Source organism: Aeromonas sp. R4-1 (assembly GCF_040908325.1).
Taxonomy (GTDB): Bacteria; Pseudomonadota; Gammaproteobacteria; order Enterobacterales; family Aeromonadaceae; genus Aeromonas; species Aeromonas veronii.
Window position 1 is genome coordinate 1 of sequence record NZ_JBFODM010000063.1, and the last position, 49,563, is coordinate 49,563.

At 59.0% G+C, this 49,563-nt stretch carries 41 protein-coding genes and 4 tRNA genes; 18 read left to right on the forward strand and 27 right to left on the reverse strand.

The genetic code is table 11. The features are described from left to right. The first annotated feature begins 15 nt into the window (after positions 1-15). The 4 genes from AB5Y90_RS10915 (at position 16) to AB5Y90_RS10930 (ending at position 385) form a co-directional block, all read left to right on the forward strand. A tRNA-Met gene (locus AB5Y90_RS10915) sits at positions 16-92 on the forward strand. Positions 93-102: 10 nt separating this feature from the next. Then, positions 103-177: transfer RNA gene (locus tag AB5Y90_RS10920), tRNA-Gln, on the forward strand. A gap of 39 nt (positions 178-216) precedes the next feature. After that, a tRNA-Met gene (locus tag AB5Y90_RS10925) sits at positions 217-293 on the forward strand. An 8-nt stretch (positions 294-301) separates the two neighbouring features. After that, positions 302-385 (forward strand) — tRNA-Leu (locus AB5Y90_RS10930). 218 nt (positions 386-603) lie between these two features. On the opposite strand, the gene AB5Y90_RS10935 is transcribed toward AB5Y90_RS10930, so the two are convergent. Continuing rightward, a complete protein-coding gene (locus AB5Y90_RS10935) occupies positions 604-2,436 on the reverse strand; it encodes an SLC13 family permease (protein ID WP_368166879.1) in 1,833 nt (610 codons plus the stop codon). A 263-nt stretch (positions 2,437-2,699) separates the two neighbouring features. On the opposite strand from AB5Y90_RS10935, the gene pnuC reads away from it, so the two are divergent. From pnuC to nifJ, 7 genes are all read left to right on the forward strand, one after another. Further along, on the forward strand, positions 2,700-3,416 hold the full coding sequence (gene pnuC, locus AB5Y90_RS10940) for a nicotinamide riboside transporter PnuC (RefSeq protein ID WP_257124500.1): 717 nt from the start codon (positions 2,700-2,702) through the stop codon (positions 3,414-3,416). Between the two features lie 3 nt (positions 3,417-3,419). Further along, positions 3,420-4,145, forward strand: a complete 726-nt coding sequence (locus tag AB5Y90_RS10945; RefSeq protein ID WP_257124499.1) for a nucleoside phosphorylase — start codon at positions 3,420-3,422, stop codon at positions 4,143-4,145. A 105-nt stretch (positions 4,146-4,250) separates the two neighbouring features. Next, a complete protein-coding gene (locus AB5Y90_RS10950; protein WP_257124498.1) occupies positions 4,251-4,922 on the forward strand; it encodes a Crp/Fnr family transcriptional regulator in 672 nt (223 codons plus the stop codon). A 42-nt stretch (positions 4,923-4,964) separates the two neighbouring features. After that, positions 4,965-5,288 carry a N(4)-acetylcytidine aminohydrolase gene (gene yqfB / locus AB5Y90_RS10955; RefSeq protein WP_257124497.1) on the forward strand — a complete coding sequence of 108 codons (324 nt, stop codon included), beginning with the start codon at positions 4,965-4,967 and terminating at the stop codon, positions 5,286-5,288. 67 nt (positions 5,289-5,355) lie between these two features. Beyond that, on the forward strand, positions 5,356-5,757 hold the full coding sequence (locus AB5Y90_RS10960) for a DUF1622 domain-containing protein (protein ID WP_307896359.1): 402 nt from the start codon (positions 5,356-5,358) through the stop codon (positions 5,755-5,757). 200 nt (positions 5,758-5,957) lie between these two features. Then, on the forward strand, positions 5,958-7,598 hold the full coding sequence (locus AB5Y90_RS10965) for an alpha-glucosidase (RefSeq protein WP_307896358.1): 1,641 nt from the start codon (positions 5,958-5,960) through the stop codon (positions 7,596-7,598). A gap of 228 nt (positions 7,599-7,826) precedes the next feature. Further along, positions 7,827-11,372, forward strand: coding sequence for a pyruvate:ferredoxin (flavodoxin) oxidoreductase (gene nifJ, locus AB5Y90_RS10970; RefSeq protein ID WP_307896357.1), 3,546 nt, complete (start codon positions 7,827-7,829; stop codon positions 11,370-11,372). 112 nt (positions 11,373-11,484) lie between these two features. On the opposite strand, the gene AB5Y90_RS10975 is transcribed toward nifJ, so the two are convergent. After that, on the reverse strand, positions 11,485-12,861 hold the full coding sequence (locus AB5Y90_RS10975) for an MDR family MFS transporter (protein WP_368166880.1): 1,377 nt from the start codon (positions 12,859-12,861) through the stop codon (positions 11,485-11,487). A 173-nt stretch (positions 12,862-13,034) separates the two neighbouring features. Here AB5Y90_RS10975 and AB5Y90_RS10980 point away from each other — a divergent pair, with 173 nt between their 5' ends. After that, a complete protein-coding gene (locus AB5Y90_RS10980) occupies positions 13,035-13,637 on the forward strand; it encodes an HAD family phosphatase (protein ID WP_064339627.1) in 603 nt (200 codons plus the stop codon). Positions 13,638-13,721: 84 nt separating this feature from the next. Here the strand turns inward: AB5Y90_RS10980 and AB5Y90_RS10985 are convergent, their stop codons facing one another. The 19 genes from AB5Y90_RS10985 to tapM form a co-directional block, all read right to left on the reverse strand. Continuing rightward, the gene (locus tag AB5Y90_RS10985) at positions 13,722-13,982 is read right to left on the reverse strand and encodes a hypothetical protein (protein ID WP_216950313.1); all 261 of its coding nucleotides are present in this window, start codon (positions 13,980-13,982) and stop codon (positions 13,722-13,724) included. A 234-nt stretch (positions 13,983-14,216) separates the two neighbouring features. Then, positions 14,217-15,014 (reverse strand): DUF1338 domain-containing protein, encoded by a 798-nt coding sequence (locus tag AB5Y90_RS10990; RefSeq protein ID WP_101529509.1) that lies wholly within the window; start codon positions 15,012-15,014, stop codon positions 14,217-14,219. Between the two features lie 188 nt (positions 15,015-15,202). Then, positions 15,203-16,672 (reverse strand): succinylglutamate-semialdehyde dehydrogenase, encoded by a 1,470-nt coding sequence (gene astD, locus AB5Y90_RS10995; RefSeq protein ID WP_257124492.1) that lies wholly within the window; start codon positions 16,670-16,672, stop codon positions 15,203-15,205. A 72-nt stretch (positions 16,673-16,744) separates the two neighbouring features. Then, entirely contained in the window at positions 16,745-17,764 is a 1,020-nt protein-coding gene (gene astA / locus AB5Y90_RS11000; RefSeq protein ID WP_005334994.1) for an arginine N-succinyltransferase, read from the reverse strand. Between the two features lie 76 nt (positions 17,765-17,840). Continuing rightward, positions 17,841-19,058 carry an aspartate aminotransferase family protein gene (locus tag AB5Y90_RS11005; RefSeq protein ID WP_058055649.1) on the reverse strand — a complete coding sequence of 406 codons (1,218 nt, stop codon included), beginning with the start codon at positions 19,056-19,058 and terminating at the stop codon, positions 17,841-17,843. Positions 19,059-19,334: 276 nt separating this feature from the next. Then, on the reverse strand, positions 19,335-19,916 hold the full coding sequence (locus tag AB5Y90_RS11010) for an aminodeoxychorismate synthase component II (protein WP_201946256.1): 582 nt from the start codon (positions 19,914-19,916) through the stop codon (positions 19,335-19,337). Positions 19,917-19,937: 21 nt separating this feature from the next. Then, a complete protein-coding gene (locus AB5Y90_RS11015) occupies positions 19,938-20,153 on the reverse strand; it encodes a hypothetical protein (RefSeq protein ID WP_005334997.1) in 216 nt (71 codons plus the stop codon). A gap of 118 nt (positions 20,154-20,271) precedes the next feature. Then, on the reverse strand, positions 20,272-21,276 hold the full coding sequence (trpS, locus tag AB5Y90_RS11020; RefSeq protein ID WP_005334999.1) for a tryptophan--tRNA ligase: 1,005 nt from the start codon (positions 21,274-21,276) through the stop codon (positions 20,272-20,274). Positions 21,277-21,318: 42 nt separating this feature from the next. Further along, positions 21,319-21,987 (reverse strand): phosphoglycolate phosphatase, encoded by a 669-nt coding sequence (locus tag AB5Y90_RS11025; RefSeq protein WP_257124491.1) that lies wholly within the window; start codon positions 21,985-21,987, stop codon positions 21,319-21,321. Further along, positions 21,974-22,648 carry a ribulose-phosphate 3-epimerase gene (gene rpe / locus AB5Y90_RS11030; RefSeq protein ID WP_005335006.1) on the reverse strand — a complete coding sequence of 225 codons (675 nt, stop codon included), beginning with the start codon at positions 22,646-22,648 and terminating at the stop codon, positions 21,974-21,976. Before rpe ends, AB5Y90_RS11025 begins: the two co-directional genes overlap by 14 nt. Positions 22,649-22,838: 190 nt before the next feature. Then, positions 22,839-23,711, reverse strand: coding sequence for a Dam family site-specific DNA-(adenine-N6)-methyltransferase (locus AB5Y90_RS11035; protein WP_005335008.1), 873 nt, complete (start codon positions 23,709-23,711; stop codon positions 22,839-22,841). 70 nt (positions 23,712-23,781) lie between these two features. Further along, entirely contained in the window at positions 23,782-25,362 is a 1,581-nt protein-coding gene (locus AB5Y90_RS11040) for an SPOR domain-containing protein (RefSeq protein ID WP_307896356.1), read from the reverse strand. Then, positions 25,352-26,434, reverse strand: coding sequence for a 3-dehydroquinate synthase (aroB, locus tag AB5Y90_RS11045; protein ID WP_216953062.1), 1,083 nt, complete (start codon positions 26,432-26,434; stop codon positions 25,352-25,354). Before aroB ends, AB5Y90_RS11040 begins: the two co-directional genes overlap by 11 nt. Before the next feature lie 14 nt (positions 26,435-26,448). Then, the gene (aroK, locus tag AB5Y90_RS11050) at positions 26,449-26,967 is read right to left on the reverse strand and encodes a shikimate kinase AroK (RefSeq protein WP_005335014.1); all 519 of its coding nucleotides are present in this window, start codon (positions 26,965-26,967) and stop codon (positions 26,449-26,451) included. A 191-nt stretch (positions 26,968-27,158) separates the two neighbouring features. Beyond that, entirely contained in the window at positions 27,159-29,384 is a 2,226-nt protein-coding gene (pilQ, locus tag AB5Y90_RS11055; protein WP_139398806.1) for a type IV pilus secretin PilQ family protein, read from the reverse strand. A gap of 16 nt (positions 29,385-29,400) precedes the next feature. Beyond that, positions 29,401-29,934: a pilus assembly protein PilP gene (locus AB5Y90_RS11060; RefSeq protein ID WP_005335020.1), complete on the reverse strand. Its 534-nt coding sequence runs from the start codon at positions 29,932-29,934 to the stop codon at positions 29,401-29,403. Continuing rightward, positions 29,931-30,530: a PilO family type IV pilus biogenesis protein TapO gene (gene tapO / locus AB5Y90_RS11065; RefSeq protein WP_076491265.1), complete on the reverse strand. Its 600-nt coding sequence runs from the start codon at positions 30,528-30,530 to the stop codon at positions 29,931-29,933. The genes AB5Y90_RS11060 and tapO overlap by 4 nt, the downstream gene beginning before the upstream one ends. After that, positions 30,527-31,105, reverse strand: coding sequence for a PilN family type IV pilus biogenesis protein TapN (tapN, locus tag AB5Y90_RS11070; RefSeq protein ID WP_100653156.1), 579 nt, complete (start codon positions 31,103-31,105; stop codon positions 30,527-30,529). The genes tapO and tapN overlap by 4 nt, the downstream gene beginning before the upstream one ends. After that, the gene (tapM, locus tag AB5Y90_RS11075; protein ID WP_168176889.1) at positions 31,093-32,154 is read right to left on the reverse strand and encodes a PilM family type IVa pilus assembly protein TapM; all 1,062 of its coding nucleotides are present in this window, start codon (positions 32,152-32,154) and stop codon (positions 31,093-31,095) included. Before tapM ends, tapN begins: the two co-directional genes overlap by 13 nt. A 300-nt stretch (positions 32,155-32,454) precedes the next feature. On the opposite strand from tapM, the gene AB5Y90_RS11080 reads away from it, so the two are divergent. Further along, a complete protein-coding gene (locus AB5Y90_RS11080; protein ID WP_257687016.1) occupies positions 32,455-34,926 on the forward strand; it encodes a penicillin-binding protein 1A in 2,472 nt (823 codons plus the stop codon). A gap of 49 nt (positions 34,927-34,975) precedes the next feature. Here the strand turns inward: AB5Y90_RS11080 and oxyR are convergent, their stop codons facing one another. The 4 genes from oxyR to AB5Y90_RS11100 form a co-directional block, all read right to left on the reverse strand. Further along, entirely contained in the window at positions 34,976-35,875 is a 900-nt protein-coding gene (oxyR, locus tag AB5Y90_RS11085) for a DNA-binding transcriptional regulator OxyR (RefSeq protein WP_257687017.1), read from the reverse strand. 156 nt (positions 35,876-36,031) lie between these two features. Next, positions 36,032-37,672, reverse strand: a complete 1,641-nt coding sequence (locus tag AB5Y90_RS11090) for a methyl-accepting chemotaxis protein (RefSeq protein ID WP_257687018.1) — start codon at positions 37,670-37,672, stop codon at positions 36,032-36,034. A gap of 172 nt (positions 37,673-37,844) precedes the next feature. Beyond that, positions 37,845-38,489: a DsbA family protein gene (locus tag AB5Y90_RS11095; RefSeq protein ID WP_257687019.1), complete on the reverse strand. Its 645-nt coding sequence runs from the start codon at positions 38,487-38,489 to the stop codon at positions 37,845-37,847. Positions 38,490-38,564: 75 nt separating this feature from the next. Next, entirely contained in the window at positions 38,565-39,425 is an 861-nt protein-coding gene (locus AB5Y90_RS11100) for a Vmh family MBL fold metallo-hydrolase (protein ID WP_201905012.1), read from the reverse strand. 126 nt (positions 39,426-39,551) lie between these two features. Between AB5Y90_RS11100 and AB5Y90_RS11105 the strand changes: the two genes are divergently transcribed. Further along, entirely contained in the window at positions 39,552-40,451 is a 900-nt protein-coding gene (locus AB5Y90_RS11105; RefSeq protein ID WP_201904869.1) for a LysR family transcriptional regulator, read from the forward strand. Positions 40,452-40,517: 66 nt separating this feature from the next. Here the strand turns inward: AB5Y90_RS11105 and AB5Y90_RS11110 are convergent, their stop codons facing one another. Next, positions 40,518-41,297, reverse strand: a complete 780-nt coding sequence (locus AB5Y90_RS11110; RefSeq protein WP_201904871.1) for a BPSS1780 family membrane protein — start codon at positions 41,295-41,297, stop codon at positions 40,518-40,520. Between the two features lie 302 nt (positions 41,298-41,599). On the opposite strand from AB5Y90_RS11110, the gene AB5Y90_RS11115 reads away from it, so the two are divergent. Further along, positions 41,600-42,421 (forward strand): peptidoglycan DD-metalloendopeptidase family protein, encoded by an 822-nt coding sequence (locus AB5Y90_RS11115; protein WP_307896355.1) that lies wholly within the window; start codon positions 41,600-41,602, stop codon positions 42,419-42,421. An 88-nt stretch (positions 42,422-42,509) separates the two neighbouring features. Here the strand turns inward: AB5Y90_RS11115 and AB5Y90_RS11120 are convergent, their stop codons facing one another. Continuing rightward, positions 42,510-43,847, reverse strand: coding sequence for an MATE family efflux transporter (locus AB5Y90_RS11120; RefSeq protein ID WP_159164764.1), 1,338 nt, complete (start codon positions 43,845-43,847; stop codon positions 42,510-42,512). 155 nt (positions 43,848-44,002) lie between these two features. Here AB5Y90_RS11120 and mscM point away from each other — a divergent pair, with 155 nt between their 5' ends. From mscM to AB5Y90_RS11135, 3 genes are all read left to right on the forward strand, one after another. Beyond that, positions 44,003-47,284: a miniconductance mechanosensitive channel MscM gene (gene mscM, locus AB5Y90_RS11125; RefSeq protein ID WP_257687020.1), complete on the forward strand. Its 3,282-nt coding sequence runs from the start codon at positions 44,003-44,005 to the stop codon at positions 47,282-47,284. Positions 47,285-47,308: 24 nt separating this feature from the next. After that, on the forward strand, positions 47,309-47,992 hold the full coding sequence (locus AB5Y90_RS11130; protein WP_151286589.1) for a glycerophosphodiester phosphodiesterase family protein: 684 nt from the start codon (positions 47,309-47,311) through the stop codon (positions 47,990-47,992). A 153-nt stretch (positions 47,993-48,145) separates the two neighbouring features. Then, positions 48,146-49,563: methyl-accepting chemotaxis protein (locus AB5Y90_RS11135; RefSeq protein WP_368166881.1), on the forward strand; the 1,418-nt coding region annotated here is incomplete at its 3' end.

Below are 49,563 nucleotides of genomic sequence, written 5' to 3' on the forward strand. Positions count from 1 at the left end.
TGGTCGATAACAAACGGCTATGTAGCTCAGTTGGTTAGAGCATCGCACTCATAATGCGGGGGTCACAGGTTCGAATCCCGTCATAGCCACCATTATTTCTGTTGGGGTATCGCCAAGCGGTAAGGCAGCGGGTTTTGATCTCGCCATCCCTAGGTTCGAATCCTAGTACCCCAGCCATTTTTCTGTTCTCTTCCACATCAGTGGTCGATAACAAACGGCTATGTAGCTCAGTTGGTTAGAGCATCGCACTCATAATGCGGGGGTCACAGGTTCGAATCCCGTCATAGCCACCATTAATATTGCGGAAGTGGCGAAATTGGTAGACGCACCAGATTTAGGTTCTGGCGCCCTAGGCGTGAGAGTTCGAGTCTCTCCTTCCGCACCATTAATAGCAGTACCAAACAGACCAGCTCACGCTGGTTTTTTTGTATCTGAAATTTGCCTCTCCCCAGTTTTTCTCTCGCTCCTCTATTAACCCATCTCCACGTTAATTCCCGTCCATATCACTCTTCACTGATTCCGAGCACGCCTTGCCACTCTTGTCTCCCGGCCATAAAAAAGCGGCCCGCAGGCCGCTGGTGCACACATTCATCATCCCGGTTATCAGAACGGGAAGAACCAGGGGATCGCTACCACGCTGACCGCCATCACCAACAGGGTGAATGGCACCCCGATACGGATAAAATCGGCAAACTTGTAGTTGCCCGGCCCAAGCACCAGGGTATTCACCGGTGACGAGACCGGCGTCATAAAAGCGGCCGAGGCGGCGATGGCAATGGTCATGGCAAACGGATAGGGCGATACCCCCATCTGCTGGGCCGTGCCCAGCGCAATAGGCGCCATCAATACCGCCGTCGCCGTGTTGGAGATAAAGAGCCCGATCACCGCGCAGAGGGCAAACAGGCTAGCCAGCATGACCCGCGGCCCCATCTCCCCCACCGCATTGATCAGGCCACCGACGATCAGATCCACCCCGCCGGTTTTTTGCAGCGCCAGCGCGAAGGGGAGCATGCCGACGATGAGGATCAGGGTCGGCCAGTGGATCGACTTGTAGGCACTCTCCATATCGATGCAGCGAAACTTGCCCATCAGCAGACAGGCGATCAGCGCGGCAATCACGTTGGGCACCGGATCGGTCACCATCAGCAGGATCATCACTCCAAGACAGAAGAGGGCATGGATCGCCTGACTGCGGGCGGGGGCCATCTCGTCCACTTCAGCGGGCAACCCCATCAGCAGAAAGTCGCGGCTATGGGTCTGCAACTGTCTGATGTGGCTCCAGTTTCCTACCACCAGCAGGGTATCCCCCATCTGCAGCGGCTCGTCCACCAGCTTGCCTGCCAGCGCTTCACCGTCGCGGCGCAGCCCCACCACGCTCAGACCATAGCTGGAGCGGAAGGTCACCTCACGCACGCTTTTACCCAGCAGCTTGGACTCAGGGATCAGCGACACCTCGGCCATCCCCACCTCCCGCGCCTGATCGGAGAAGTACTCCCCGCGCAGGATCATGGGTTCGAGCCGCGCTTCGCTGCAAAACCCCCGCACATCCACCTCGGGGTCTGACATGTCGATCAGCAGAACATCCTTGGCCTGGAACTCACTGATCCCCGACACCGGCACCATCACCCGGCGAAACTTGCGCCAGCGCTCCACCCCGATGACGTGGGCACCATAACGGGCACGCAGTTGCAGCTCATCCAGGGTATGGCCAATCAGCGGGGAGTCCGGCCGCAGCGCCAGACGACGGGCCCGACCGGCCAATCGGTAGTCTCGAATGAGATCTCGCAGGGTGCGGCGCCCGGTCGGCTTGCCCTTGCCCTCTTCCCCTTCGCCCACCATGGAGCCGCGCACCAGCAGCATGTAGAGGATGCCCAGCCCCAGGATCAGCACGCCCATCGGGGTGAAATCGAAGAACCCGAAGCCGTGAATGCCGTGGCGCATCAGCTCGCTGTTGACCACCATGTTGGGGGGCGTGGCCACCAGCGTCATCATGCCGCTGATCAGCCCGGCAAAACCGAGGGGCATCATCAGGCGACCGGCCGGGATCCCCATCCGGTTCGCCACGCTCAACACCACCGGGATAAAGATGGCCACCACTCCGGTGCTGCTCATCACTGCCCCCAGACTCGCCACCGCTACCATCAACAACACCAGCAGCTTGGTCTCGCTGCTACCCGCCACCTTCACCAATGCATCCCCCACCTGATAGGCGATACCGGTGCGCACCAACCCCTCTCCGACCACAAACAGGGCGGCTATCAGAATGACGTTGGGATCGCTAAAGCCCGCCAGCGCCTCCGGCAGGGTGAGGGTGCCGCTCAGCACAAACAGGATGACCACGCCCAGGGCGACCACATCCATCCGCACCTTGTTGGTCATAAAGAGATAGATGGCGCCAGCCAGCAGACAGAGCACCCAGACAAGCTCGGAATTCAATGCAACCTCCTTTTATCACGTGATTCTCCTCCCGAAGAGTGGACTCTATCAGACCACAGCCATGGCGCTATCATCTTGCTACATATCAATAAAGTCCGGCCCATCGGGGCACCATAACCCATCACTGCTGGAATAACCGGGCAGCAGCAGTGATTTCTTTGATATGGGCCAAGCCCGGGGCGGACAAAAGTCCTGCCCCTCCTCCCCCTCACCCCTTAGAATGGCGTCCTCGCATACTTAACCTCATGCCCAAGGATCAGAAAATGAGCATATTCGAGCTGTTCAGCATCAATAACACGCTAGTGACCATCCCGCTGGGTGGCGGCTATGCCATGTCATGGATTGAAGCCATCGGCACCCTGTTCGGGCTGGCCTGTATCTGGTTCGCCAGTCAGGAGAAGACCATCAACTACCTGTTTGGCCTGATCAACGTCAGCCTGTTTGCCATCATCTTCTTCCAGATCCAGCTCTACGGACTGTTGATGCTGCAGCTGTTCTTCTTCTGCGCCAACGTCTACGGCTGGTACGCCTGGACCCGCCCGGCCAACGATCAGGGGGATACCCTGCAGATCCGCTGGCTCAGCAAATCCAAACTGATGGTGACCGCCGCCGTGAGCGTGCTGGCCATCGCTCTGCTGACCCGCTATATCGACCCGGTCTTCGCCACCCTGGCGCGCACCTCGGTCTCCCTGCTCAACCTGTTTGGTGCCAACCTTGCTACCCCCGAGCCCTCCCCTGATGCCTTCCCGTTCTGGGATGCCAGCATGACGGTGCTCTCGGTCGTCGCCCAGATCCTGATGACCCGCAAATACGTGGAGAACTGGATCCTCTGGGTCGTCATCAACATCATCAGCATCGGTGTCTATGCCGCGCAGGGCGTCTACGCCATGTCGCTCGAATACCTGATCCTGCTGTTTATCGCCGCCAACGGCACCCGCCTCTGGGTAGCTGCCGCCAAGCGCCAACCACAAGGTCTGTAAGCCATGACGCTATTACCCCATCTCCAGTGCCGCCCCGAGCAGATTGCCGAGCGGGTGGTGCTGTGCGGCGACCCGGCCCGGGTCGATCGCATCGCCAGCCAGCTCGAACAGTGTGAAGTGCTGGGGCAAAACCGGGAGTTTCGCCTCATCAACGGCCGCTATCAGGGGCTGCCCATCACGGTCTGCAGCACCGGCATCGGCGGCGCCTCGGCCGTCATCGCGCTGGAGGAGCTGGTGCAAGCCGGTGCCCACTCGCTTATTCGGGTCGGCTCCGCCGGTGCCCTGCAACACGACATCGGTCTTGGCGATCTTATCGTGGTGGAAGGGGCGGTACGCAATGAAGGGGCCTCACAGGCCTATCTGCCCGCCGAGTACCCCGCCTGCGCCGATATCTGGCTGCAGGCCGCCTTGCTCAACCATGTGGCAACCGGCAGCCAGCCTCATTGGCACGGGCTGGTACGCTCCCACGACAGCTTCTATCGAGATGATGAGCAGGAGGTGTGCCGCTACTGGCATGCCCGTGGCGTGCTCGGCGCTGACATGGAGACCGCAGCCCTGCTGACCGTGGGTCGCCTGCGCAAGGTGCGGGTTGCAGCCGTGCTCTGCAACGTGGTGCTGTTCGAGCAGGATGTGCAACAAGGGGTGGCGGATTACGCCAGCGCCGAACAGGCGATGATGGCCGGTGAGCAGCACGCCATCGCGGCTGCCCTCCACGCTCTGGTGCAATAAAGCGCAAACCGTTAACTGCGGCACATCCGCTACCGTGCGGGCTGGTATCCGGCCCGCACTCTTGCTAGCCTCATGGCCCTCGTCATCCGGTGCGACAGGCAAGTCATGCAGCAACAGCCCTACCCCCTCGGCCGTTTTCACGCCGAACTCCAGCAGCTTGAACCCCGCTTTGCCGCGGCGCTCGACGCCTGCACCCTGTTTCTGCGCCGTTACCTGCCGGGCGAATTGATAATGCGGCAGGGGGAGCAGAGCGAGCAGCTCTATCTGGTCGAACATGGCCGGGTCTCCCTCAATAGCGCCGTCCACTCGGGCCGCATCTTCCAGCTTGGCGAAATTGAGTGCCACAGCCAGATCTTCGGTGAGATGGAGTTCTTCAGCGCCACCCCGGTGCAGTGGAACGTGGTGGCCGAGACCGAGCTGGATGCCCGAGTCATCTGCGCCAACAAACTAGCCCAGCGCCTGCTGGCAGAACCTGAGTTGACCCTCTTTTTCGCTGCGGCGCTTGCCAGCGACTATCTCGACACCCTGGAGATCACCACCAGCCGGCTGCTCCACCCCATCGCCTACAACATCGCCTATGAGCTATGGCGTGAGCGCCAGCGCACTCCGATGCTGGGATCGCGCAAGCGGGCCCATGAGGCGGCGCGCTTCGGCACCACCGAGCGGGTTTATCGCCGCGCCCTCAAGGAGCTGGTCGAACAGGGCATAATTGCCGACAGCAGTGACGGCCCCGTCATCGCCGATCTGGCCAGGCTGCGCGCCTATCTCGATCTTTGATTTCCATTCACCTCATTTCGATTCACCCAGTCAGGAGTCACCATGTCTGCTCATTCCTATCCCGAATTCACCTTCTTCAGCCGCTTCGTTGCCGACATTCAGGCGGGCCGCAAGACCATCACCATCCGCGACGAGAGCGAGGCCAACTGGCAGCCCGGCCAACGTCTGGCGCTGTTCACCAACCCGGAGCACCAGCCCTTTGGCACCATAGAGGTGCTCTCGGTCAAGGCGGTCGCCTTCGATGAACTGAACGACGAGCACGCCCGTCAGGAGAACATGACCCTCCCTGAGCTCAAACAGGTGATCAGGGATATCTACCCCGCCCTGCCGCCGCTCTATGTGATTAAATTCAAACTGATTGCCTGAGCCGGATTTGGCCTTTGCCGAGCGATGTGTTAATAGTGTCCTCTTTTGAATCAGGGAGGTGACCCGAGTGTTTGAGATAGCGAGCCTGAAAGAGGGGATGATGCACGGGGTCGAGCTGTTCCAGCTGCTGCTGGAGATCATCTCCATCGCCTGTGTGGTGATAGGGCTTGGCAAGACCCTCTGGCTGGCGGCGCGGGTGCGGGATCACCAGCCCGGCTTTCCGCGCATTCGTCTCTGCTTTGGCAGCTGGCTCATTCTGGCGCTGGAGTTCCAGCTGGCCGCCGACATCCTGGCCACCACGGTCGCACCGAGCAAAGAGAAGCTGATCCGCCTCGCCATCATCGCGGTGATCCGCACCTTCCTGAACTACTTCCTCGGCAAGGAGCTGGAAGCACAAGCGGAGCGCCAACAAGAGAAGGCAGAACGCCAGCAGGAGCAGCACAGCGAGCAGGCCAAGGCTGCTCAATAACCAGTATTCCTGCATAGCATCAACACTAAGTGCCGTGCCATCCCGACCACAGCCGTGGCCCGGGATGGCACCTTTGTGACCCTCCCCGCACTTTTGGCAATCAGCCAACAATGGAACCCTTTTCAAGGTTTCCCCTGCCCTGTTGACTGCCCGCCCATCTGGGTAAGATAGAAAATCTCTTCCCCCAACCGGCCAAGCTGATGAACCCGCAACCCCGCCATACGCCCGATATCGACCTCGAGAGCTGCGTTATTTACCAGGTCTACCCCATGAGTTTTCAGGACAGCGATGGCGACGGCATGGGCGATATCAACGGCATCCGTCAGCGTCTCGGTTATCTGGCCACCCTCGGGGTCGATATGCTCTGGCTCACCCCCATCTATCGCTCCCCCAAGCGGGACAACGGCTATGACGTGGCGGACTACCGTGCCATCGACCCCGCCTTCGGCACCCTGACCGAGATGGAGCAGCTGATAGCCGAAGCGGCCGCTCACGGCATCGGTATCATGATGGATATCGTCGCCAACCACACCTCCACCGAGCATGAGTGGTTTATGAAAGCACTGGCCGGCGACTCGCGCTATCAGGAGTACTACGTATTTCGCGATCAAGCCTTTGTCGATGCTCACCCCATTACCTCGATTTTTGGCGGTAGCGGCTGGCAGTATGTGCCAGCGCTTGATCGCTACTATCTGCACAACTTCGATCCCAGTCAGGCCGATCTGGACTGGGATAACCCGGCGGTGCGTGCCGAGATGGCAGAGGTGATCAACTTCTGGCTGGGCAAAGGGATCAAGGGGTTTCGCTTCGATGTGATCGATATGGTGAGCAAAGAGTGGGACCGACTGGCCATGAGCAACGGCCCGCACCTGCACGACTATATCCGCGAGCTCAATGCCGCGAGCTTCGGCGGCAAGGGGATCATCACGGTGGGGGAGACCTGGGGGGCCGATCTCGCCCATATGCAGTGCTACTCCAGCACAGATGGCAGCGAGTTCAGCATGGTGTTCAACTTCGAACATCTGGGGCTGGGCAGTGACAAGTGGTCATCCCGCTTTGATCCCCTCGCCTTCAAGCGAGCCATGACCCGCCACCAGCAAGGGCTACACGGGCGTGGCTGGAACAGCCTGTTTCTCGGCAACCACGACCTGCCCCGCGCCGTCTCCCGCTTTGGCGATGACAGGCCCGAGTGGCGTGAAACCAGCGCCAGGCTGTGGGCCATGGTGCTGCATATGATGCAGGGCACTCCCTTCATCTATCAGGGGGAGGAGCTCGCCATGACCAACCGCCACTGGCAGCCGGGCGAGCTGCGCGATGTGGAGGCCATCAACTACCGCGCCAGCCAGTCAGGGCTGGATCCTGCCGAGCTGAGTCGGCGGCTCGATGCCATCGGCCGCGACAATGCCCGTACCCCGATGCAGTGGAACGCTGGCCTCCACGCCGGTTTCAGCACCACCACGCCCTGGATTGCCCTCAATACCAACCACGTCGAGATAAATACCGCCGAGCAGCTGGCCCGCCCCGACTCGCCGTTTCACTGCTATCGCCAGCTCATCGCCCTGCGCAAGGCTCACCCGGTCATTCGCCACGGTAATTTCGAGCTGCTGGATGGGGATGATCCCGAGCGCATCACCTATCGCCGCCACTGGCAGGATCCGACCAGCGGAGAGCAGCACACCCTGCTGCTGCTCGCCAATCTCACGGCGAACCCCTTGCCGATGCCCCACTTCGACAAGGTGACAGACAAGATGCGGTTGTTGCTGGCCAATTACCCAAGCGAACCGATGCAGCTCTTCGCCCCTTATCAGTGCGCCATCTGGCTGCAAGTGGATCGGGGTTAACCCCGTGCTGACGGGCCATGTCAATGGCCCGTCAACCACCTCCCGTTGGCTGTCAGCAGAAAATCACGCACCCACGCAGCGGGATTAAATTAACCACTATTACTGACTTATTAATTGATTATTTATCCCGTTTGATACGCTCTTATTGCCCCTCTTACTATGCCTGCGACCTATCCATTGCCGATGCAACTATCGGCCTTCAAACTGGCATAGCAAAGTGGAAAACAGATGATCACCACAGACGGGAATAACGCAGTCGCCTCGGTGGCGTACCGCACCAGCGAAGTCATCGCCATCTACCCCATAACCCCCAGCTCGGCCATGGCTGAACAGTCGTCGGCCTGGTCGAGCGAGCGGGGCAAGAACCTGTGGGGGGATGTGCCCCGGGTTGTCGAGATGCAGTCGGAAGGGGGCGCCATCGCCGCCGTCCACGGCGCCCTGCAGACCGGCGCGCTGGCGACCTCGTTTACCTCATCGCAGGGTTTGCTGCTGATGATCCCCAACCTCTACAAGCTGGCGGGTCAGCTTATCCCCTTTGTGCTGCATGTGGCGGCGCGCACCGTGGCGACCCACGCGCTATCTATCTTTGGCGATCATTCTGACGTGATGGCGGTACGCCAGACCGGCTGCGCCATGCTCTGTGCCAGCAATGTGCAGGAGGCGCAGGACTTTGCCCTGATCTCCCAGATAGCGAGCCTCAACAGCCGCCTCCCCTTTATCCACTTCTTCGACGGCTTTCGTACCTCTCACGAGATCGCCAAGATAGCGCCGCTCGCTGACGACACCCTGCGTGCCCTGCTGCCCGCAGATGCCATCCGTGCCCATCGTGACCGGGCGCTCACCCCCGACAAACCGGTCATTCGCGGCACTGCCGCCAACCCGGACACCTACTTCCAGTGCCGGGAGGCGAGCACCCCCTGGTATGACGCTGCCTATGGCCATGTGAGCGAGGCGATGCAAGCTTTTGGCAAGCAGACCGGCCGCCACTACCGGCCGTTTGAATATGTCGGCCACCCGCAGGCGGAGCGGATTGTGGTGCTGATGGGCTCAGCCATCGGCACCTGTGAAGAGGTGATCGAGCGCCTGCTGGCCCAAGGGGAGAAGGTAGGTCTGGTGAAAGTGCGGCTGTTCCGCCCCTTCTCGGCCGATCACCTGTTGGCCGCGATTCCCGAGAGTGCCCGCTCCATCGCCGTGCTGGATCGCACCAAGGAGCCGGGCGCACAGGCTGAGCCCCTCTATCTTGACGTGATGACGGCACTGGCCGAAGCGGTCAGCCGGGGCGAGCGGGCAAGCCTGCCGCGAGTGATTGGGGGTCGCTACGGCCTCTCCTCCAAAGAGTTCGGCCCCGCCTGCGCGCTAGCGGTGTTTGCCGAACTGGCGCAGGAGAACCCGCGCCCACGCTTTACCGTCGGCATCTTCGATGACATCACAGGTCTCTCACTGCCGCTGCCCGCGCTGAATTCGCAAAGCCCCATCCACAGCCAGCAACACAAGCTGGAGGCGCTCTTCTACGGCCTTGGCAGCGATGGCACCGTCTCGGCGGCCAAGAACAGCATCAAAATCCTCGGCAACCACACCGACCTCTATCCGCAGGGCTATTTCGTCTACGACTCCAAAAAGGCGGGCGGCCTCACCGTCTCTCACCTGCGGGTGGGCGAGCGGCCGCTGCAATCGGCCTATCTGGTGGAAGAGGCGGACTTTATCGGCTGCCATCAGTGGCAGTTTGTCGACAAGTACCGGATGGCGGAGCGCTTGAAAACAGGCGGTATCTTCCTGCTCAACACCCCCTACAGCGAAGCGGAGATCTGGCAACGTCTCCCCAGCGAGGTGCAGCATGCCCTGCGCGAGAAAGAGGCGCGCTTCTACATCATCAACGCCGCCAAAATTGCCCGCGACTGCCAGCTCGGCAACCGCATCAATACCGTGATGCAGATGGCCTTCTTCCAGCTCAGCGCCATCATTCCCCCCGCAGAGGCGACCAGCCTGCTGAAGCAAGCCATCGCCACCAGCTATGGCAGCAAGGGACAAGCGCTGGTCGAACGCAACTGGCAGGCACTGGAGGCGACCTGCGCCGCCCTGACCCGAGTGCCACTTGGCGAGCTGGATCCCACCAGCCGCCCGCGCCCGCCGGTGGTTTCGGCCAAGGCCCCCGATTTTGTCCAGACCGTCACCGCCGCCATGCTGGCGGGGCTGGGTGACAACCTGCCTGTCTCGGCCTTCCCGCCGGATGGCACCTGGCCGGTCGGCACCACTCGCTGGGAGAAGCGCAACATCGCCACGGAGATCCCCATCTGGGAGGCGGAGCTCTGCACTCAGTGCAACTACTGTGTCGCCGCCTGTCCCCACTCAGCTATTCGCGCCAAGGTGGTGGAACCGGATGCGCTGGCCGCTGCTCCCACCACTCTCGATGCGCTGGATGTGAAATCCCGTGACATGCGCGGCCAGCAGTACGTGCTGCAGGTGGCGCCGGAGGATTGCACAGGCTGCAATCTCTGCGTCGAGGTCTGCCCGGCCAAGGATCGCAGCAACCCGGATCGCAAGGCGATCAATATGGCTTCACGGCTCGATCACCTCGACGAGCAGAAGGCCAACTACGATTTCTTCCTCGACCTGCCAGAGCGCAGCGCCGAGCAGCTGGAGCGCATCGACATCCGCACCTCCCAGCTCATCTCGCCGCTGTTTGAATACTCCGGCGCCTGCTCCGGCTGTGGCGAGACTCCCTATATCAAGTTGCTGACCCAGCTCTATGGCGATCGGCTGCTGATTGCCAACGCCACCGGCTGCTCGTCCATTTATGGCGGTAACCTGCCTACCACCCCCTATACCACCAACGCCGAGGGGCGCGGTCCAGCCTGGGCCAACTCGCTGTTTGAAGACAACGCCGAGTTCGGACTGGGCTTCCGTCTTACCGTCGATCAGCACAGGGAGCGGGTGCGCCGTCTGCTGGCGAGCCTGGGCGACACCATACCGGCTGCGCTGCGCGAGGCGCTCGGCGATGCCACCCTGCCGGTTTCCGAGCAGCGGGCCCATATCCAGCAGTTGCGGAAGCTGCTGCAAGAGAGCAAGGCCTCGGAGGCCCTTGAGCTGGCTCGCGATGCGGACTATCTGGTGGAAAAATCGGTCTGGCTCATCGGCGGCGATGGCTGGGCCTACGACATCGGCTTTGGCGGACTCGACCATGTGCTGAGTCTGGGGGAGAACATCAATGTGCTGGTGCTCGACACCCAGTGCTACTCCAACACCGGCGGCCAACAGTCGAAGGCGACGCCACTCGGTGCCATTACCAAGTTTGGCGAGCAGGGCAAGCGCAAGGCGTGCAAGGATCTGGGGGCCAGCGTGATGATGTATGGTCACGTCTATGTGGCGCAGATATCCCTCGGTGCCCAGATGAACCAGACGGTGAAGGCAATTCAGGAGGCGGAAGCCTACCCGGGACCGTCGCTCATCATCGCCTACAGCCCCTGCGAGGAGCATGGCTACGACATGGCCGAGAGCCATGAGCAGATGAAACAGCTGACCGCCACCGGCTTCTGGCCCCTCTACCGCTTCGATCCGCGCCGCGCTGACGAGGGCAAACTGCCGCTGGCGCTCGACTCGCGGGCACCCAATACCTCACTGGCCGAGACCTTGCGCCACGAGCCCCGCTTCCAGCGGCTGGAGCGCCAGCTGCCGGAGGTGGCCAGCCAGCTCTATGAAGAGGCGGAGCAGGAGGCTAATCGCCGCTTCGCCTGGCTGAGCCAGCTGGCAGGCAAGGAGAGTCCGGCGCAGGAGTAACTCGCGCATGGCTTGATGGCAACAGCCACGCTATTCGCCAAATAACAATCAGGGCTCCCCCGCGGGGAGCCCTGATGCTATCTATGGTGAGCCAATGTCGGCACAGGCCAAATCAGGCGCTGATGGAGGCCAGCTCGTGGCGCTTCAACGCCAGCAATGTGATGAGCAGCGCCAGCGTGGCGATCAGTGCCATGCCGATATAGGTCGCGCTGAAGCCCGGGGCCAGCAGATCGGGCGCGAGCCGGCTCAGATCGCCATCACTGCCGGCTGGCAGGCGGAAGTGGAAAAGCATGGAGCAAATGGCCACGCCGACGGCACCGCCGAGCTCCCGTCCGAAGTTGAACAGCGACATGCCGATGCCGCGATCCTGCCGTGGCAGGGCATTTTGCACTACTACCGAGAGGGCGGGCAGCACCAGACCGAGACCAATACCGGCAAACCCGAGCGCCAGTCTGACCCAGGCATCGAAGTGGATCTGCCACAGCGCCACCGCCGCAAGGCCAAAGCCCACCGCAACAAAGCTCTTGTAGTGACCGGTACGACCAATCAGCTTGCCGCCGACAAAGGCGCCGGCAGTGATGCAAATCATGAAGATGACCATGATGGCGCCGCTCTCGCTGGCGCTCATCCCCTTCTGCCACTGCATCTGCAACGGCAGATAGACCAGCACGGCAAACATCAGCAGCTGGGAGAGTATCACCAGCAGCACGCTCACCAGATAGCCGGGCAGCCGGGCCAGATGGGCGGGCAATATGGGGTCGTGGGCACGCCGCTCAATCAGAATGAGCAGCAGCAGTGCAACGCCCAGCGCCGCCGAGAGCCAGACGGCGGGCAGCGCCGCCTCCGGCGAGAGCAGCAACAGGGTGAGCGTGGTGACGGTAATCAGCAGAGCCGCCCCCTTCCAGTCGAAGCGACTGTGGCGACGCACGTTGAGCTGCTTGAGGTTGCGGTTGATGAGAAAGACCGCCAGCGCCCCGAGCGGCAGATTGATCCAGAAGATCCAGCGCCAGCTGAGCTGCTCGGTGAAGTAGCCGCCGAGCAAGGGGCCGGCGATGCTGGAGACCGCATAGACTGCCGAAATGTAGCCCTGATATTTGCCCACCTCCCGCGGCGGAATGGTGTCGGCAATCACGGTAAACGCGAGGGCAATCAGACCGCCGCCCCCCAGCCCTTGCAGCACCCGCGCTGCCAGCAGGGTCTGCAGATCCTGGGAGAGGGCGCAGGCCACCGAGCCTGCCAGAAACAGGCCGATGCCGATATTGAGCATCCGCACCCGGCCAAAGAGATCGCTCAGCTTGCCATAGAGGGGCAGCACGGCGGTGGCGGCCAGCAGGTAGGCGGTGACCACCCAGGTGAGGGCGGCACCGGCGTGCAGCTCGGCGCCAATCATGGGCAGCGGGGTGGTAACGATGCTCTTTTCCAGTGAACCGAGCGCGATCACCAGCGCCACACTGGAGAAGATGGTTTTGGGGGATATTTTCGAGGTCATAAGCGGACTCGCAGATCTGATATGCCAAAGTATCCGGCAATGAACGGATTATTGTCTCACAAATCAGCAAGAGATAGAAAAAACGGCGGCCACAATCTACCCAACCATGAAGCCGATCCCACAAAGTGCCGAGCGTTTCTGCTAGCCTGCCCTATTTGATTCTAGGAGCCCCCATGAGCGAGCGTGAGCAGTACGGGTTTGATCACTACGATGCCCTGATTTTCGATATGGATGGCACTTTGGTAGATTCCATGCCCCTTCATCTGGATGCGTGGGAGCTCACCTGCGCCGAATTCGGCATCCCTTTCGAGCGGGAACAGCTCTATCAGTACGGCGGCATTCCCACCCGCAAGATCATCGCCATGCTGGCCGAGCAGCAGGGGCTGACGGTGGATGTCGAGGCTTTTACCCGTCGCAAGATTGCCCTCTATATGGAACATATCGACAAGGTCAGCGTCTTTCCCAAGATGTGGGAGCTGGTCAGGCACTATCACGGCAAGGTCAAGATGGGGATTGGCACCGGCTCACCGCGCAATCAGGCGGACTCCATCCTCAAAAGCACCGGACTCGACGCCTATATCTCTGTGGTGGTCAGCGCCGATGATGTCACCAACCACAAACCGCACCCTGATACCTTCTTGCGGGTGGCCGAGCTGCTCGGTGCCAATCCGGCCAACTGTCTGGTATTTGAAGATACACGGATCGGGCTTGAGGCTGGCAAGGCGGCGGGGATGGATACCGTGCTGGTTATCGAAGGTGATCTGCACCAGCGCTAAACGGCTCAGGGCAAGCAGGCAAACCGATAGGATGGTGCCATCACAGTGGCACCATTTTTTGTTTACGTGAGCCTGGCGGCAGCGTCAGTGCCCGGACAGAGTTGCGATCACCGCCGGAATAGCGGCAACCGTCAGACAAAGGGCGTTGGCCTGCGCCTCATCCTGTAGTGCCTGATGAGTGCGAAGCAGCTCAAGAGCTTCGGCCGGGGTATCTGCAAAGGTGGGGGCGGCGATGGCGGCAAATCCCTGTTCGACCAGTTGACGACGCTCATCGCTATAGCTGAGCGCATTGGCATCTAGATAGGTAAGCGCCTGCCCCTGCTTGAAAAAGTGATAATTAGGCATCGATTGGCCCCGCAAAAATAAAGCGCCATTCTACTCCTTTTTGCTCCGCCGCCCGCGTCAATCCGTGTCGTCTAAAGTGATCTAGTTCACATTTTTATCAACAAATTCTCACCTATTAGGCGCCGTCCAAATTCCCTCTTCACGCGGCGTCAGACAACACCCGATACCATCACTCTGCGCCAAACAAAACGCCTCCACAAAGGAGGCGTTGCGACTGAAACAGGGTGGCTCCCGTTACATGGCATTCGTCGATTCGAAGATCTTGTCCGCCGAGGCCTCGACAAAGCCCGGATAGAGCACGCCATCGGCCTGCGGATAGCGCAGGGCAAACTCGTAGAAGCAGCTCGGGATGGTACGCACCCCATCGCTGAACGGCACCTCTGCTTTGTCCGCCATGGTGGAGGATTGCTCCAGCATCACCTGCGGATCCCCCTTCACCTCGCCACCCACACTGTTGAGGACAAAACCCGCAGCCTTCAGCGCCCCATTGACCTGATGGATGGTGTCAAAATCCTTCAACTTGTTGATATTGACCGTGAAGTGGTTGGCACGATAACCCCAGGCTGCCATCCAGGCCGCGTACTCGCTCTCCGCCAGCAGGGTCTGATAATCGGCATAGGAGACCTGCCAGGGGGCGCCGGTGTAGAGAAATGCCGGTGTATCGGTCAGATGATCGGGCACCTGATCCGCCAGCTTGTGGATGATGGCTTGGGCAGCCGGGGAGAGCTCTTCCACCTTCAGCTCGCTGATAAACACCTTGGGAGCGTCCGGATCCTGATGCTCGAAGTGCTTGGCGTAGAGCTTCTTGGCCTTGAAAACGTACTCGCCCTTCTGCTCGTAACCGAGCGCCAGGAAGTGGGCTGCCAGCTTCTCCAGCCCCAGCTTGGGCAGGTTGTAGGTACGAAACGCCACGTGATCGTTGACGATGGGCTCGCCGCCACCCAGCAGGGTGTGCACCTTGAGGGCGCTCGGGGTCACCTTGATGTAGTTGTCCCACAGATGGCTGAACAGGGTGTCTATATCCTTTTGCATCTCTCTTTCCTTTGATTGCGGGTACAGATGGGGGCACCGCTGGATGCCCCGTGTCGTTATTAGAAGCGCAGGCCGGGCGACAGTTCCGGCATGGCGGCCTTGCTGTCTTCGACAGAGGCAACCGGGGATATGACACAGTAGTCGGCGGCGTTGAGCCATCTCTGCTGCATTGGCATCCCCGTTTGCTCTTAAAACGTCAAACCAGGAGACAGCTGATCCGGCATAGCGGCCTTGCTGTCTTCAACGGAGGCAACTGGGTAAGCACAGTAATCAGCAGCGTAGTAGGCGCTCGCTCTGTGGTTGCCGGAAGCACCGATACCGCCAAACGGCGCGGCACTGGAGGCACCGGTGATGGGCTTGTTCCAGTTGACGATACCGGCGCGGATCCGCTTGAAGAAATGGTGCCAGTCCGCCTCCTTGTCCCCCAGCAGACCGGCCGAGAGACCGTAGCGGGTGGCGTTGCCCTGATCGATGGCGGCATCGAAATCGTCATAGCGAATGAGTTGCAGCAACGGGCCAAAGTACTCTTCGTCCGGCAGTGCGACAACTAGGGTCACGTCGATAATGCCCGGAGAGACAAAGCCGGTGCCCGCTTCCAGGTGCTTGAGGGTAAGCAGGCTCTCGCCACCGAGGCGCTGCAGATTGGCTTGCGCCTCGACCATGCCCTGTGCTGCCTTCTCGCTTATCATCGAACCCATGAAAGGCTGCTCGGCGGCGTCATAGAGGCCGACCTTGATCTGGCCGACCACCTCGATCAGTCGCTTGACCAGCGCATCGCCCCGCTCGCCGCGCTCGACAAACAGACGGCGGGAGCAGGTGCAGCGCTGACCGGAAGTGATGAAGGCAGACTGGACGATGGCATGGACGGCGCCGTCGATGTCGCTCACCTCTTTCACGATCAGCGGGTTGTTGCCGCCCATCTCCAGCGCCAAAATTTTTCCCGGCTGACCGGCAAACTGCTGATGGAGGAAATGGCCGGTGCGGGACGAGCCGGTAAAGAAGAGGCCGTCGATATCGGGGTTGCCAGCCAGCGCCTTGCCAGTCTCGACCTCCCCTTGCACCAGATTGAGCACTCCCTTGGGCAATCCGGCCTGCTGCCACACCTTGACCATGGCTTCGGCCACCATAGGGGTCAGCTCGGAGGGTTTGAACACCACGGCGTTACCCGCAATCAGTGCAGGGACGATATGACCGTTGGGCAGATGGCCCGGGAAGTTGTAGGGGCCGAACACAGCTACCACACCGTGGGGCTTGTGACGGACAAACGCCTTGGCGCCCGGCATGGCATTTTCAACGGTGCCGGTGCGCTCGTCGTGCGCACGGATGGAGATGGCAATCTTGCCCTGCATGGCGGCCACTTCGGTACGGGTCTCCCACAGCGGTTTGCCGGTTTCGCGGGCGATGGTCAGGGCCAGTGCCTCTTTCTGCTCGCCAAGCAGGTCGGCATAACGGCGCACTATGGCCAGGCGATCCTCAAGGCTCATGTCCGCCCAGTGGTAGAAGGCGGCACGGGCGGCCTTGACGGCGGCATTCACTTGCGCCGCGCTGGCGGCAGCCCCCTGCCAGATCACCTCGTTCTTGGCCGGATCGGTTGACTCGAACGGCTTGCCTTCACCGGCAAGCCACTGACCGTCGATAAATTGCACTAACTGGCTCATCCATTCACTCCCTGTCGCTGGCAGGCAGCCTCGGCTGCCTGTCTGATAATCGGTTTGCTTGTCCTGTTTGTCTCAGTCGAGGTCGACCACCCGCACCATGTCTCCATCCTGCACCTTGAGTGCCGCCGCCATCTTGGGCGGAATGATGGCTTCATGCTTGTCGAGATCGACCCGGATATTGCCGTAGCAGGCGCGGTAATGTTCGAAACGGCTGTTGCAGATAAGGTGGGTCTTGCCACCGATAGGCTCGCCCACCAGCACCCGCAGCTTCTTGCTGCGGCGCACGCTGCGGATATTCTTCACGTCGCACTCGACGGTGGGGCCCGCATCGAAAATATCGACGTAGCCACGGTTCACGAAGCCCTCGTCCTGCAGCATCTTGATGGCCGGGCGGGTCTTCTCGTGGGTCTGGCCGATAACGGCCCGCGCCTCTTTGCTCAGCAAATTGACGTAGATGGGGTACTTGGGCATCAGTTCGGCGATAAAACGCTTCTTGCCGATGCCGGTCAGATAGTCGACGGTGGGAAAATCCATCGAGAAGAAATGAGTCTGCAGCCACTCGTAGAAGGGACTGTGGCCGTTGGCATCGGAGACGCCGCGCATCTCGGCGAAGACGGTCTCGTCAAACAACTCGGGGTGTTCGGCCATAAACAGAAAGCGGTGCTTGGAGAGCAGGCGGCCGTTGAGCCCCTCGCGGGCACATTCGCGCAAGAACAGGGTGCAGAGCTCGGAGTTGCCGGTGTAGTCGTTGGAGAGGGTCAGGGTTTCAACGACGTTGTAGATGCCGAGCTTGGGGGAAGAGTGCACCACCTTGCCGATGTGGTAGTTGTAAAACGGCTGGGAGAGGCCAACCGCGGCATCGATGGCACAGGTGCCGACCATCTCGCCGGTCTCCAGATCCTCGGCCACGAAGAAGTAGAGGCAGTCCCCCTTGCCGGCGGGCTTGTCGGAAAAAGTCTGGGTAGAGGCATCAATCTTGCGCTGCAGCAGCTCATCGTTGACGGGCAACGAGGTCATGCCGGTGCCGGACTCGATGGCGCAGGTCTTGAGCCCGGCAAAATCTTTTTGCTCGATGGGACGGATAACCAACATAAATGACAACTCCCTTTCATTGACGACAGGTGGGGTCCCGGCTCCTGCCGGGAGAGCTCCCCACCTCAATTTGGAATCAGGCGTTAACCACCTGGGCAACCGCCTTCTCGAAGCGGGCCAACCCTTCCTTGATGTCCGCTTCCGGGATCACCAGTGAAGGGGCAAAACGAACCACGTTGGTACCAGCCACCAGTGCCATCAGCCCCTGATCGATGGAGGCCAGCAGAAAGTCGCGGGAACGCCCCTTGTAGGCATCGCTCAGGGCCGCGCCCAGCAGCAGACCCTTGCCGCGGATCTCGCTAAAGCAGTGGTATTTGGCGTTGATGGCTTCAAGGCCATCGCGGAACAGCTGTTCGCGCTGTTTGATGCCTGCCAGCACCTCCGGAGTGTTGATCACGTCGATCACCGCTTCCGCCACCGCACAGGCCAGCGGGTTGCCGCCGTAGGTAGAGCCGTGAGTGCCCACTTTCAGGTAAGAGGCGATTTCGTTGGTAGTCAGCATGGCGCCGATGGGGAAACCGCCACCCAGCGCCTTGGCGCTGGTGAGGATGTCCGGCGTGACGCCCAGACCCATATAGGCATAGAGATCACCGGTCCGGCCGACCCCTGACTGCACTTCGTCATACACCAGCAGGGCATTGTGTTTGTCGCACAACTCGCGCACCCCTTTGGCAAACTCGTCGGTAGGACGAATGATGCCACCCTCCCCTTGCAGCGGCTCCATCACCACGGCGCAGGTGTTGTCGGAGATCACCTCGGCCAGCGCCGCCAGATCGTTGTAGGGAACATGGGTAATGTCACCGGGCTTGGGACCGAAGCCATCGGAGTAGGCTGCCTGGCCACCGACGCTGACGGTAAAGAAGGTACGACCGTGGAAGCCCTGATTGAAGGCGATGATCTGGGTCTTCTGCTCACCAAACTTCTCGATGGCGTAGCGGCGAGCCAGCTTGAGGGCCGCTTCATTTGCCTCGGCGCCGGAGTTGCAGAAGTAGACCTTGTCGGCAAAGGTGGCGGCGACCAGCTTCTTGGCCAGACGCAGGGCCGGCTCGTTGGTCATGACGTTGGAGAGGTGCCACAGCTTCTCGCCCTGGGTTTTCAGGGCCTCGACCAGCTTGGGGTGACAATGACCCAAACCGTTGACGGCGATGCCACCGGCGAAGTCGACATACTCGCGCCCTTCCTGATCCCAGACACGTGACCCTTCACCACGCACCGGGATGATCTTGGCGGGCGCATAGTTGGGAACCATCACTTCATCAAACACTTCACGTGTCACTGCCAACAACTCTGACATATAGCTCTCCTTCGATTCGGCGACAGAATAATCCACCGCCCAAAAGTTAAATCCGTGTAAACGTGACGGGATTATCACAGAAATAAAGTAAAAAGTCTGTAACAAGACGGCCTATAAGGAACAATGTTCGATTGCTCTTGAGATTTTAGGCAACCGCATTGCATAACGACTCAGGGGGGCTTGGCAAGAGATAATTTGGGCAGGAGAGGGGGTGAATAAAGTGTCAGGGAAATTTTTTTTGCCTTCTCTCGAACTTGAGAAGGCGATCACAACTTTTTATGAACGCGCCAGAAAGTTGGCCAGCAACTGATGGCCCTGCTCGCTCAAAATGCTCTCCGGATGGAACTGAACGCCCTCGACAGGGAGCGTCTTGTGGCGCAGCCCCATGATCTCGTCAAACGAGCCATCGGCATGCTCGCTCCAGGCGGTAATGTCGAAGCAGTCGGGCAGCGTGTCGCGCTCCACCACCAGCGAGTGGTAACGGGTCACCCGAAGCGGGTTGTTGAGCCCCTTGAACACCCCCTCATTGCAATGGCGGATGAGCGAGGTTTTGCCGTGCATTACCTGACGGGCACGGACTACGCGGGCGCCAAAGGCCTGCGCCAGCGACTGATGACCGAGACAGACGCCGAGAATGGGCAGCTTGCCAGCAAAGTGGCTGATGGCATCGAGAGAGATCCCTGCCTCATTGGGCGTACAGGGACCGGGAGAGATCACCAGAAAACGGGGGGAGAGCTGCGCTATGGCATCAAGCGTCAGTTCATCATTGCGCTTGACCACAACCTCTTGTCCCAGGGCGCCGAAATATTGCACCAGGTTCCAGGTAAAAGAGTCGTAGTTATCGATCAACAACAGCATGAGATAACCAACAGCGGAGAATTAACGATCGAGATAACGACCCTGTTCCATTTCCCGTTCACGCTGACACTCGGCCAGATAGATGGCGGCAGCAACGGCAGGGGTTTTATGGTGCTTGTCGATGGCATTGGAGACCATCAACTGCAGGGTATTGAGGTTTTTCGCCTTGCGAAATTTACGTAGCCAGTGACCTTTGTCACTCAGCTCTTCAGCAGAAATAGTTGGTTGAACAGGCATGCTTTCTCTTGGGGATATTACCCAGGTTGAAATAAAGAAATTAAACAAAATAGCCGGGCAGAAAATAAAGAAAGCCAGGCAAATACCCAGCTCTCTTCTACTACACCTTCCCAGTATGTCAGGCTCGAGGAACGAAGCCGACTACATCATATACGCTGGTCAGGGTTTTTTCAGCTCTTTCACGCGCCTTTTGTGCTCCTTCTGCCAGAATCGCGATCAGATGGGCCTCATCCTGACGCAACTCGTGGAAACGGGCCTGGATCGGTTCCAGCAGCGCCACCACGGCTTCGGCGGTTTCGGTCTTGAGGTGACCGTACATCTTGCCTTCGAAGTGCTGCTCCAGCTCGGGGATGGAGCGACCCGTCACCCCGGACATCAGGGTCAGCAGGTTGGAGACACCCGGTTTGTTTTCCGGGTCGAAACGCACCACCGCCGGCTCGTCGGAGTCGGTCACCGCACGCTTGATCTTCTTGACGATCTGCTTGGGATCTTCCAGCAGGCCGATGAAGTTGGCTTCGTTGTCATCCGATTTGGACATCTTCTTGGTCGGATCCTGCAGACTCATCACCCGCGCCCCTTCGGTCGGAATGAAGGGCTCCGGCATGGTGAACACGTCACCATAGAGGTTGTTGAAACGGGTACAGATGTCACGGGTCAGCTCCAGATGCTGCTTCTGGTCGTTGCCGACCGGCACCTGATTGGCCTGATAGAGCAGGATGTCGGCCGCCATCAGCACCGGATAGCCGAACAGGCCGACGTTGACGTTGTTCTCGAAACGGGCGGACTTGTCCTTGAACTGGGTCATGCGCGACAGCTCACCCATCTGGGTATAGCAGTTGAGGATCCAGCCCAGCTCGGCGTGCTGCGGCACGTGAGACTGGATGAAGACGGTGCTCTTCTTGGGATCGATACCGACCGCCAGATAGAGGGCGGCTGCGTCCAGACAAGCCTTGCGCAGGGCAGCCGGGTCCTGACGAGTGGTGATGGCGTGCAGATCGACGATGCAGTAGAGGCAGTCGAACTCATCCTGCATGTTGACCCACTGACGCAGGGCCCCCATGTAGTTGCCGATGGTCAGTTGACCGGAGGGTTGCGCTCCGCTCAATACGATTGGTTTAGTCATGAGAGTGTTAATCCTTGTTATTCAGCCAGCCCAACTGCGCTATTAGACCAAAAGTGCATCGAGCTGGGCAAACTGCTCGAATACCCAGTCTGGATGGGAGTCGGCGATGGGACGGCCATAGTTGTAGCCGTATGTAAGACCTACCACCTTCATGCCAGCCGCCTTGGCCGCCAGCACATCATTTTCGGAGTCACCCACCATTAGAGTGCGAGCCGGGCTCACCCCCAACTCCTGGCAAGCGTGCAGCAAGGGCTCCGGGCTCGGCTTCTTGACCGGCACGCAGTTGCCGCCAAGCCAGAGTTCGAAACAATCGCTGATGCCAAGGGCATCGAGGATGGGTGCCACGAAATCGCTCGGCTTGTTGGTGACGATCGCCTGCTTGTAGCCCAGGCTTTGCAGACGGCGCAGACTCTGCACCACCCCTTCATACATCGCCAGCCCTTGCAGCAGGCAAGCGTTGTAGTGCTGGAAAAAGATCGGGCGGGCCTTGGCAAACAGCTCGGGATCGGCCTCGCGATAGGCGAGCGCCCGCTGGATCAGCTTGTCGGCGCCGTTGCCGACCCAGGTACGGATCACCGCTTCATCGGCCTGCGCCAGACCGAGGTCTGCCAGAGTCAGATTGACTGCCAGCGCCAACTGGGCGGCGCTGTCAATCAGGGTGCCGTCCAGATCGAACAGCACCAAATCAAATGCACGCTCAGCGTGTGACATGAGCCAGCTCCGCACGCATCTTGTCGATCACCGCTTTGTAGTCAGGCTGGCTGAAAATGGCCGAGCCGGCGACAAACATGTCGGCGCCCGCTTCGGCGATCTCGCGAATGTTGTCGACCTTCACCCCGCCATCGATCTCGAGGCGGATATCGCGACCGCTCTCGTCGATCAGACGACGCACCTGACGCAGCTTGTCGAGGGTACCGGGGATGAAGCTCTGACCGCCGAAGCCCGGATTGACCGACATCAGCAGGATCACGTCCAGCTTGTCCATCACATACTCGAGGCAGGAGAGCGAGGTAGCAGGATTCAGCACCAGACCCGCCTGGCAGCCCATCTCCTTGATGAGGCCCAAAGAGCGATCAACGTGATCGGATGCTTCCGGATGGAAGGTGATGAGGGAAGCACCCGCCTTGGCAAAATCAGGAATGATGCGATCCACCGGCTTGACCATCAGGTGCACGTCGATGGGGGCCTCGATACCGTAGTCACGCAGCGCCTGACAGACCATGGGGCCAATGGTCAGGTTGGGGACATAGTGGTTGTCCATCACGTCGAAGTGAACCACGTCGGCACCGGCAGCCAGGACCTTGGCTACATCGTCACCAAGACGGGCAAAATCGGCAGAGAGGATCGAGGGGGCAATCAGAAAGTCTTTCATCAGCATCATCCATTGGCAGCCTGGGAGAAAAAGCGGCGCAATTTTAACGTAAAAGGCGGGCGAAAACGACTCGAATGCGGGGTAAATGGGGCAATCGCCTCCCCTCCCCCAACCACCCGGGTTTTGCGGCATCGGCACGGGCCCAGGCGCGCCCATAAAAAAACGGCGCCCCTGGGCGCCGCATGGTCTGTTACGTCAGTGGCAGCAGTTCACTGTCGCTGGGATAGTAGCCCTGCTCCGGTTCGATTCCGGGCGGATATAGCGCCAACAACTCGGCCACCTTGTTGCGGGTGCCGCCGTTGCGACTGATGGTGCGCTTGACCAAGATTTCGTCGAGGCGGGCACCGCGATAAAGCTCACGAGTCAGCTCAATATCGTGGTTGCTGATCAGCACCGGCACCCCTTTGTGAGCGGCTGTGTGACGGGCCAGTCGCGCCAGGATCGCCTGATCATCCAGGGTAAACCCGCCGGAGGCATAGGTGGTGAAGCTCGCCGTAGTGGAGAGCGGCGCATAGGGAGGATCACAGTAGATAACCCAATCCTCTTCGGCACGCTTGATGGCGTCGGCGTAGCTCTCGCAGATAAAGGTCGCCTTCTGCGCCTTTTCGGCAAAGGCCCACAGCTCTTTTTCCGGGAAATAGGGCTTCTTGTAGGAACCGAACGGCACGTTGAAGCCGCCCTTCTTGTTGTAGCGGCACAGTCCGTTGAAACCGTGACGGTTGAGAAACAGGAACAAGAGTGCCCGCTCGAAGGTGGTCTCGGTCTGATTGAACTGGGTACGCAGCCGGTAATAGGCCGCCTTGTGGTTGTGCTCTGCCACAAACAGCTTGCGCGCCTCGGCAATGAAACTGTCCGGCGTCAGCTTGAGGTGGTTGTACAGGCAGATCAGATCCGGATTGATGTCGTTGAGCACATACGCGTCGTAGTCGGTGTTGAGAAACACAGACCCGGCCCCGACGAAGGGCTCCAGCAACACACGCCCGGCCGGCAGGCGCTCGGCAATCTCTTCAACCAGGGAGTATTTTCCCCCGGCCCATTTTAAAAAAGCGCGTGTTTTTTTCATGGAAATCCGGTGTGTAAGAAGGCAAGACCCAAAAAGGGGGACGATTCTACCCCCTTATCCGGTATCAAGGCTATTGCTTCAGCTCTTTTTGTATCTGTGCAAACGACTTGGGCCAGGGCTGGCCTTTCAGCAAGGCTGGCGGAAGCTTGCGAATGGCGCTCTTGGCCTGGGTCAAACCGGCATAATCCCCTTGCAGCACCACATACCAGGGGCTGCCACGGAATTTGGTCTGATAGACCCAGACCTTGCCCGCCAGACCATGCTCAGCAACAAACTGATCCACCGCCTTGGTGTTGCTCGCCCCCATCAGCTGAACGCTGTAGTGGTTGCGCGGCTTCTGGTTCAAGGTGGCGACCGGTGTCAGGGCCACCTTGGGTGCTGGCGCGGCAACCGGCTCGTTGCTGGCGGTTTTGGTGGTGGCCGCAGGCGTTGCGGTTGTCACCGGATTTAGTGCTTTGGAGGTACTGGCTGGCGCCGTGGTTGCGATTGCACCACTGGGGGCTGTGCCACTCGGGTTCTTGCCGGTCAGCTCGTCCACCACGTCAGTAGGCAGTGCGCCGCTCACCTTGGGTTCGGTCATCAGCTTTTGCACGACCTCGTCAGAGATCACCACCCGACGCCCTTCGTAATTGGTTGATTCGGTGGTCACGGTTTCGCTCTCCACCGACTTGGGCAACACTTTCGCCTCCGGCTGCCAATCCTTCACTACCCCGTTGGGATTGCTGGCTGCATCGCTGTTTTGCGCGCCTTGTGCTGCGGCATCGATATTCGAACTGCCAGCAGTGAGGGGATCGCCTCCCGCTACCGGGATCGGCAATGCCGTGTTCTGCGCAAGATCCTGCACTGCCGGTTTGCTTTCATTGTCAAACAGCGCAGGCAGCAGGTAGCTCAGCGCCAGCAGGCCGCCAGCGACCAGCGCGATAGCGGTGGCAATCTTCTTGACAGGCAACTCCGCCTGACGCTTCTTGGGCCTTCTGTCGGTCATGATATCCTCCAGTAACTGCATGATGGTGGACGGATGTCCGTTCGCCGTTTTCAGGATCTCCTCCACTTGCGGCTTGGGCAAGAGGGTCGCGGGGATCTTGAGCTCTTTGGCTTTTTCATACAAGAAGATGCGCTGCTCGGGCGGGCTCAGTGGCGGCACTTCCAGCTCAAGGGCTGGCATGGCACGCCCTTTGAGCAGCGGCCGTTGGGTACGACACCAGACGTCACTGCCCGAGACAATAATGGCCAGCTGATGGGGTGCCGCCAAGGTATCGTTATGACGGATGATCGCCCACAACTCTCCCAGCAATTCGGCCGGCAACTGGTCGGCACGCTCTATCAGTAGCAACAGGGTGGCTGGCTTGCTCCCCTCCAACATGCGAAAGAAGCTCTCCGCCAATGCATCCTGTGGATTGAACAGCGGGCGCGCCACCACCTGTGGCAGCAACAGCTGGCGCACATCCACCATCTTCATGGCAGGTGTACCAATCAGGCTTACCACCCGCACTTTTTCCGGCAACACGCCGAGCAGGGATTCGCACAGGGTACCGCGACCACAACCGGGTTTACCGGAGAGAAAAATGAAAGGGTGATTGAATTCAATCAAATGCAGCAGCCGGTCAACCAGCTGCCGCTGGGAAGGAAGTTTTAGCAGTTTATTCGTCACGACCAGACTCGATCACCGCCAGCAACTCGGCATCGGACACATCCCCCACCACCTGCGCATGGCCGATGCCAACCGGCAACACCAGACGCAGCTTGCCTTCCAGCACCTTCTTGTCACGGCGCATATGGCGAATAAAGGCGGCGAAATCCATCTCGGCAGGCGCATGAATGGGCAGATTGGCGGCCAGCAGCAGGGCGCGCACTCGCGCAACGTCCGCTTCGCTCATATCGCCACGGGCCTGCGCAGTCCAGGCTGCCAGCATGGTGCCGGCGGATACTGCTTCACCGTGCAGCCAGTTGCCATACCCCTGCTCGGCCTCGATGGCATGGCCAAAGGTGTGACCCAGATTGAGCAGCGCACGGACGCCGTGCTCGGTCTCATCCTGACCGACCACATCGGCTTTGATCTCGCAGCAGCGTTTGATGGCGTAGGCCAGCGCGGCAGGTTCCAGCTGTTGCAGACGCACCATGTTCTGCTCCAGCCATCTGAAGAAATCAGCATCCCAAATGATGCCGTACTTGATCACCTCGGCCATCCCTGCGGCAAATTCGCGGGCTGGCAAGGTACTCAGACATTCGGTATCGATAACAACTTGTTTGGGCTGATAAAAAGCCCCAATCATGTTCTTGCCGAGGGGGTGGTTGACAGCGGTTTTACCGCCAACAGAGGAGTCAACCTGGGAGAGCAGGGTGGTCGGGATCTGGATAAAAGGAATGCCACGTTGATAGCTTGCTGCCGCAAAGCCCACCACATCCCCGATCACGCCGCCCCCCAGAGCGATCAGTGTCGTATCGCGCCCATGGTTGGTTTCAAGCAGAGCAGACATGATCTGCTCAAAGGTCGCCAGGTTCTTGTACGCCTCGCCGTCAGGCAGGATCAGGTGTTCAACCTGAAAACCCGACAGCAGAGCGGTTACCCGTTCAAGATAAAGCGGAGCAACGACCGTGTTGGTCACTATCATCACCCGCTTGCCCTTGATGGTCGATACCAGCGCCTCGGGGCGCTGCAACAACCCGGCAGCTATCTCGATGGGATAGCTGCGTTCACCCAGTTCGACCTTCAACCGTTCCATGGACGTCCTCTAGATTACATACCGATCAGCTTTACAATTTGATTGGCAACGATTTTTGCGCTCTGGTCATCGGTGTGCACAACAAAGTCGGCCACCTCTTCATACAGGGCATTGCGCTCTTGTGCCAGACGTTCCAGCACTTCGCGTGCCGGTTCTTCGGTCTGTAGCAGAGGGCGGCGTTTGTCTCGCTGTGTGCGCGCCAGCTGCTTTTCGATAGTGGTTTCGAGGTAGACCACGATGCCACGAGCAGACAACTTGTTGCGGGTTTCACGACTCTTGATGGCACCGCCACCCGTCGCCAGCACGATACCCTGCTGCTCTGACAATTCGCCGATCACCTTCTCTTCGCGAATCCGGAAACCTTCTTCGCCTTCAACATCGAACACCCAGCCGATATCAGCACCACTGCGGCGCTCAATCTCATGATCTGAGTCGAAAAACTCCATATGCAGTTGTTCTGCCAGATGTCTACCTATGGTGCTCTTGCCCGCACCCATGGGACCTATCAGGAAAATATTGCGTTTCTCAGCCATGTCTTTTCGTTAGTAATTACAAACTGTACGACCCCGATGAATACTGGATCGGGGTACCTATGAACCTTATCTTGCGATGGATCAGGAGGGGGATTATCTCAATAGATATCGGGACTGGCAACCGCAGCCCTTACGCCCCAGCCTCATTGGGGCGTAAGGTTATATGTGTTTTACCCTCACATGTAAAGCATTCAGAAGGCGTCGGTGACTATCTTGGGCGTCACGAAAATCAACAATTCCCGCTTTTTGTTCTCGCTGGTGGTCTTGCGGAACAAGGCCCCCAATCCGGGGATATCGCCCAACAAAGGCACCTTGGTCACATCGCTCTTGATGGTCTGCTGATAAATGCCGCCCAACACCAGGGTTTCGCCATTGTTCACCAGCACCTGAGTGGTGATGGACTGGGCGTTGATGGAAACCGCATCACCGGTACCGGTCGGTACCGTTTCCCCCTTGGTATCCTGGGTCACGGTCAGGTCGAGAATCACCCGATTGTCAGGGGTGATCTGCGGGGTCACCTTCAGGCTCAATACCGCCTTCTTGAAGGTAACCGAGGTAGCGCCACTGGAAGAGGACTCCACATAGGGGATCTCGGTACCCTGCTCGATCAGCGCCGGTTTCTGGTTCGCCGTGGTCACCCGCGGACTGGCGATAATCTCGGCCTTGCTCTCTTTTTCCAGCGCCGACAACTCGAGATCCAGCAAGGTGCCATCAGCCAAACGGGCAACTTGGAAGGCCAAAGTACCGGCCGCATTGGTCACCGGCAGATTGACGTTCAACCGATCGTCTGCTGTCGGTCTGGTAATTGTCGAGCCACCATTGTTGTTACCAGAGCCATCATTCCCCTCGATGGAGCCGGACGTACTGTTGCCATGACCATCGTTTTTGGTCACCCCCCAACGCACCCCGAGCGCTTCATCAAAGCCGTCATCAATGGTCACCATTCGAGCCTCGATAACCACCTGCTTGACCGGAATATCGAGAATATCGAGCATCCGTTTGATGCTGCTGATGACATCAGCGGTATCCTTGACCACCAGCACGTTGGTCCGTTCATCCACACTCACCGCTCCACGGGGTGACAGCAACTTGGTACTTTCGGAAGAGAGCAGGGCAGCCACTTCCGAGGCCTTGGCATAGTTTATCTGCAGATATTCGGTATAGAGCTGCGCCAAATCAGCGACCTGATTGCGGCTCTCAAGTTGCTGCTTCTCGCGCGTTGCGATCTCTTCTGCAGGCGCTACCAGCAAAATGTTGTTATCCAGTCGTTTATCCAGACCCCGCACCTTCAAAATAATGTCGAGCGCCTGCTCCCACGGCACCCCATCCAGACGCAAGGTAATATTGCCTGCTACCGAATCTGTGGTTACCAGGTTGAGATTGTTGAAATCGGCGATCAGCTGCAGCACGGTACGGACCGGAATATCCTGGAAGTTCAATGAAATAGGCTTGCCCTGATACTGCTTAGATGCCGTGGCCGTTGTCCGCTTTTTCACCTCAATAATGAAGAGCTTGTCTGCCTGATCGTAACGGTAATCAAACTGACCATTGATCGACAGTTCAAACAGGGTATCACTGCCCTGCCGGGAGACTTCAACCTGAGAGACCGGCGTTGCAAAATCCTGCACATTGATCAGATTAAGCAAGCCATCCGGTACCCGAGTGCCATGAAACTTGGCCAGTACGGTCTGGCCGCGGCTGCTCACATCAACAGCGGCCGAGCTATTATCCAACGTAACCAGAAACTCCCCCTGGCCATCTTTGCCACGACGAAAATCCACACCGGTCACCGAGTTGAAATAGGCGCCGCCCCCACTGCTTTGATAGTTGTTGAGCACCGGCTTGCTGGCAGGCTGTGTGGCTACCGGCGTTGTCACGGGCGCAACAGGCATAGACCGGGCAACGACCTGAGGATTGAGCAGTGCCGAAGGAGAGGGTGTGGCCACCATCGCAGAGGGCGCTGGCACAGGAGTAGCCGAGGTTGCGGGTGCAATCAGGGCGCTCTCACCATTGATGAGCCCGGAAGAGGCCCCCTCGCCCAATGACACCAGTAATTTGTTCCCCTGTTGCTGCACCTGATAGGGAGCAAGCTGATCGAGTGCGATCTTGATATCCAGACCTGCGCCCTTACCCTCAACCTTGATATTATCTACCCCCAGGCGCTGGATCGGCAGCGGGTTCACTTTCAGCGCCCCTACCGCACCGGGAACATGCAACAACAGCTGATTGGGTTGGTAAGAGAGACGATCGGTAAAGCCCGTGACCGGCTCACTGAAACTGAGCTCCACCAGCAATTGATCAGCAAGCAGCGGATTGACCTTGATCTCCTGCAGGGTTGCCACTGCCCACGCCTGACTGAGGGCGCTGGCGCAAAACAGCAAAGCTACTTTGGATACACTCTCTATTGTTGTTCTCATTGCTGTTCGTCCCTAATTATTGTTTTTCTTGCACATTGGCCATTGCTAACTGGGTTTCTCTTGTTACCCAGCACCCCTTCCCGTCCGGAATGGTTTCCAGCAAATCCACGGCAGTGTCAGTGATCTTGATGACTCGGCCCTGATCAAGCCCCATATACTGGTTGAGTCCGACCCGCATCGATTTGCCATCCGGGGTGCTGATCAAGGCCCACAACTGACCTGCCTTACCCAAAGAACCATGCATCGACAGACTGGCCAGCGAATAATTTTCCAGCACCTCTTTCTCACGATCCATCAGTGTCTGAGCACAATCCGGCTGGGCCTTGGCAGTGCTTGTACTTCCGACCGTCGCCTCAGGCTGGGGAACCATGAAGGGGCTGCGCAACTCGCGTTGCTGGTAGTGCATAGGGGCAAAAGGCTTCAGCTCGGGCAAGGGCTCGATAGGTATGGGTGGCCTTGCTTTGGTCTGGGCGACATAGCTATCCATGTCCTCCTGACCACCACACGCCGCCAGCAAGAGGGCAGGCAATAACCAGCAGATGCGTCTCATTGTTTCGGCTCCACTGTTTTACCGTTGTACTTGTAGGTCTTGGCCAGCATCGACATCGAAATCAACTCCCCTTCATCCTTGCCCTGACCCAGAGTGAAGGAGTCAAGGATGACGATACGGGGCAAAGCGGCCATGTCAGCGGTAAACTTGCCAATTTCATGGTAAGTGCCCACGACTTCGATACGCATCGGTAGCTCTGTCGAAAACTCGTGCTTGACCTCGGGTTCCCAGTTTATCCGGTTCAATTTCAAGCCATTGTCGGTAGCAATAAAGCTGATATCGTCCAGCAGACCGGCGACCTCATGGGTATTGGGCAACTGCTTGAGCTGGGTATCAACCAGTTGCTCAAGCTGGACCATTTGTGCCTTGTATGCCCCCAGGTTGGCAGCCAGCATCGCCTTGCTTTCAAACTGGGCTTTCAGTTCGGTCTCTTTCCCCGCTTCCTGAGTCAAACTGGTCAGTGAGTTGGCAATCACGTAGTAGTAGATGGCGCCGCCGGTCAACACGCAGCAGAAAAAGATGAAGACCCCTTTTGCCCATTTTGGCCAGCTTGCTATGTCATTGATATCCAGCTCGTTGAGTTGCTGAAGGTTCATTGTTGCTCCTTGGCCACATTCCCTGCAGCCGCAGCATTGTTGGCGATCAGGAACATCATGGAAAACTGGCTCAATGACACTGGCGCAACATCAGCCGCAAAAATAGTGCTTATCTTTGCCTGACCCAGCCAGCCGGAACCATCAATCCGCCGCATCATGCTGGCCACCCGACCATAGGCTTCGGTCTTGCCATTTACATCAATAATGTTGTTCTGCATCGAGAGGGTGTTGAGGTAAACCCCGTTGGGCACCAATGAAGGCAGCTGATTGAAGAGGCGGACGGGCACATTGCGGCGCATCTGCAACTGCTCGATGAGCTGCATCCGATCGATCAGTTCCTTGCGACGCTCTTTGAGCAGACGGATCTCCCCCAGCTGGGCATCCAGAATAGTCATCTCCTGAACCAGCCGCTGGTTGCGCTGCTGCTGGGCGACGATCTGGCGATCAACCAGCCAGTTGGCAAAAAATCCCAACGCGACCGTGGCCAGCACAAAAATCCCCAGCAAGGCCCCGAACTGTTTCTTTTGGCGCAGGGCCCGGGCTTCACGCCAGGGTAGAAGGTTTATATTTGACATGGTGTGAAACTCCTCAGAGCCAACCCGAATGCCGTCATATATTTAGCACCATGTACCAGTTCGGCCTCCCCTTTTGGTTTGCCAAACAGGGCGAACAGATCCGGGTGCAACACCTCGCAATTGACCTCTTCTTTTACCTGCACCAACAAACCGGGCAGTAGACTGCCTCCCCCCGTCAGCACCAGTTTTGCGATGTCGCGATAACCGGATGAACTGCAAAACAGCTGGATATTGCGCCGCACTTGCTGCAGCAGCGAGTTGATGTGGGGCATCAGCACATCCAGCTCATGGTCAACTGGCAAGGTACCTTTGGTTTTAGCCTGCTCAGCTTCATCCAACGTCATGCCATAAAAAGAGGAGAGCGCCTGGCTGTATTGATCGCCGCCGAAGTTTTGCAAGCGGGAGTAGATCACCTCCCCCTTGACCAGCGCCGCAAAGGTCATGGCACTGGCACCAATGTCGATCACTCCGATTGGCCGTTCACTCTCCAGCAATTCGGGCAGGCAGGCCACCACGGCACGGCCCAGCGCGTGGGCCCCCACATCCACCACCTTGACGGCAATACCAGCTTCGGCAAGAGCGCTGACCCGGCCGTTGACACTCTCGGTGCGGGCTGCGCTCAGCAGCACATCTTGACGATCTTCGCTATTGTTGGTGCTCAGCACCTCAAAGTCGAGACTCACTTCATCGAGGGGGAAGGGAATGATCTGCTCGGCCTCCAGTTGCACCTGATTCTCCAGCTCCTTGTCGCTGAGGCGGGCATCAATCTGGATCACCTTGGTTATCACGTTGGAGCCGGTCACCGCAGTGGCGGCATAGTCGCTGTGAGCAGGGATCAGGCGCTTGAGGCTCTTGAGAGATTGGCTGACACGCTCGATATCCTGCAATTGATAGTCAACCAGCGTCCCTTTCGGGGTGGCAATATCGGCGACCGATTCGAGATGAAGCTTGCCAGGTCGGCCACTGAGGGTAACGGCCTTGATGGTCTGGCTGCCGAAATCAATGCCCACCAGAGGGAGGAGGGATCCCTTGTTAAAAAGCCCAAACATATACACATCCATGCGTTATTTGGTTTTATTCCTGAACAGAGTGTAGGACACCCGATCAGAGGAGTGCTTCACTCATCCTAAATGCTCTAACTATCAATGTCATAAAGTTTATGTCGAAAAGTGACCCATCTCGCTTTCTTCATGGCAAGTGGCCCTCCTTGGTTATTGCTCCCCGTAGTGCTAACCTCTCGCATCCTTTTGAGGTGGGTGGCTCGCCACAGGAAAACCTCGAATTCCCGATGGCAAAAGGGCTATACTCTGCGCCCGTTGGCTAATTTTAAGACGATTGGTAGTTCTTCCATGCTGAAATGGCTCGTTCGCCTGTTTATTGTCATGATGCTGGGTGCAGTGCTGGGTGTCGCCAGCCTCATCGGTATCTACTTCTATATCAAACCCCAACTGCCCGATGTCACCGCACTGCGTGACGTCAAGCTGGCAACCCCGATGCGGGTTTACAGCCGGGATGGGGAGTTGATCGCCCAATATGGCGAAATTCGTCGCATTCCGCTGCGTCTGGACGAAATTCCGCAACCCATGATCGATGCCGTACTGGCGACCGAAGATGCACGTTTCTATGAACACCCGGGTATTGACCCGATTGGTATCATTCGAGCCGCATCCGTCTGGGCTGTTTCCGGCCATGCCCGTCAGGGTGCCAGTACCATCACCCAGCAGGTTGCCCGCAATTTCTTCCTGAGCAATGAGAAGACCATCATCCGCAAGATCAAGGAGGTCTTCCTAGCCTGGCGGATCGAGCAGAATCTCTCAAAAGACGAGATCCTCGAACTGTACCTCAACAAGATCCCCCTCGGTTATCGCTCCTTCGGGATCGGTGCTGCGGCACAGGTTTACTTTGGTAAAGAGGTCAAGGATCTGGGACTTGATGAGATCGCCATCATTGCCGGTCTGCCGAAAGCCCCATCCATGCTCAACCCCATCCGCTCCCCCGAGCGCGCCTTTGCGCGCCGCAACGTCGTGCTGGGCCGGATGCTGGAAACCGGCAAGATCACCCAGGCCCAGTTTGACGAAGCGTCCAAGATGCCGATCAAGGCCCGTTTTCACGGCGCCGAAGTGACCCTGCACGCTCCCTATCTGGGTGAAATGGTACGCCAGAAGATGGTAGAGCAGTTTGGTGAAGATGCCTACACCATGGGCCTGCACGTCTACACTACCGTCTCTGCCGAACGCCAAAGGGCCGCCAGACAGGCTCTGCTGGATGGCGTCTTTGCCTACGATATGCGTCACGGCTATCGTGGCCCGACGGCCCAGTTGTGGAAGGCAGGCGAAACAGCTTGGGATTACGAGCAGATCGTGGCCCACCTTGGCAAGCAACCCACTTATGATCCGCTGATGGCGGCAGTCGTGACCAAGCTCGGTGACCGTAGCGCCACACTGGTACTTAAAAATGGCAAGGAAGCAGAGCTGGGCTGGAACGGCATTAAATGGGCTCGCTCCTTTATTACCGACGACCGCCAAAGCTATGCCCCGAAATCGGCACGCGATGTACTGAAAGTCGGCGCCCAGATCTGGGTGCGGGAAGAGGGCGAAGAATTGCTGCTGGCCCAAATCCCGGACGTCAACGCCGCGCTGGTTGCCATGAACCCGAAAAATGGCGCGCTGGAAGCAGTAGTTGGCGGCTTCAGCTTCGAACTATCCAAATTCAACCGGGTCGATCAGGCGCGTCGCCAGATCGGTTCAAATATCAAGCCTTTCCTCTATGCGACCGCGCTGGAGCACGGCTATACCCTGGCGTCGCTCATCAACGATGCGCCAATCAACCAGTGGGATCCGTCAAAAGGGCCCATGTGGCAGCCCAAGAACTCCCCGGCCGTTTATGATGGCCCCACCCCGCTGCGTCTGGGTTTGGCCAAGTCCAAGAACGTGATGTCGGTTCGACTGATGCGCGCCATCGGTCTGGATACCTATATCGACGGTCTGACACGCTTTGGCTTCCCCCGCGACTTCATCTCGCCCCATGAGTCACTGGCGCTGGGCGCAGCCGAATTTACCCCCCTCGAGGTGGTGCGTGGTTACTCGGTACTGGCCAACGGTGGCTTCCTGGTGACCCCATACTTCATCGACAAAGTCACCGACAGCCTGGAGAACACCCTCTATCAGGCCAATCCTGCCATTGCCTGCAACAATTGCGAACAGCAGACGGCGTCCGAGCAGAGCACACTGCCGGAGCCAACTGTTGATGGCGCAGCACAAGATGGCACGCAGACCCCTCTCGCGCCAACCATCGCCCCGCATACCATCAGTGCCCAGAGCGCGTTCCTGATCACCGACACCTTGAGCACAGCCATCTGGGGTGGCAACGGCTGGCGTGGTACCGGCTGGCGTGCAGCCCGTGACCTGAAACGTCACGATATCTCCGGCAAAACCGGTACCACCAACGAATCGCGGGATGCCTGGTTCTCCGGCTATACCCCGGACATCGTAGCTACTTCCTGGATCGGTTTTGACAACCACCAGCGTGGCCTTGGCCGTGCCGAGTTTGGTGGTGGCGCTGCACAGCCTATCTGGATCGACTTCATGAAAGTCGCCCTCAAAAAGCAGCCGGAGCACAAGATGCCGGTTCCCGAAGGGATCATGACGGTGAAGATTGACAGCGAAACCGGACTGCTGGCGACCAGTGGCGGAACCGACGAATACTTCAAGGAAGGGACCGAGCCGACCCGTTACGCCGCGCCCAGTTCGGACGGCAATCAGGTCTACGGTGGCGACAACCCCGATGTGGAAGGGCCTGTCTCTACCGACGATATCTTCTAAGCTGCTCTCGCGGCAGCAACAAAACCGGCAGCCTTGGCTGCCGGTTTTTTTATTGGGCCAACTGCTTGCTCATCAGCGTGGAGATCGAGGCGGCCAGCTCGTTGAAACAGGGGCGACGTACCGAGTAGTGGCGATAGAGCAGCGAGATGGTACGACCCGGCACAGGGTCAACCACAGGACGATAGCTCACCCCTCCCTCATCATGATCGGCGGGTACGGCCAGCTTTGGCACCAGGGTCATGCCGCTACCGGCGGCCACCATGTTGCGCAGCGTCTCGAGACTAGTCCCCTTGAAGCGTTGATCCTCACCTATCCCGCCAGCGAAACAGAAGCCCATCGCCTGATCCCGCAAACAGTGGCCATCGGCCAGCATCAGCAATTTCTTGCCCTTGAGATTGCCGAGTGGCACTTGTCTGGCCTGTGCTTCGGGGTGATGGCAAGGCACCGCCAACCACATCGGCTCATGATAGAGCTGGATTGAACCAAACCCCTCCATCCCAGGCATCTCGGCCAGAATGACGCAATCCAGCTCCCCCTCTTCCAGCCGTTTGAGCAGGGTTTGGGTCTGCTCCTCATAGAGATAGAACTCCAGCTGGGGAAAACGCTCACGCAGGGTCTGGATAATGCGGGGCAACAGGTAGGGGCCCACGGTCGGAATAAAACCGATATGGATCTCCCCGGACATCGGCTCGGAGAAGTGCTGACCGATGCTCTTGAGCTCGCGCACCTCCTTGAGCACCCGACGCGCCTGATGGGCCATGGCATCGCCAGCCGGAGTAAACAGCACCTTGCGCGAGGTACGTTCGATCAGAATGACCCCGAGTTCATCTTCCAGCTTGCGCAGCTGGCCGCTCAGGGTGGGTTGACTGACAAAGCAGCGTTCAGCGGCTTTGCGAAAATGTTTTTCCTCATCCAGCGCCACCAGATATTCGAGATCGCGAAGATTCATACAGCAAGAGTCCTGCCTGGAAAATGGGCCATCAGCATGCACAATATCGTCCGGCGGGACAAGTCATCCACTTGCAGTGAGCCTCTCTGGCTGCCCCTCCAAAACAGAAAAGCCCGATCACCTCGCGGTAATCGGGCTGTTTGACTCGACAAGGGATTACACCCTGAAACGGCGCACCATATCCTGCAGTTGGGTAGCCAGGTGGTTCAACTCGTTGCATGCCTGAGCCATCTGGGTGGCACCGGCGGCCACCTCTTCGGAAGCGTGGCTGATATTGACCACGTTACGGTTGAGCTCCTCGCTCACCGCGCCCTGCTCTTCGGTGGCCGTTGCTATCTGGATGTTCATGTGGGAGATGCTGCTGACCGAGCCACTGATCTGGGAGATAGACTCGCCCGCTTCCCGCGCGGTAGCTACCGTGGTGTTCATCAGCTCCTGACTCTGTTGCATGGTACTGCCCGCCTGTTCGGCACGCTGCTGCAACTCGGCAATGATGGTATTGATCTGGGAGGTGGAGTCCTGGGTTCGTTTGGCCAGAGTACGCACCTCATCGGCCACCACCGCAAACCCCCGCCCCTGCTCACCGGCCCGGGCCGCTTCAATCGCCGCGTTCAATGCCAGCAGGTTGGTTTGTTCGGCAATGCCGCGGATCACCTCCAGCACCATGCCGATATTGCGGCTATCATCGCCCAGTTGGCGGATCACCACTGCAGTGCTCTCGATGGCCCCCGCCACCCGCTCGATGCGCAAAATAGAGTCATTAACAGTCTTGGCCCCAATCTCTGCTGTTTCGCTGGCCGAGGTGGCGGCACTGGCGGCATCGCTGGTGTTGCGAGAAACCTCCTGAACCGTAGCCTGCATCTCGTTCATCGCGGTTGCCAGCTGATTAAGTTCATGCTGCTGGGCACTCATGTTGGCCGCTGACTGCCTTGCTACCGAGCTCATCTCTTCGGTGGCCGAACTCAGTTGCACCACTGAGCCCGAGACTTCACTGACCAGGGTACGCAAATTGGTCTGCATCTCGCCAAACCCTTTGGCAAGAGTCCCCAGTTCATCATTGTTGAACTGTTGCATATCGATGCGGGAGGTAAGATCACCGGAGGAGACACGGCGGGTCTGCTCCAGCAGGGCCATCACCGGATTGCGGATCTGGGCGGTCAACAGCCAGGCAATCACCACCACAAAACCCAGCGTCACCAGGCTGACAATAATGCTCATGGTTCTGACATTGCTATACATGGCCGCAATGTCTTTCACCATCTCATCGGCAATCTCGTTATTGCTCTCCCGCAAACGATAAGACTTGGCACCAACCTCTTCCAATGCGGCACGAGTCTCGTTTTTGCGCAGACTTCTGACTTTATCCAGATCGCCAGCAGCAAAGGCATTTAACAGCTGGTCATGTACCGAAAAATACTTGGCCCCCGCCGCAACCACCTGCTCATAAACCTGCTTCTCTTCACCAGTAGTGAAAGGTAAAGCACCATATTTTTGGGCTGCTTGCTCAAATTCCTGCTTGGCCTTATTGAAGGTCAGGGTGCGATCGCTTACCTCTTGCTCATCCTTGTTCAGGCCACCGATGACCTGGGCCAACTCTGAACGACGCGCATCCAGCACGGCAACATGCATCTGGCTCGCCAGACGAGTAGAAGGCAGCAAATTACCTGTGATGGTTTCGGTATCACCATAGAGCTTTGCCAGCTGGCTGATTGAAAACCAGGCCAAGCCCAGTACCAACAAGGCTAGGATGGCAAATCCGGCACTCAGTTTCTGGCCGATGGACATGTTTTTGAACATATAAGGGCTTCCTTGAAATGAGTCTTCACTCCCGCAACATCCACCGGGAATGGTCATATAGAGCATAGTCTGCAAGCAGAAAGTCGAAGGCTTTCATGTCGCTTCTGCATACAGGAATATCGGCCCATTCACTCCACTTCTAAAGAGACCTTGTCCGTTCACATTCTAATAACTATTCCATCAACTCAAGAAGATGCTGACGCAACCCGGCAGGATCGCCCAAAAAGTCAGCCACTCGCACAGCACTCACCTTACCGTTGTGCATCAACCCAAAGGTGGGATAACCCTGACCGCCCAGCCGTTTCATCCAGCCCTGGCTATCTGCCAGATGTTGCAGCAAGGGGGCCTGCAGATAAGCTTGCTGAAATGCCTCGGCTGCAATCCCCTGCTCTGCCGCTAGCGTGGCAAGAAACGCAGGCTCACCAATCCAGATCCCGTCCCGATAGTGGGATTGCTGGATCCGGTGCAACATGACCAGCCCATCGCCCCCCAACGCCGTGACGGCCAAAACCGCACGGATCGGCGGCTCGGAGTCCAGCAGACACCCTTCCCGCAGCAGCAGTTCGTTAAAGTAGCGTTCGCCAAAATGCTGGCCGGTCAGCGCTTCGATCCGCTGATCATGGGGTCGCACATAATCACGCAATGCCTCGCCCATCGGCTGACGGCGACTACCCAGCCATAGACCGCCCGCATGCAGCTCGATCTTGAGTCCGGCAATAGTTGCTGCCGCCTGCAACAGGGGGGCGGCACCGTAGCACCAGCCACAGAGCGGGTCATAGACATAATGGAGGGTGGTTTGTTGTTCGCTCATCTTCATTCTCACTTCGATCTCGGATAAAAAACCGGGCCCTTAGGCCCGGTAAAAAAACACAGGGAAAGCAGGCTCAGTGGCTTACCACTTCATCTCGCCGGTATTGACCTTGGCACCGATGGCCAGACCATCGTCAACCGGCAGTGCCGGATAGGCCTTCTTCAGAGCCTCAATCAGCTCACCGGAGTTTTTCGCCTTGGCCAGCTCCTGTTCGAAACGCTCTACATAGTCACGGGTAAAGCTCACAGCAGCAGTGCCTTTGGGAGCAGTGCCCAGGAAGTGGCCCGGTACCACACGCTCGGGTTTCAGGGCCAGCAGGTTGTCCAGCGCCTTGACCCAGTTGCTGCGAGCCGCTTTGGTCTGACTGTCCGCCATCCAGACATGCACCCCGTGGTAAACCGGCACACCACCAAAAGCAGTCTTGATGGAAGGGGCCCAGAAGTAGGCATTCGGGGTATTCATCTCTTTGATTTCAATCTTCTCACCATCCAGCGTCAGGTGGCTGGCGGTCATCACTTGCGGCACGGTGAGGCTCTTCGGTGCACCCTTCCCGAGGATCGGGCTCCAGTAGCTCAGCTTGGCATCCTTGGTCTGGTTGATATGGTCAACCACATGCTGATCGGCCAGCACTTTGACATCCGGGAACGCCGCCATGACCGGCTCCAGACCGAAGTAGAAGTCGGGGTCACCGGCACTGATATAGACAGTGGTCAGCTTCTTGCCACTCTTCTTGATCATGTCGACCAGCGCCTGACCATTCTGCACATCGAACTGGGCATCGATCAGGATGGCCTCTTTGTCACCGGTCACCAGTGAGGAGGAGACCGGGAAGATCGCCTTCTCGCCAGGGTTGTAGACGGTCACGCTCAGGGGGGCGGCCAGTACGGCGCCACTCAACAAGGTAGTCGCCAGAGTCAGGTTGCGGATCAGGGTGTTGTTCATCATCTATTCCTCATTAAGTATTCGGGGGTTCATTTGATGGACACAGTGTATTGGATTACTTAAGGTGCAAATACAGCATAAAAAGCGCATCACTGTTGCACATATCGAACATATAGAGAGCCATACATGGATCGACTGACCGCCTTGCGGGTCTTTGTCAGCGTAGTCGAACAAGGGAGCCTGAGCGGCGCCGGAGAGAAACTGGATATGTCGCGCGCCATGGTGTCGCGCTATCTCGCCGAGCTGGAGAGCTGGATGGGCGCCCGCCTGCTGCACCGCACCACCCGTCGTCTGAGCCTGACCGGGCCAGGAGAGGAGGCGCTGAACCGGGCCCGCGCCATGCTGGCGCTCGGCGAAGAGATGGAGCAGATCGCCGTGAAGGGAGATGACGCCCCCAAGGGACAACTGCGGATCACCAGCAGCTACTCCCTGTCAGAAGCGCTGCTGGTCGGGGCTGCCAACGACTATCTGGCGCAATACCCGGGGACGGCCATCGACATTCTGCTGCTCGACAGAACCGTCAATCTGGTAGAGGAGCGGATCGATCTGGCGGTGCGCATCACCAACGACCTCGACCCCAATCTGGTGGCGCGTCGTATCGGCACCTGCCACTCGGTAGTCTGCGCCAGCCCGGCCTATCTGGCCCGTCATCCGATGCCACACAAGGTGCAGGATTTGGCGCTGCACAACTGCCTCACCTACACCTACTTCGGCAAGAGCCTGTGGGAGTTCAATGGACCGGACGGCCCCGAGTCAGTGCCGGTTAGCGGTAACCTGAGCGCCAATATCTCCAACCTGCTGCTGGAAGCAACGCTGGAAGGCGCAGGGATCAGCCTGCAACCCCGCTACTCGGCCCAGCCCTATCTGGAACGAGGAGAACTGGTGCCCCTGCTGACCGACTGGCAGCCCAAGCGCCTCGGGGTCTACGGGGTGTATGCCACCCGCAAACAGATGTCGCCACTGCTGCGCAGCTTCCTCGATTTTCTGCTGGCCCGCATGGCGGCGGATCCCATCTGGCAGGAATGAACACTCCTCACATCCGACCATGAAGAAGGGGCCGCTGCGGGCCCCTTCTTCACTCTGATCCCTTGATCAGGCTTCAAATCCGAATGGTTCTGAGTGCGGCGCTTCCGGCTGCGCACTCTCGTCCAGGAAAATATCCCGATAAGCCACATAGATGGAGTAGTTGAGCGCCGGGATCACCACCAGCAGACCTACCAGCAACAACACAGCGCCAAACAGCAACAACATGGCTGAGAGCAGCCCCCACCAGAAGAAGGGAAAAAAATTGCGCCAGCAGCCGAAGAAACTCAGCCGTACCGCCTGGATGATGCCGATATCGTGGTGGTAGATCAGCGCCGGAGCAAAGGTGACCCCCATCAGCACGGGAATGATGAGCAGCATCCCCACCAGCAATACCAGCAGCAGTTGTTGCAACTGGCTGGCAGAGACCACCATGCTCTCGGGATCCTGCGTCAGCAGCGGGAGCAGCCCCCACATGGAGAGCAGACCGAGACAGACGAGGCCCACCAGGCTAAACAGCAGCAACACCAGCAGACCGCCTAGCATCAGCGGGGTCAACTTGTGGCGAAAACCGGCGAAGAGATCGGCAAACTGCAGCGGCTCACCCCGATAACCCCGAGCGGCGACCGCCACCCAACCCGCGCCCCACACCATGTAGAGCAGCTGGGAGATAAGGCCCCCTGCCGGCAGTTGCTCCAGCAGCATGCCCACCATAAACCAGACCAGCACCATGGCTACGCTGATCCCCATCCCCTTGTTGAAGATATCGAACCCGCTGCGAACCCAGAGCCAGCCACGACCTGTCGTGTATCGGGCCGGTGTGGTGCGCAAAGGGGGTAATCCGTTCATATCGTCTCCTCGGAGTGTCGGTGGCATCAGTGCCGGAAGCCGATTCTAGAGCTAGGGCGGGGGCGACTCAATGGCGAAGCGGCCCGACCACGACATAAAACCTGACGCAGCGATACACAAAAGGGGCGTCAGCCACGCCCCGCCTCTGGCTGCACCGACTATAACGAGGCACAATCTGTCCCCTCCTCCAACCGCACCTGTCGTGGCCAACGTGTCGTGATCACCCTTTAGTGATCGACGAATGCCGGACAGGGGGTTGTCATCCCGCCATCCCGGGCGCTTTAACATCGAGTGATATCGTCATGAGAGTTGTTTGTTGTCTGTTGTTGTTACTGGCCAGCCAGTCAGCCCTGGCCGAGGGTTTTATCAGTCGCCTGCTCAACCATACGGTGCCGGGTGGCGTTGCGGTGATCCCTCTTGGCGCGTCACCCACTGCCCCCACGGCCCGCTATCACGACAAACCCGTGCTGGTAGTGCGCGAAGACAACCAGTGGATCGCCATCGTCGGCATCTCTCTGAAAAGCACGCCCGGCGCCCAGCAACTGACCACAGGTGATGGCCGTACTCTCGACTTCACCGTCACCCCCAAGCACTACCGCGAACAGCACATCAAGCTCAAGAACAGCCGTCAGGTCAATCCGCTCGCCGAGGATATGACCCGTATCAACCGCGAGCTGGCGGAGCAGACCCGGGCTTACCAGACCTTCAGCCCCAACCAGCCGAGCAACCTGATGTTCGACAAGCCGGTCAACGGCCCCCTCTCCAGCCCGTTTGGCCTGCGTCGCTTCTTCAATGGCGAGGAGCGCAACCCCCACTCCGGCCTCGACTTCGCCGTGGGCGCCGGCACCCCGATCAAGTCCCCTGCCGCCGGCAAGGTGATCCTGATCGGCAACTACTTCTTCAATGGCAATACCGTCTTTGTCGACCACGGTCAGGGGCTCATCAGCATGTTCTGCCACATGTCGAAGATCGATGTGAAGCTCGGCCAGAGCCTGCCGCGTGGCGGCATCGTCGGGCGAGTCGGTTCGACCGGCCGCGCCACCGGCCCCCATATGCACTGGAACGTCAGCCTCAACGACACCCGGGTCGATCCCGCCATCTTTATCGGCGCCTTCAAGCCCTGAATCGGCAGAGCCCGTTAACAAAACATCCTCTAACAAAACAGGCAGCCCATGGCTGCCTGTCTGCTATCTGCACGTCGAACCTGATTACCTATCCGGCCAGCGCGTGGGCGCCGGACTCCCGACGCATCGCCCGCCACATCACCAACACCAGCAATGAGCTGCACGTTGGCAATGCCAGCCAGACCCCGGGCACGCCCCACAGGGTCGAGAATCCCCACAAGAAACCGCCGATCAACACCAGCTTGCCACCGGTGAGCAGGGAGGCGATGCGGGCCCGATTGATGGCCTGGAAGTAGGTGGCCCCCACCAGCAGCAAGCCCTCCATCGGCAGCCCCCAGAAGTAGAGCCAGATCCCGAGGCTCGCCACCGGCAGCAGGGTAGCGTTGTCCCCTGCAAACAGATAGACCGCCGCCTCCGGCCACAGATAAAGTGGGATCATGGCGCACAGGGCGATCCCCAGCGTCACTCCGAGTGCCAGATTGCGGATCCGCAGCACCCGCCGCCAGTGACCGGCGCCCGCGTTAAAGCTGGCTATGGGCTGGATCCCCATGGCGATCCCCTCAAACACCAGATAGAAGAAGGCCTCGGTGTAACTGATCACCCCGTAGGCGGCCACATGCAGCGAAGTGCCGACCGCCAGCAACGCCTTGTTGTGCAGTGCCAGCACCACTGAGAGATAGAGGTACATCAGAAAACTGGAGACCCCGAGGCGCACCGTCTCGCCCATCAGCCGCAGATCAGGGCGCAAGGTGTCCCAACTTATCCGCAGCTGGCTGCGCGGTGTGAAGAAGTGCCACAGGCAGGCGAGGCCCGTCACTGCCTGGGAAAGCATAGTGGCCGTCGCCACCCCGGCCAGTCCGAACGGAAACACCACCATCAGCAGATAGTCGAGCAGCACGTTGAGCAGCCCCCCGACTACCATGATGAGGGTGACAAATCCGGGGCGGCCATCGTTGCGCAGCAGCGAGCTGAACGCCATCGACAGCACTGCAAAGACGCCAAGCCAGGCGTAGGCCTGCAGGTAGGAGAGCCCGGCGGTGAAGATCTCCCCCTCCGCCCCCATCCAGGCCAGCATGGGCTCGCCATAACGGATCCCGATAAAACTGAGCAGTGCCGAGGCAAGCAACACCATCACCAGCGCATTGCCGACGATATGGCGGGCTTTGGCCGGGTTGCCCTGCCCCAGATAGAAGGAGACCAGCGACGAGGCCCCCATGCCGATCAGCGCCCCCACCGCATAGAGCACGGCGCAGATGGGATAAGCCAGCATCAAACCGGCCATGCCATCCTGACCCAGCACATGGCCAACGAAGATGCCATCGATGGTGACATAGATGCCGGTGATCAGCATGGCCGCCACGGTCGGGGTTACGTAACGCCAGAAAAGGCGAGATAGCGGGGCTGTGCCCAGATCAACAGCTGACATATTCGACTCGGTGGAGAGAAAGCGGCCGGGATCATAGCGAAACGGCAGCACGACTTCCTGTTATTTGTGTTATGAATCATTAATATAGACTGCTTTACCCGCCTCCCTGCCCTGTTTTAGGCTAGGGCCACCTCTTCTGAACGGAAACGAGCCTCATGTTGCAACGCCTGCTCACCCTCTTGCTGTTCTCCCTTCTCTTGTTGCCGCCAACCGTGCGCGCCGACGATGCCATTGCCCAGGCCGAATCCCTGTTGCAGAGCGTGCCCAAGAGCGATACCCCGGAAAACCAGAAGCTGCGGGAGAGCTACCAGCAGGCGCTGCAATTTGCCAGAGAGGCCGAGCGCTACCGGGAGCAGAGCAAAGCCTATCAGCAGATCCTTATCGATTACCCCAAGGAGTCGGCACGCCTCAAGGAGAGCCTGCACAACTATCAGCCCGCCGCTCGCCCGCCGCTGGCGAGCCTCAAGGAGGAGGCGCTGCGCCAGGCCATAGGCCTGAGCAGCAACCGCCAGCTCAACCTGCGCAAGGAGCGGCAGGGGGTGATGGACAGCCTCAACCAGCTGGAGAGCACCGGGCAGGAGTATCACCTGCGGGTGGACGATCTGCGCAAACAGCTGCAACTGACCCGCAGCCAGCTGGAGCGACTGAGCTTCAGCAGCGAATCGGATCGCCAGCAGGAGGCACAGCTGCTGCTGACCAGAATGAAGGAGCAGAGCCTCTCCGACCGGATCCAGATGTTGGAGCTGGAGCAGCTCTCGGCCCAGCAGCGCAACGATCTCGGCAAGCTGAAGCTGCAGGAGCTCAATCTGGCCATCGCCGACGAGGATGAGTGGCAAGCCAGCCTGCTGACCCAGCAGAACCAGCTGCGGCGGGAGAAGACCGAGCAGGCGCTGGAGGAGAGCGAACGGCTGCGCAAGCAGCTCACCACCGACATGCCGCTGCTGCTGGAGCAGCAACAGCAGAATCAGGCGCTCTCCATCCAGCTCGGCACACTGGAAGATCAGATTGAGCGGGTGCAGGACGAGCAGCGCAGCGTCGACAAGAATCTGTTTGAACTGAATGAGCTGGTCAACTCGGTACGCGAACAGCTGGAGTGGCTGCAGATCAGTAATGCCTACGGCGAGAACCTGCGCAGCAAACTATCCGATCTTCCTCCCCAGTTTCCCCTCGACAAGCTGGAGTCCGCCATCGTCAGCGCCCGCATGGCCAAGTACCAGTACGAGAGCGAGCAGGATGGGCTCAAGGATACCCGCCAGCTACGCGACAAGCTGATGGCCGAAGAGGAGGTGACGCTGGATCGGCCGCAGCAAGCGGTGCTCGACAACCTGCTCAAGGCCCGGCGCCAGCTGCTGACCCGTCTCAACGACGCGTCCGATACCCTTATTCAGGAGCAGACCCGCCTCAAACTGCTCTACAGCCGCCAAAACAGCAAGATCGACGAGATCCGCGAAATAAGCGCCAGCCACCTGTTCTGGATGCCGGATGTGCGCCCCTTTACCCCGCAGGTCATGCTCGGCATTCCCGCCGCGCTGACCCTAGCCTTCAACCCGGACAACTGGTTGCAACTGCCCTACGCCATCGCCGAAAACAGCCCGCTGAGCCTCACGCTAGCCGGTATTGGGCTGCTGGTGCTGGCCTGGAGCTGGTTCAAAATGGCCCGTCACCTGAGCCTCTATTGCGACCATATTGCGCCGCGGATCGGCAAGGTGACCCAGGACAAATTCTGCCTCACCAGCCGCTTGCTGCTGCGCTCCCTGCTTGCCGCCCTCCCCTTGCCCGCCATGGTGCTGATGGTGCGCGGCCTGCTCGAAGGGGCCTGGCAATACCCGTTTGCGGTGGCGGTGGCGCGCGGTCTTGGCGAGATCTGGTTCCTGCTGCTGGCGCTGGTGATGGCCCGCCATCTGACGCTGGAGCGGGGGATTTTGATCCACCACTTCCGCTGGCCTAGGGAACAGGTGCAAAAGGTGTGGGGGCAGTTTCGCACCCTGCTGCTGGTGCTGATCCCGAGTTTCTTTGTGCAGGGGATGGCCAACAGCTATCAGGAGCACGCCTTCTACGACTCCCTCGGCCGGATGGCCTTCATGATCGGTGCACTCTGGCTACTGCTCTTCTTTGCCCGCCTCAACCGGGAGCGGCTGCCACTCACCTGGGGCCAGACCGACATGACCAAGCCCCATCTGCTGCACCACTTCATCTGGAATAGCCTGATGCTGGCGCCGCTGCTGGCGGTAATTGGCGCCCTGTTTGGCTACTTCTATACCTCGCGCACCCTGCTGCGCCAGCTGGAGCTTAGCCTGCTGATGGGGCTGGGTTGCCTGCTGGTCTACTATCTGGCCAGACGCTGGATGCTGATCCAGCGCCGCCGCCTTGCCTTCGAGCGCGCCAAGAGCAAGCGGGCCGAGATCTTGGCCCAGCGCGGCAGGGAAGAGGGGCATGACGAGCTCAGCTCCGAGACCCCGGACGTGGTGGAAGAGACTGAGCTGGATCTCGATACCATCAGCGCACAGTCGCTGGGGCTGGTGCGCACCCTGCTGATGCTGGGCTTCACCATGCTGGTGGTGGTGCAATGGTCGGATCTCAACTCCGCCTTCAGTTTCCTCAGCAATATCGAGGTGTGGCAGGTGAGCAGCAAGATTGGCGGCATCGAGCAGCTCTCGGCCATCACCTTGCAGGATCTGATGCTGACCGCCTTCGTCTTCATTCTGACCGTGGTGACAGCCCGCAACCTGCCGGGGCTGATGGAGCTGACCCTGCTGCAGCACCTCAGCCTCTCCCCGGGTACCGGCTTTGCCCTCACGACCACCAGCAAGTATCTGGTGATCCTGATCGGCGCCCTCACCGGCTTCTCCATGCTCGGCATCGACTGGTCGAAGACCCAGTGGCTGGTCGCCGCCCTCTCGGTGGGGCTGGGTTTCGGTCTGCAGGAGATCTTCGCCAACTTTGTCTCCGGCCTCATCATCCTGTTTGAGAAGCCGATCCGGCTCGGTGACACCGTCACCATCCGCGATCTCACCGGCACCGTCACCAAGATCAAGACCCGGGCAACCACCATAGTGGATTGGGATCGCAAGGAGATCATCGTGCCCAACAAGGCCTTCATCACCGAACAGTTCATCAACTGGTCGCTCTCCGATGCCATCACCCGGGTCAAACTGCGGATCCGGATCGGCCTGACCCGGGATCCGAAACTGGTGCAACGCATTCTGGAAGAGTCCATCCAGGCATCGACCCTGGTATTGGAGACGCCGACGCCAGAGGTGTTCCTGATCGAATTCACCGACTCGGCACTGATCTACGAGATCCGCCTCTACGTCAACAACATGGATCACCGGATGCCCATCACTCACGAGGTTCACTCGCTGGTGCTGGAGAAGATGCAGCAGCAGGGACTTACCCTGCCCCATCAACAGATCGACATTCACCTGAGCCGCGGCTGATCCGCGAGGTACAAGGAGCAGAACATGCAGATTATTGCCCACCGTGGCGCCAGCGGTCTGGCACCGGAAAACACCCTCAAGGCGATGGCCAAAGCGCTGGAGCTGGGAGCATCAGCCATCGAGATCGACGTGCAGGCAGCCGATTGCGAGTTGTGGGTCTTCCATGACAGGCGGCTGGATCGCTGCACCAATGGCAAGGGGGTGCTGACCGAGCAATCCCGCTCCTATCTGGAGCAGCTCGATGCCGGTGAAGGAGAGGTGATCCCGACCCTGTGGCAGGTGATGGAGATCATCGCCGGACGCTGCGAGCTGCATATCGAGCTCAAGGGCGCCCATACCGCTGATGTGGTGGCAGCCCTGACCCGACGGGCAGAGGCCGAGCTGGGCTTTACTCCCGGGCAATGGGTGGTTTCTTCCTTCCATCACCCGGAGCTGGCCCGATTTGCCGCCTTGCGGCCCGATATCCGGCTCGGTGCCCTGACCGCCAACCTGCCGCTCAACCTGGCGCAGTTTGCCGACGAACTGGGAGCCTGGTCCATCAATTGCGATGTTGATTTTATCGATGCCGCGCTGGTCGATGATGCCCATCGCCGGGGGCTCAAAGTTCTGGTTTATACCGTTGATTATCCAGAAGATTATGAAACGCTCTCTAGCATGGGGGTCGATGGAATCTTCACCAATCGACCAGATCGTTTTCTGACGCAGTGAGGGGGCGATACGCGCATGGATATCCACTGATTTAGGCACTAACTTTAAATAGCTGACCGGGATACAAAGAGTTCAACTTCAGCCGATAAACAGAGGCTTATAACAATAACTAGATTCCACACACTTCAGACTGACGCTCACAAGGATGTAACTATGAACTTATCCATTAAAAACAAGCTTGTTCTGGCTATCGGGGTCATCATTCTGGTGATCACCGGCCTGCAGGTCTGGTACAACACCTCGCAACTGCGCAGCGAGACCCAGCGACTGGTCTGGAACATCATCGACGAAAGCTCCATGGCCAACGTCAAGGGGATCTCCCGCTGGGTCGACGCCCGGATCAGCATGGTCAGCACCACCAAGGAAGCATTCGCCAAAGAAGATGAGCCCATCAGTCATCTGGCCCAGTCCATGAATGCCGGTGGCTTCGACCTGGTCTATGCCGGTACCGCTGACGGCAAAATGATCCAGAGCAAACCGACCGACTTGCCCGCCGGTTATGACCCCCGTCAACGCCCCTGGTACAAAGACGCAATGGCTGCTGGCAAGATGACCATCACCTCCCCTTATGCCGACATCTCCACAGGCCAGCTGATTGTCACCATTGCCGAGCCGTTCCAGCGTGGCAACACCCAGGGGGTTATCGCCGGAGATGTCTCTATCAGCGCCCTTATCTCGGACATTCTGACGGTCACTACCGAGGGGACTTACGCCATTCTGGTCGACAGCAACGGCACCATCATCGCCCACCCCGATGCCTCCCTGAGTCTGAAACCCGCCACAACGCTAGCCCCCGAGTTGACCGCGTCTTACATCAATCAGATCGCTCATGACGGTACGATCAACGAGCTGGTGATCAGCGGTAAGAAAGAGGTCTTTGACTTTAACGCGATCCCCAACACCAATTGGTATTACGGCATGATGGTGGATGACGAAACCGCTTACCAGTCGGTACGCCGCATGGTCACCTCCTCACTTATTCAGGGACTTATCACCATATTGATCGTGGCTGGCTTCTCCTATGTCGCCATCAACGGCTCGCTGGCCCCTCTGAAAACCCTGGGCGAAGCGATTGCCGATCTCTCCCGTGGCAACGGCGATCTCACTCGCCGCATCAAGATTGAACGTGAGGATGAAGTAGGCGCGGTTGCCAAACACGTCAACACCTTCATCGAGCGGATCCATGTGATGGTGCAGGATATCTCCAACTCCTCCGGCCAGCTCAACCAGCAGGCCAAGTCCTCCCACAGCATGGCGGAGAAGGCCAATCAGGGGCTGGCACGCCAGCAAAACGAGATCTCCCAGATCGCCACTGCGGTACACGAGATGTCAGCCACCGCAGTCGAGGTCGCCAGCAACGCCGAGCAGACCGCCGAAGCGGCCCGCAGCTCCTCCAGCAGTTGCGAGCATGGCAAGCAGGTGATCGCCCGCAACCAGCGCTCCATCACCGATCTGGCCACCCAGGTGGAACAGGCCTCCAACATCATTCAGGAACTGGAGAAAAACGCTCAGGAGATCAACACCATCCTCTCCACCATTCAGGGCATCGCCGAGCAGACCAACCTGCTGGC

Coding starts and splice junctions, on each gene's coding strand:
- pnuC (WP_257124500.1), top strand. CDS start 2,700: ATGAGCATATTCGAGCTGTTCAGCATCAATAACACGCTAGTGACCATC.
- AB5Y90_RS10945 (WP_257124499.1), top strand. CDS start 3,420: ATGACGCTATTACCCCATCTCCAGTGCCGCCCCGAGCAGATTGCCGAG.
- AB5Y90_RS10950 (WP_257124498.1), top strand. CDS start 4,251: ATGCAGCAACAGCCCTACCCCCTCGGCCGTTTTCACGCCGAACTCCAG.
- yqfB (WP_257124497.1), top strand. CDS start 4,965: ATGTCTGCTCATTCCTATCCCGAATTCACCTTCTTCAGCCGCTTCGTT.
- AB5Y90_RS10965 (WP_307896358.1), top strand. CDS start 5,958: ATGAACCCGCAACCCCGCCATACGCCCGATATCGACCTCGAGAGCTGC.
- nifJ (WP_307896357.1), top strand. CDS start 7,827: ATGATCACCACAGACGGGAATAACGCAGTCGCCTCGGTGGCGTACCGC.
- AB5Y90_RS10975 (WP_368166880.1), bottom strand. CDS start 12,861: ATGACCTCGAAAATATCCCCCAAAACCATCTTCTCCAGTGTGGCGCTG.
- AB5Y90_RS10980 (WP_064339627.1), top strand. CDS start 13,035: ATGAGCGAGCGTGAGCAGTACGGGTTTGATCACTACGATGCCCTGATT.
- AB5Y90_RS10985 (WP_216950313.1), bottom strand. CDS start 13,982: ATGCCTAATTATCACTTTTTCAAGCAGGGGCAGGCGCTTACCTATCTA.
- AB5Y90_RS10990 (WP_101529509.1), bottom strand. CDS start 15,014: ATGCAAAAGGATATAGACACCCTGTTCAGCCATCTGTGGGACAACTAC.
- astD (WP_257124492.1), bottom strand. CDS start 16,672: ATGAGCCAGTTAGTGCAATTTATCGACGGTCAGTGGCTTGCCGGTGAA.
- astA (WP_005334994.1), bottom strand. CDS start 17,764: ATGTTGGTTATCCGTCCCATCGAGCAAAAAGATTTTGCCGGGCTCAAG.
- AB5Y90_RS11005 (WP_058055649.1), bottom strand. CDS start 19,058: ATGTCAGAGTTGTTGGCAGTGACACGTGAAGTGTTTGATGAAGTGATG.
- AB5Y90_RS11010 (WP_201946256.1), bottom strand. CDS start 19,916: ATGCTGTTGTTGATCGATAACTACGACTCTTTTACCTGGAACCTGGTG.
- AB5Y90_RS11015 (WP_005334997.1), bottom strand. CDS start 20,153: ATGCCTGTTCAACCAACTATTTCTGCTGAAGAGCTGAGTGACAAAGGT.
- trpS (WP_005334999.1), bottom strand. CDS start 21,276: ATGACTAAACCAATCGTATTGAGCGGAGCGCAACCCTCCGGTCAACTG.
- AB5Y90_RS11025 (WP_257124491.1), bottom strand. CDS start 21,987: ATGTCACACGCTGAGCGTGCATTTGATTTGGTGCTGTTCGATCTGGAC.
- rpe (WP_005335006.1), bottom strand. CDS start 22,648: ATGAAAGACTTTCTGATTGCCCCCTCGATCCTCTCTGCCGATTTTGCC.
- AB5Y90_RS11035 (WP_005335008.1), bottom strand. CDS start 23,711: ATGAAAAAAACACGCGCTTTTTTAAAATGGGCCGGGGGAAAATACTCC.
- aroB (WP_216953062.1), bottom strand. CDS start 26,434: ATGGAACGGTTGAAGGTCGAACTGGGTGAACGCAGCTATCCCATCGAG.
- aroK (WP_005335014.1), bottom strand. CDS start 26,967: ATGGCTGAGAAACGCAATATTTTCCTGATAGGTCCCATGGGTGCGGGC.
- pilQ (WP_139398806.1), bottom strand. CDS start 29,384: ATGAGAACAACAATAGAGAGTGTATCCAAAGTAGCTTTGCTGTTTTGC.
- AB5Y90_RS11060 (WP_005335020.1), bottom strand. CDS start 29,934: ATGAGACGCATCTGCTGGTTATTGCCTGCCCTCTTGCTGGCGGCGTGT.
- tapO (WP_076491265.1), bottom strand. CDS start 30,530: ATGAACCTTCAGCAACTCAACGAGCTGGATATCAATGACATAGCAAGC.
- tapN (WP_100653156.1), bottom strand. CDS start 31,105: ATGTCAAATATAAACCTTCTACCCTGGCGTGAAGCCCGGGCCCTGCGC.
- tapM (WP_168176889.1), bottom strand. CDS start 32,154: ATGTTTGGGCTTTTTAACAAGGGATCCCTCCTCCCTCTGGTGGGCATT.
- AB5Y90_RS11080 (WP_257687016.1), top strand. CDS start 32,455: ATGCTGAAATGGCTCGTTCGCCTGTTTATTGTCATGATGCTGGGTGCA.
- oxyR (WP_257687017.1), bottom strand. CDS start 35,875: ATGAATCTTCGCGATCTCGAATATCTGGTGGCGCTGGATGAGGAAAAA.
- AB5Y90_RS11090 (WP_257687018.1), bottom strand. CDS start 37,672: ATGTTCAAAAACATGTCCATCGGCCAGAAACTGAGTGCCGGATTTGCC.
- AB5Y90_RS11095 (WP_257687019.1), bottom strand. CDS start 38,489: ATGAAGATGAGCGAACAACAAACCACCCTCCATTATGTCTATGACCCG.
- AB5Y90_RS11100 (WP_201905012.1), bottom strand. CDS start 39,425: ATGAACAACACCCTGATCCGCAACCTGACTCTGGCGACTACCTTGTTG.
- AB5Y90_RS11105 (WP_201904869.1), top strand. CDS start 39,552: ATGGATCGACTGACCGCCTTGCGGGTCTTTGTCAGCGTAGTCGAACAA.
- AB5Y90_RS11110 (WP_201904871.1), bottom strand. CDS start 41,297: ATGAACGGATTACCCCCTTTGCGCACCACACCGGCCCGATACACGACA.
- AB5Y90_RS11115 (WP_307896355.1), top strand. CDS start 41,600: ATGAGAGTTGTTTGTTGTCTGTTGTTGTTACTGGCCAGCCAGTCAGCC.
- AB5Y90_RS11120 (WP_159164764.1), bottom strand. CDS start 43,847: ATGTCAGCTGTTGATCTGGGCACAGCCCCGCTATCTCGCCTTTTCTGG.
- mscM (WP_257687020.1), top strand. CDS start 44,003: ATGTTGCAACGCCTGCTCACCCTCTTGCTGTTCTCCCTTCTCTTGTTG.
- AB5Y90_RS11130 (WP_151286589.1), top strand. CDS start 47,309: ATGCAGATTATTGCCCACCGTGGCGCCAGCGGTCTGGCACCGGAAAAC.